This is a genomic window from Bacillus sp. EB01 (assembly GCF_000613125.1).
Classification (GTDB): domain Bacteria; phylum Bacillota; class Bacilli; order Bacillales; family Cytobacillaceae; genus Bacillus_D.
This window is the reverse complement of record NZ_HG964497.1, coordinates 1547024-1604694: the sequence shown is the minus strand read 5'-3', so window position 1 is coordinate 1604694 and position 57671 is coordinate 1547024. Positions and strand designations below refer to the sequence as shown.

Genomic DNA, 57671 nt, shown 5'->3' with positions numbered 1-57671 from the left:
CAGTCCGCATATGCTGCTGATAGGGCTTGTTCAGCACAAATTTGTAAAGAAAAAACAAAAGAATCGAGAGAATCTGCATCGAAAGACGCGGCATCCTGTTTCCTTCAGCAAAAGCATCATTGCTGTACATATAAAACATCACCAAATTGAAAATCTGCACCACGACACCTATGGCCACCAGCAAATATATATGCTGCTTCGGCACATTCAACCACTTCGCATTCCGGCTCCCAAGCACCATCATCGGAATAGGCCCACCAAAAAAAGCGACAAGAAAGAAATGGTTGATATCATATGATTTTGTTTTACTCCAGCCATCCTGAAGCGAAGGCTGAAAAAGCTCATTAGCAGACTTGGACATTGTATCACCCTAAAAATTCCAATTTTCTTACTAATTATATCATCGCAAAAATAGAAGAAGTGTCAAGCATATAAGGGCCTGTACTTTGGGGTTTTTCTTAATTCAGGTCTCCTTAACTATTTAAGGCCATTGTTACAATGAAACTATGGATTATTATCCGAGGGGCCATTTTATAAACGGGAGGGTATAAGTCGTAGCGGCTATCACCACAGATTAGCTCTTTGCAGATACATCCCTATTTTTTTGCGATTTCAAGTCTACCCGTTAATATGCTAACAGACGTGGCTGCACATGGTGGGAATATTAACACTGGAGAGGAGTCAACTAGACATCCTAAACCTAAGAAAGGAAGCACCGAAGAAGCTGTCTTGTTTAAGAGAATTGAAGAGTTAACTTTAAAGGAATTGTGTACCTTCTATGCCATTTAGCTAAGAAGAAGTCAATTACAAGTGGGGAATTAAGTAAAAAGGGCACCCGCTCTGGATGCCCATCTTACCTAAATAAATCATAGATTTTTCTAATAAGAATGCGGCTATATGGCTTAGGGGGACATAGCAGCTGTCACAAGGGCGGACCCAGCGATACCAGTTAATTGACCTGAAAACACAGCTAAACAATCAAGAATACATCCGTTATTTTCCATATCAGCCACCTCCAGATGTTTTTTAGCTGTAAACAGCATTTGTAGGACTAATAGTAGTACAAATAGCGCTGCTAGTGCCCCAACCGGGAAAATGGCCCCCCTAAAACATATATAAAGATATAATACTATCTTTTTTCAGAAAACAAAAGAGTAATTAAGTAATAATGGCACCCATTCGGATACCCTTGCTTAAATAAACCTAGATTCATTGATACTGGATTAAGTATGCAGTAATGCAGGCTTTCCTAATTTTGACGGGAAATCAGCAAATTAAGTAAGTTTGCTACTCTTTTCTGCCTAGAATAAACCCCATCTTAGACATTACTACAGCTTTTTATAATTATTTTAAGCATCTAAAATATTTAATAAATTTACCGATAATAAATACTACTAATGGTTTAAGTTTGTATATAAGGGAGTCGGGTTTTACTAGGATTATGAAAATATACAATGATTTATCCGCATTCACAAATAGAGTTAATTTTAGCTATAAAAAGACAGATAAAGAGTATTATGAACCTATTAGAACATATCTTGGTCAAATTAGGATGATAAAAAGAGAGTGCTCTTCCAATCGATTAAATTATTATGAAGAGGTTGAACTTTTCAAAAGGATTGAAAAAGGAGATAAAGAAGCAAAGGAAGAAATTTTTTATAGATTCTTTACTTTTGTACCTAGAATTATTAGATATTATGTTGATAATGGTATTCCAATTGAGGACTTAGTTCAAGAAGGTAATATAGCCCTGTTAGAGGCAATCGAAACATTCGATTATCGGTTTGGTTATAGATTTAGTTCTTATGCAAAGTGGAAAATTAAACGAAAAGTTTGGCGTTCAATACCTTTTTATTTAACCTCATTTGATATTCCAACAAATTCCGTATCTGTTTTGAGGAAAATAAATAATTTTGTTGATCAAAAGTTAAGTGAAGAAGTATATGATTTATCAATATTAGTTGAGAATAGAATTATTAGTAGAAATGAACTTTATTTGCTTTTCGCTATTTATCCGTCATCTTTAAATTGTTTTCCGCAAGGGGAAGTAGAGTGTTTTGAAGATAGAACTACAATGCCTTTTGAAGAAATGATAATAAACGAACAATTGATTATTAAGATAGGAAATATTATGAGAGAAAATCTGAAAGACAGAGAGGAAAATGTAATAAGGTTATTTTATGGATTAGATGATGGTAGAGCAAGAACAAATTTACAGGTAGGAATGGTATTTGGGATTTCCCAAGAATATGTAAGAAAAATTAAGCACACAGCAATTAAAAAAATCACAAAACTCTTATCCAAAGATTTTCCAGAATAGTATTTTGTTAAACTTTGGTAGTAACAAACTTACGAAGTTAACAAAAGGAAAAACGCACTATTATAAAATCCGAGCCTACAGGAAAATCGGAACACAAAAAAGTTATACAGTGGCTGATCAACCGTTGTGAGAGGGCCGCTTGGGCAATTCATATGAAAAGTTAGACAATCCCCTGCTTCTTTCATCGATTGTAAGCCACTTACATGTAGGAAGTCGGAAAGATACGCTTAGTAGTAATATATCTAGGGGACGATTGGAATTAAAGTCGGCCCGGGCTGGGTGCTAAATACTAATTTCCTTAATGGCATAGGCCAATTTTTTAAAAAATAAATGGCAAGATGAAGCCCGCTAAGCAGGATTGCCTAGCGGGCTTTGTGATGAAGGACTTTCTAAGAAGTTAGATTTACCACTATGAAAATAGTAAAAAGTTACCTTTTGTTTTAAAATAACTCATATAGGAAATGGTAAATTCCGTTGGTTGGTGAGAACACGAGGAGGAACTGGAATGAAAGTACGGCATTCATTTGTAAAGTGGGAAGACATGAAAAAGAATTTTCGCTTCATTATAGTAGGCTTTTTCATTCTCTGTCTATTTACGACATTACTAAGTTTACAGGAATATTCAACCTTTCCCTCGTGGTATTGTTATTGGTTATGCTGGTATATTTGGACATGGCTTCCTGCTTCTAAAAAAGTTCGAGCTAGAAAACTGGATGAAAAACGCCAGATTCATTTTTCTTGTCGTCATGCTCTTTAGTGTTCAAATGCTACTGATATCGAATGCAATGTATATTGCCGAGGTCAAGGAAGCTGGAATTAGGGAGCAGGTAAACTACTTGCAGTTTACCCTGCTAGTCTATGCTGCAGCGGTCATTTTTTTCATCCTGTCCTTATTCGTAACTGCACCTAAGCTCAGGAAAGTCAATAGTATGAAAGCATACGTGATAGGGACTGTTACTGCTATGGTTATCATTACTCTTATATTCCTTGGCTTGTTCATGTTGCAGCATGCAGTTTTTAATACTGATTCAAGTACAGGTGTGGATTCTAATGACTTTTTTATCGGATCAATTCTAGCGCTTTTTCCGGCAATAGTATTAAGAACGGGTTTGATACGAATAAGTTTGAGGCGTTCCAAGAAGTGAAATAAATATTTGTCTAAATCAGCTCGATAGTGCCTTGCGCTTGATATCTGTTTTGAAGCATTGGTTATCTTATTTCAATTGTATAATTAGTGTAATGAGGCTTTTCCTTTTCGTAGGGAACAGCCTCTTTTTGTTTGTTTCCATCTTAAACCTTTTTACAAAACTTCCGATTTTATTAATGATAAGAAGGAATTCGGATAGTAACTAACTTAAAGTAGTAGAGCAAGAGAGGGGGCGGTTTGAATGGCAGGGAAATCCTTGGCCCAAGGTTTAATGGCATCCAGCGGTGAACAATTACGTTTAATCTATGTTTTGGTTATGGAAACTGGCATTTTTCAAATGATAGCTAATAAAACGAAAGACCTTTTTGAAAAGAATATAGATCATTCACAACAGAAGCTGGATATAGAAATTGCAAAACTTAAAAATGTTGATGATAACAAGCTCCGGTTGGAATTGTTTTTACATATGACAAAGGAATTTGAGTTATCAGGCTCTATCTATACTACATCCTATGAAATAGAGAACAAGTGCGGTGAAATTCTTCAAAAGGCACATGCGTATCAACTGAAAAAGGATAAAAAGTATCTTGAGTTTGCAACTAGAAATAATCATTTGCAACTCGATAGTCAATTATCTTTATACCAAATGCAGCAAATATTCCAGTCAATTGGCGGTGAACTAAATAATTTGACTGCTGAACAACAAGATAATTTCGCAGATCAAATTGAAAAGTTTATTGAATCTCTGCCAATAGAGCAACAAAGAAAAATTAAGGAAAAATTAAACATTGATGCTGTCACAAATTCGACGATAAAGAAGGTAATTGCGACTCAAGGCAGTGCCGTTTTGTTGGCTGTGATTGTAGAAATTGCTGGATTTGCCGCATATACCACATTAACGTCTTTACTTGCCGGGACAGCTGGTTTGCTAGGATTAACATTACCATTTGGAGTTTATATGACTGCAACGTCGGTATTATCTGTTTTGACTGGGCCAGTTGGTTTGATTTTAGTTGGCGGAGCAAGTGGGATGATGATGCTGGCACAAAGTAAAAAGGTGAAAAGGACTCTTTTACTAATGGGGATTGTTCAACTAATGCTGCCGATATTATTGGACGATTCAAGTGTAACGGAATATGACTCCTTCATTGAGGAATGGTCTAAGCATTTTTCTAAACAAAATGAATTGTTGGGAATAATTTCTGTTTACCAAAAAGATTATACAATTGTATCTGAGAACTTGGCGGCTACCGTTAAAAATATTTCGGTAAAAAATAATCAATTAATGGAATCCACTCGTGGTTATAACAAAATACTTAATCAACTTGCCGGAAAATTGACTCAAGTAAGTGAACATGAGATGACGGAGAACTTCAAAAATACTAACTCTAAAATAACGAATTTAGAATTACAAATCCGAAATACAAAAGACTCTATTAGAAGAAACAAACAGAAGAGTTCCTTTTTAGATAAAGTAGGCGGGATGTTCTCCAATTTCTCTTTGGAAAGTGACATCAACAAATTAAACAAACAAATTGAAGAATTAAAAAGAAACCAAGCAATCGAATTAATCTCCATTCGTCCATCTGCATTAAAAAATGAATGTGATGAAGCAATTTCTTACGTGGAGACCGAAAAAAAGATACGTAATGAATTGGCAACATTAAATGAACGAAAAAGGGATATTGAACAAAAACGCTCAACAGTAAATAGTTTTCTTCAACAAAAGCAAGATGAACTGCGAAAGTTGCAAAAAGAAATTTATGGTTTAGGGGATATTGTATGATTCGGAATGAACAATTTTGGAATCATTGGCGAAAGGGAGAATTTGATCAGGCAATGAAATGTGCCATTTCCAATAAAGGCCGAAGAAAAGGTGCAAGACTTTTTGGGAATCCAAGTCTATCGGAAGAAACAAACATCATTGCTGGAGTTAGTGCAGGTGAATTTTTGTATGACTTTCTTATGATCAATCCCAAGATTGTAGAAGGTATCGATTTTGCCCGCAGTGAGGATTTAAGTTCATTATTTTCACTGTCCCAGTTTGCCAAAACAGTAGATATAGATTTAGCTACGGGAGATATGGCACAGTTACAAGGGTATGTTGCTGAACAAATGATTGCCCAAAAGTTGGAGGCAGCTGGATATGATGTTCAGTTTCCGGAAACTTCAAATCAAGCGGGATGGGATATCCTTATTGATGGGGAAAAATTTCAAGTGAAATGTGGCAGTAATAAATCCATTGTTGATGAACACTTAGAACGCTATCCTGATATTCCGGTATACGTAAATGATGAATTGGCCGAATATTATTCAGATAACACGAATGTTTACAGTGCCGGAGTAACAAGAGAAGAAGTAATCGATGCAACAAAATCTACGTTATCCCATGCAGAGGACCTACTTGATTTTGAACTGCCCTGGATTTCTGCAGGTGTCAGTTCCTTTTATAATCTCAGGCGTGTTGTAAAGGAACAATTGCCTTTGCAGCTAGCTGCCCGGAATGTGATTATTGATACTACGAGCCGTGCATCGTTAGCCGCTGCAGGACAAGCAGCATTCACGTTTGCAGCGAGTACGCTTTTTTCAGGAGGAGCGTTTGTTATAGTGTTGCCTCTGGTGGGTGCTTATGTAGGGTTAAGACAAAGCTGGCGGGTAACAGACAAACTCAAGAAAATCCTTGCTAAGAAAGAGTTCCAGCAATTAGAAAATAGTTTAATTGAATTAGTTACGGTCATGAAAAGACAATTGGATTTGAAAAAAGATATTAAAAAAGAAAAATGGCAAGATATTTTGCTGAAAAGCTCTAATACTAAACCTTTATCCAATATAGAAGATATTCATCAAGAAAGACAGCAGTTCATCAGTAATATGATTAAAGAGCTAACATCCATTGAGTATGAAATAAATAAAGATTCTCTGCGTTCGTTTGAAAGATTAATTGGCGTTTTAACGAAATCAGGGATTCATGTATATAGTATTCAAAGTGAACTGTTTAAGGTGGAGAAGGCAATGAAGGAATTATATAAGAAGCTATGAAGTGATGTTGCTGTATAAGTTAATTGCATTCTCTCTCCAGCTTCATTCTTCCCCTCAAGACGGAGTTTATAAGAACAATTGAAGACATTTGTTAATTTCTCTTTGACTTATACTTTGTGTTTCATTCGGTAGGTATGCAGAGTGAAGACAGGGACGGTTTATTTAGTTCATTTTCAGAGTTTCTTTGTTGTGAGGTTACATAAGAGATTGAATGAGTCGGCCCCATTATAACAGCTTCCGCAGTTATAATGGGGTCTTTTTGTGATTGGGGAAAGGTACAGAAGTGCTGGTCTACTTGCTCCATGAGTTAATGGACAAAAAATTTGCCCTCTTGGCACCTTGAGGAGATGGACCCTGAAACAACATGTGATGCTAATCCTGCTCTGTGTCCTCCTCTTTGCCCTTATCTTTATCCTCTTCTTTCTCCTTAGCGTTTTCTGAAGGAGGGATAAATGTAACCTCTCCAGATTCCAGGTGAACCTGTCGGAACGATTTGATTTTTCCAATTGACTCAACCTTTCTCCCTTTATATTTGTTTTTAGACACCATTAACCCTTTAACTAAATAATATCAGCCACTGGAATAGAGAACTCTAGGAATATCCTGAATTCCTTTAAGTTTCGATACTTACTTTGAACCCTAATATGAACTATTAGCAACTCTGCCAATCTCAAGCGACATTTATATATACAACATTCTAAAACGCCCTTTTTATTCATGTTAAAATAATGAATAGTTTGATAAAGTAATAATAATTATTGTTGAATTTAATAAACGATGCTTTTTTTCATTTAAAGAGAAACGGAACAGAGGATAACAAGGGAGGAATTGTAATGTCGGTTTCGCTCGCGTTAATACCGCTCGCCCTCGCCCTCCGGGTCGTGATGGGCAAGGATAAATTTAATGACTGGGTTGAGTCAGCGCAGATGAAGGTGTCGACAACGTTTAAAAATGAACTGGATTTGGTCCGGACTGTGCGGATGGCCGGGTATGATGCCGAGAAATGGGGCGGGAGCATTAAAACCCATCTTGACGGCGAAAAGCAGTTCTTCTTTTGGGAGCGTATTGATGGAAAGTGGCATGCCGTTTTCAGCAAATATGACTCTATGCCGGTGTTGGAACGGTTTATGAAGGATCTTGAAGTAAAGTCCGACCGAAAGCTGTTCGTCACGGGAATGGAAGACATAGGGGCTCAGGTGCAGGAGGATGCCGTAAAGATTTTTCCAACCAATTTCATGGACGGCGATTTACTGACAAAGACCTTGAAGGATTTTGGCGTGAATCCTTATCGAAAAGACAACGGGGAAATTGTCTGCACCATTCAGGGCACACCCATGACGTTCAGGCAGACTGGCGCTGGTACGCCCTTTACGGTGGAATTAAAGAATCCGCCTGACATGCATGAGGTGTTCATGTATATGTCTGATATCGATGAAGAGTACAAGCGCTGCCTGCAGTCCGCTGTCTATGAAAAGCTGAAACAGCGAGCGGCTGCGAAGAACCTTTCCATCGAATCGGAAGAGGTCCTCGATGACAATTCTATTGTGATTACATTGAATATTCAGGGGTGACGATATGGCGGTGGAAACAGACATCATTGAGATTTGCAGACGGTACAGTGGCGTCGATTTTTACATAGGCGATGACATTCCCCCTAAAAAATTGGCGAATGCGATGATTAATCTTCCTATTCCTGATTCGGATAAGGTTCTGGCATTGGTTAATTGCAGGGTATTTGGCAGCTGTAAAAAGGCTATTGCAATTGGGATGCATGGGTTTTACTGGCATACAACAGGAACACACAGGATAACGTGGCGGAAGTTCCTTGAGATGGGGCCAATGACGCCGAAAATTGGAGAAGTTGTTTTCAGAACCGGTTTCTCTTGCATCCTGGGTGGTAGTTCGATGAAATCCCATGCGCTAATGGCCCTGCTTGAGGATATTCGTTATTACTTTAGGGAGAGTGGATTGGAAGTTGACCGTCCTGTTTTAAGTGATGAACCTGCGGGTTCGATTGATTTGGAAGGCATTCGAAGGATTTGTGAGGACTTTTCCGGACCCTCCTATTATGTTGCTGAATTGATTCCAGCCAAAAAGCTGGAGGCGGCAAGGGAGAATTACTCCATCCCTGATAGTGATGAAGTGATTGCGCTTGTCGATGCGACCGTTTTCGGCAGTGCCAAAAACGGACTTGCCATTTGTACCGGGGGCCTTTATTGGGATAATGACTGGACAATTGTCAGTCATAAGAACTCGGTATCTTGGAATGAATTCCGTACCGCCACTATCCAGATAAAAGGCAAATGGGAACTCGAAATTGGGGAAGGCTGCGTATTCGGGATGTCCGGGTCCCAAATGAAAAACGAAGAACTGTGCAGCCTTCTGATGGAAATTCAATCACTTTTTGCCTTAGAGCCTGAGGAAAAAACGACGCTACAGGACCCAGCCAAAGAAGAATGGCATTTAGCGGCCAATGGACAGCGGTTTGGCCCTTATGATAGAAGTACAGTGGAACGGCTTGCAGAAACAGGACAGATTCATGTTGGCGAGACGCTTGTTTGGAAGAAGGGCAGGAATGACTGGAGCCCTTTGTTGGAGGAAGAAATTTTTGCTAAATTGGCTGTATCCTCCACCTCTTCACCTCCGCCACTGCCTGTCAGAGAAAATAGGGACGTCGAAACCTTGTTTGAAGAGCCGCAAGAAAGTGTTTTTTCAATTGATATTAATAAGGCGACTCTTGATGAATTGATTTGCCTGCCGGGGATGACGCTAAACAGCGCCAAGCTGATCATTCAGGAACGGGAACGGCGCGGAGGTATACGGTCTTTAGAAGAGTTGGGTGTGCTTCTTTCCCTCAAACCACACGTAGTCGAGAAACTGAAACCGCTCGTCTGGTTTTCATCTCTTCCTATTGAAGTCAAAGCAGGTAGAATTGTAGATTTCTAGAGGAGGAAAAATCAATGGTACCAACGAAGAAAAGCGTATTATGGGGTATCGTGAACTCTTGGTGGATTCTTTTAACTTTTACCTTTCTATTCACTTCATTTGCCTTTTTATTTATTAGCTTAAAGGTCAATCACAGAAAATGGACCATTTGGGGGTGTATTTATGGCATCCTGTTAATTTTACCCTTTCTTTCATTTGAAGTATTCAATGAGGACCAGTGGCAATCTGATATTCTCCTGATGCTCGGACTGTTTGTCTGGATTTTTTCCATTGTTCATGCATTTCGAATTCGAAAGGAATACCTTCTTCGGCTTGAAGTGCTACAGTCAATCAACCAGGATAAGGAACAAAGGCTGCGCGGCCAAATCGAGTCTGAATATGGAGTAAAGCGGAAACAGTCACAAGGAAAGCAAGTACCGCGCATGGTAGCTCAGCAAGAAACACGTCAAACAACGTGGTCTTCTGAGGAACAGTCGATCTGTCAGGTATCCACTATAGATCAGCAACAGACCCCGAATCATGAAAAAACAACGGAGATGAATATTACTCCTAATGGCAATTTGCAAGACGTCACGCTAGTAGGGCAGGTTAAGGAACAAGGTAGAATTGCACCTAAATCGGCAGTGGACGTCCAAAGCTCACTTGAACCGCCACAGATTCAATCGGCGGAGCCCCTTCTTGACTTGAATGCAGCGACTGAAAAGGAACTCGCACAGCTGCCGGGTGTTGGGTTTATTTTGGCAAAACGGGCAATATCGGAACGTACGAAAAATGGTGGCTTCCGTACATTTGAAGAATTTACCGAAGTGCTTAACCTTAAGCCACATAACATTGAAAAAATCAGTCTGCTTGCCATCGTGAAGGCTCCGGAATCCGCTGCCCCGCAAACGGCCGGGCGGATGGTCGATTTCTAGGTTGGGTAGGTGCCTGTCACTTCCCGGATTTTCTTGTTTCACGGGATGGCGTTTCACAGATTGGGTTGAATAATAAATGGAAAAGGCTTTGTGAACTTATGGGGTTCACAGAGCCTTTTGGTTTTACTATGCAGGATTAATATAAAAGTGCCTTGACGACCATGGATATTCTATATAGCGATTTTTGACAGACACCTTAAAACCTAGGGCTTTATCTCCCTTTCTGTTGTTTGAGAACTATTTGTTTCCTTATAGCTACCATACTTAATGTATAAAGACCTTGTTTCATAAAGGTATGATTGGAAATGAACCTATTAAGTTCTGGACCTTTAAAAGGAAGTGGTACAATTTCGTCGATTTCAAGCGCCTTATCCTGTCCCACCAAAGGCTCGATGTCCTGCTCATAGTTAGCATTCATTTTTACCTTAGCTGTTAGGCCAATTTCAAAAAAGTTTCTTTCAAGGAAGATATCATGAAAAAAGACCTCTGTATGATTATCCTTATGAAACTGCAACGGAACACCCAATTCTTCATATAATCCTCTAAATAAGCAATCCTCTACACTGATTTCACCTGTTTGTATGTCCTTATCTGTTTGTGACAAGCCTTCCATAATTGTACTGTTATAAGGTTTTTGGCCTCTGGTTTCACTGGCAGCTGAGGATCTTCTGCTAATAAGGATCGACTCTCCAGAAGGAGAATCAGTAAAGACATAAGCATTTATTCCAAGAGAAGTGGTAAAGGCTTTATATTTCGAAATATTTTCTCGTTCCACTGTGGATATCGGGTGGTTTTCTTGTTTAAGCTCGTTATAAATGGAACGAAAAACTTTGTGGGTGAAATAGTCCGTGTCAAAGACACATATCTCTAATACTGATGCTTCCTCCTCTCCCAATCGTCCATGACTATCAATCGAATAAACACCATACTTTTTTCCGTTGAAGTAAGCTCCATTCTTTTTCTCAAGAAAGTCCTGCGCAACAATACGTCTATGCTTTTCAATTAAATCTCCCAGATTGGCAATACCGGTTTCGGCAATAATATCATTAAAGTTTCCCTGCCCATTAAATGACCGATCAGGATGAAATATGTATGGATTCTTTTTTGGATCAATATCTTTTTTAACCTTCTTCGCAATTTCCTCTTTCAGCTCTTCAGGAAAATCTACAAAAAGCTTTTTGTTGGAGTGCTCCACCGTAATTTTTTCATAATGCGGCATAGCATTTCCAATGCTAATAATATTTAAGTCCTTTTCCGTAATAGGTTTCAACTTAGAAATTTTCTTATAGGTTTGCTTCGTTTGATACTTCTTATATAGCCAACGCCCAAGAAGAGTGGCGCTAGTGAGAACAAAACCTAGTATAATCCACACCATTTCCACAAAAAAATCTTCTTGGATTCTCGTTAATAAGTCATGCATTTTCTTTTCCCCCATGATTTTCCTTTATATTTATAGAAACTATTTTATCGTATGTCTATGAATAGTTCACTAAGGCGGGAGATTTTTTTTGATTGAGTTGGAGTTGGGGGATGTTTAGGTTCATGCTACTTTTTAAACCTTTTATTAAAAATACCGAAAAATAGATAGATAGATATTTATATAAAAAGGGCAGAGAAAAATGTGTTAGGTCTTGTCATTACTGGTTCAGGTGGACTGCAGCTCCTGGTCTTTCATGATATTGGAAAGTTCAACATAAGGGTAAACAAATCAGCTGGTATTGGACAAAAAGTCAAAACGTGTATCACTAACTTCACCATAACTGCTGATGGGATTAGCATACTTGGTACCCGTTTTTTTTGGATATTTTACAGATCAATCCATTCGTCAATACCTGGAAAGACAATACCGTATGCTATGGTATTTTAGTCCAAACTACTCTATTATTTATACATAATGTAAATATTTTGCAGTTCCGAATGCGGTTAGTTTTAATAGAAAAAGGTGTTGATTCAGAGATGAAGGAAGCGAAAGTCATAAAATTTCCAGAGATAAAAATAGTTGAAGATGAATTCGAGGTTGAATTTGAGGTTGAGCCTGTAGTACCGGCTAATCAAGCAGAATATCTTGATTCAAGGCAAAAAGCTATTAAAGAAGGACTTAATGAAGTAAACGGAATTTTATCTTCTAATAATAAAAGACTAGAAGAATTGAACAAGGACATTGATAAGCTTACCAATCATTCAGATGGTATTGACTATATGGTTGCTGTAGGTAGCGGTGTACTTGCGGGAATCATAGACTCTTTTTGGGTTGGCGAGTTTAGCTTAGAACGCGGTAAAGATTGGAGCACTAATAAGGTAAATGAATTTGTAGTCAAGATAGCAAAAGCTCAAGGTTATGAGGGTGATAATCTTCAAGGTGCAATAAGAAGCCTTGAAAACAGTTACGGTGCACCAAGTGACAGTAACACAAGCGAGTTTGGCGGTGGATTGCAGCATCACTTGCGGGACTTTGCTCACCACCCGACTCCGGTTGGTCTTTTGTTTTCGTTACTTACTCAATTCACAGGAAAAGCATACGGTACTGATACGGATGGACTATTTAAGATTGTTGCTGTAAAAAACACTACATTAATTGGAAAGGACATCCCCCAAAAGATTTTGTTTGGGGCCGTATACTGGTTTTTTCATATTGTGAGTGATATGGCGGGGTCAAGTTCATTTGCCGGTAAGGGAACAGGCCTACCGGGACCTTTGCTTTCGCTTGCAAAGGAATTATCAGCACTTTCTTTTTTCAAGAATATCACTATGGGCGATCACAGTCTTTCCGTGTGGATTTCCAAGTTGTTCAATGGCACGTTGCTTGCTAAACGAGACTCAAACGGCAAAATTATTGAGCAGTTTAGGTTCGACTTGCGGTCAGAGTTGGGAATTGCGTATGAGCTCGGCCGCCAAGCAATCCCTGTTATTATAAACGAATGCATAGTGCGCGGATTTTACTTCATTCGCAGACTTACGATGGAGATAAAACAGAAAGATATAAGACAGCTCAGGGATTTGGACCGAGTGGACTTGGATAAAATCATACCTTTCAAGAATCGCACCATTGTTCGAATGCTTACGATTGCAACAGGAACTTTTACACTTATTGATTTAGGTGATGCGGCCATACGGGGTGGCATTAAATCAGGAGGAAATCTAGCACTATTCGCGAAAGAATTTATCTTGAGAGTGAACTTTGTTGGAGTCGGTAGATTTGCAATTGCTGTTGGAACTGATGCCACAATGGGAATGAAACAAAATAAACTTCGAAATGCGAGAATCGCTATGCTGAGTGAACAATTGCACTTGATGAATGCCCAAGTTTACTATTTGCAAGCGGATGCCTGGATAGCGGCGGAAACAACAGAAAAAACGATTAATGAAACTATTGAAATGATGGAAGAGACGACGAAGATTTTTATAGTGGCTTGGGAAGACAACAGGAAATCGATGCATAACATAGGCGAATACAGACAGGGAATTGAAAAACATAATTCCGGTTTAATTGAAGACATCAGCGATATTCTAAAGTGGGGGTAATGAAACTTGAGCACTGAATTAATTGTATTGGATTCTGATGACATAGTACGATCCGGTTTATCAGGTTTTAACGATAAGGATTTACCCCAAGTTATTCAAGGACAGATTAGTAAACTCAACGAGCTTGATACAAGCGTTAAAAAAGCAATGAAAGCTGCTGCTTCAGCAAAGGAATCTGCAATTAGTGCAAAAAATATGTCAGCTGGGTTTGGAAAGAAAAAAGTTGCGATCGAGGAATTGCAATCGGCAGGAGTGGATTTAGCAAAGGCGGTCACGTCAGGCGCTGAAGCACAAAAGATTTCATTTGAATTCCAAACAAAACTTGCTGAAGTATCTAAGTATTTATTTGGGCTTGGTGTTAGTAATATTACGAGTAACCGGCTTGTTGTTCGTGAACTCGAAATGAAGCTGAAAGGTGCTTCCCAGGAAGAATTATCTGAATTAGCCAGACAAGAATTAATGTCGGTTGTTAAGCAATTAAAGGACCAAGAAGATATACTTAACAAACTAGAGATTCTCTCTAAAACGACGAAAAATCATGAAATGACATTGAAAAATATAGATCGTCAGTTGCAAGACCAGGCAGAGATTGATAGGTGGCACAGTGCGCAGCTAGAGATTTATGCAGAGACAAGTGAAAGATTTGAAGAGAAGTTGGAGGCTCAAGCAAGCCTTGGCAAGCATCATAGTGAGCAATTACATGCTCAAGCAAAGCTTAACAAGCTGCACGAAGAACAGCTGAAAACTCAAGCCGAGACCGACAAAATACTTGAAATGAAATTGCAAGCGCAAGCGGAAATCGATAACCAACATAGTGAGCAGCTAAAGGTACATGCGGAGATTAGTGAAAGTCTAGAGAAGAAGTTGAAATCTCAAGCCGAAGCAGACAAGCACCATACAGAACAATTAGAGACACTTTTTGAAAGTATCAAAAAGCATGAAGAACAATTAGACTATCTCCATGCACAGAACAAAGACTTAAAGGAACAAATAAAAAACAGTATCAAAACTATCGAAACACAACAACAGCAAATAAACGCCCTTAATAACGAAGTAATCAACCTAAAAAACACATTAAACACCAAGGCCAACACCACATCACTAAAAATCACAACAGCCATCGCGGTAATAGGAGCCATAGGGACGGTTCTAGTGGCTTTTTTGTGAGCCACGGATGAGCTTGGGAAGCCACGGGGACGGCCCTTGTGGCTTTTTTCTATCTTAGAGAGGCTGTCACATTATGTAGGGATAGCCTTTCTATTATAGATTTTCCTTTATAAACCTTTTATAAAAAATACCGAAAAATAGATAGATACATATTATATAAAGAGGGCGGAGAAAAATGAGGAAGGTTTTGTCAATATTACTAGTTTTGCAGCTGTTTTTAACGCCGCTTGTTGTTTCGGCCGAGCAGGAAAGGGACGGGGAGGATCCGCAGCAAACTCTGCTTTCCAAGGAGGCATCCGTTCAGGAGCCTAAGCAGTCCAAGGGAGAAACGTTGAATTACACCGATCCTGCCAATTATCCGTTGAAGCAGCCAGGGGATTTAGTCGATTTTTTATACGATTCCTATGGATACCAGTATTTCTATTACGATAATTTGACTGACTATTCCACGGATGAGATGAAGCTTCGGCTCATTTATTATTCACAACAGTCCACTTTAAAAGACACGTATTTTTGGTTGGAATTTTTCAAGGAGGACTCCGGAAGCCTTGTCTATCAAGATAGCAATGTCTTTGACACATATGGCTATTCAGCTGTCGGTCTCGCTTCATACCTTTCAAAGGAACAATTTGCAGATCAACCGTTTATTTATATTCGGGTTGGCATTACCCCAACCTATTATTCTTCTTATTATACGGATACTACAACATTCAAAATTGCGAATCCCTTTTATACAGGTAACGGGAACCAGCCACTGGACTCTTATGTTCTCATAAGCAATGAGTCTACTGACTCGGCGTCTTCCCAACCGACAGGGGTTTTCAGTTCTGAACAAATCGAAGAGCCTTTAAACAAATCTGTTAATCAGGGAATTTATAAACGCGATTTTAATAAAGCATATAATCCAAAGTTAACAAAGAGCAGTCTTGTTAATAAAAGCACCAATTCCTATTTTCCTTCCTACCAGGTAGGTGATAATAAGTATTTCTGGGTTTCGAACCTTGCAACAAACCAGGATTATCAGGTAAATGCCAGGCTGGCGTATAGCGGAACGAAGGCAAATATATGGGTGAACGACAATCAGATTTCAGATAGCGATACTGCTCGGCTAGGTGAGGAGTTTGACTCAAACATCTATCCTTCTGTAACAAACAACTTTGGGAAGGAATCCGATGTCAATCAAGATGGAAAGATTAATATTCTCTGTTATGACATCCAGGACGGGTTCAATGGATCAGGTGGCTATGTAGGCGGATACTTTTGGGGCGGTGATTTGTATACATCCTACTATTCCAACCAATCTGAAATTTTCTACATTGATACGTATCCAGCAATGGGGTTATATTCGAAGGATGTAGCCGAAGTCTATGAGACCATAGCACATGAGTTTCAGCACATGGTCAACTACAATCAAAACGTACTGCTTGAACGTGGCGCAACAATGGATACATGGCTGAACGAAGCTTTTTCAATGGCTGCTGAACAAATCTATTCAGGTAATGCCTTAAGCAGCCGAATCAATTACTACAATAATTCAGCTTCTATTCAAAATGGCCATTCGCTCCTCTATTGGGATAGAACTGGCAACACACTGTCCAACTATGCTTTGTCCTATTTATTCGGCCAATATTTTAAGCTGCAGGCAGGCCAGGGGAACCGAATTTTTAAAGAAATCATGAATGATACACGAAATAATCATCTGGCGGTTGAAGCAGCAGCGAAAAAGTATATCGACACTAATCTGACGTTTGGCAAGCTTATGACCCATTTCCGGGCGGCGCTTTTATTAAAAGAATCTTCTGGTCTACATGGGTTTAAGGGTGACCCTTCCTTTGATTCTATAGAAACGAAGCCATTTGCAGGCAGTTCCCAAAACCTGCGTGGAGGCGGTGCAGTTGTTGTGCCGTACAATTCCACCGTAGGATTTAAGGAGCCCGCAGAAAAAAGGGTCATCCATTACCTATACGTATTTTGATTCAGGTGACAGGAGAGATACAACACCACCTTCAAAACCTGTCGTTAACCCCGTCAGTGACAGGGATGCGCAGCTTTCCGGCCAGGCTGAATCAACATCAACTGTTTTTGCTACCGTAGGTGGAACTGAAATTGGCAGAACAACGACTGACGGAAGCGGCAACTTTATAATGGATATTTCGCGCCAAGCATCCAATTCAACTATTTCTATTTATGCAGTAGATGGTGCTGGCAATACGAGTGAAGCCGAGACCGTTGTTGTTGAGGATAAAACTGCGCCATCATCACCTGTTGTAAACGAATTTTCCGATCGTGATTCGTTTGTTACCGGAATAGCTGAACCAAATGCTATGATCCAAGTTAAAAACGAAAGTAGCCTACTGGGGAGCGCCACCGCAAATCAAGACGGCACCTTTTCGGTATATGTTTTACAACAACCTGCAGAAGCACAGTTGACTGTTGTAGCTATTGATGCTGCAGGAAATGGTAGTGATCCAGCTACATTTACTGTTGTGGACAAGACAGTTCCAAGTATCAATGTTGATATAGTGACAGATCAATCGAGTAATATTACCGGAAAAACTGAGTCGGGCGCTACAGTGAGTGCTGTTATAGCCGGAAAAACATATAAAGTGACAGCTAATCAGGATGGATATTTTACAATTGCCATTCCTAAACAAAGGGCAGGAGAAGTAATCCTCGTTACAGCTTCTGATGGAAGAAATACAAGTGGAACAGTTGAGTTGTATGTAGTAGATGTAACCGCCCCAGAGGTTAGCGGAGTCAGCCACAATCGCTACTACAATAAAGATGTAACGGTAAGCTTCAATGAAGGCACCGCAACATTGAACGGTGCAGCTTTTACAAGTGGTACGATTGTCAAAAATCCAGGAGTTTATAATCTAATAGTTACTGATTTGAACGGCAATAAGACAACTGTGAAGTTCACCATTGATAAAACTGTACCTAAGGTAACCGGTGTTACAAACAACGCCTACTATAATAGGGATGTTAAGGTAACTTTCGATGAAAGCAAGGCAACACTAAACGGGGCTGCTTTTACAAGCGGATCGGTTGTGAAAAATCCAGGAGTTTATACTCTAGTAGTTACTGACTTGGCCGGTAACAAGACAACAGTGAAGTTCACCATTGATAAAACCGCACCAAAGGTAACGGGCGTAACAAATAACGCCTATTACAATAAGGACGTCCGGGTTTACTTTAATGAGGGGAAGGCGACCTTGAACGGTGTAGCTTTCACAAGCGGTACGGTGGTGAAGACTGCAAAGGTTTATACATTGGTGGTAACTGATGCAGCCGGAAATAAGACCACTGTGAAATTCACAATCGACAAAACGGCTCCGAAGGTAACCGGTGTTGCCAACAACGCTTTTTACAATAAAGATGTCCGGATTTATTTTAATGAAGGTAAAGCGACCTTGAATGGAGTAGCCTTCAAGAGTGGTACTGTCGTTAAAACAGCAAAAGCCTATACACTCGTCGTAACCGACTCTGCTGGCAACAAGACAACGGTGAAGTTCACCATTGATAAGACACCTCCTGCGGCTCCTAAGGTTAACACTGTGAAAAGTGGGGCAAGGACAGTCACCGGCACAGCGGAAGCATATTCCGTTGTAACAATTAAGGTTGGTACAAAAGTAATCGGAAAAGCAACCGCCGATCGATACGGGAAATACAAAGTCACCATTCCGGCACAGAAGCGATACATGCACTTTATGTTACTGCAAAGGATCGGGCTGGGAATGTGAGTAAGGCAACGAGAACCACAGTAAAATAGAAAAATAGTAAAAGAGATTATTCCTAATTAGATTGGAAATAATCTCTTTTTTTTGCATTAAATTCAGGTGCACTGTTACTCCACGATTTTCATTTAACTGTTTCACGGTAAAAGTTGGATAGGATGAACCACTTATCCGTTAAAAGCTTTACTTACATCTCTTTTCTATGAAATGTGATCTATATAATTAAACTTGTTATATTTTGTTATTTTTTGTAATAATATCCCTTTAACAGATTGAATATGAATTCCCCTTCTGTTAACCTGTTATTGGAAATATATTCTAATATATGAGGGGGAGGAACATGAAAAAATTAAAAGGTTTGGTTGTAATATTAATGACCCTGTCAGGGGCTATTGGATATGGTGCATCTGCCCAAGCCCATAGCACACATCCGACAGCAGGAACCTGTACCAGTGGTACTACTACCACCCTAGACAATGACCATGGGGCAATTAATTCAGATTACAACAATTATAAGGGTTCATGGACGTATGAGAGCGGAAGTACAAAAGCTCCAAATTCCTACAATGGGGATCATCGGTACATCGTGGCTCCAACGCCAACATATTCTGTTTATGAATGGCAACTGACTGATTGCGGATCATTGTATGGAACATTTTCCGTTTACATTTCCCATTCAAAATTTTACCATCCAAATGTGAATTATAGGAGCACTTCTTGGGGCTCAAATGGTGATGGATCTTATTCGCCAACCCAGGTGCTGAATACCTATCTTGATCAGGAAACCGCCAAAGGTGGGTGGAATACCATCGGAAAAAGCAACCAGAAGAAAACTGGACACTTGGAGTTATTTGTATTTTCCAGCTCGAGTTCTGGGGTGGGTGGAGTTGGGGCTGACGCTGCACGAGTGTACAAAAGCAGTTACTAGGGGGGAAGGAAATGAAAAAAGTTTTTGTCAGCATAGCAATGGCCGGTTCAATAGCTATCACTGGGATTATAGCCGCATCAGTTTGGCAGGAAGAGAAATTATTAAACACAAAGGCTAAGGATTCGCTAGTTTTGGAAAAAACTCAGTCTTCTAATTTACAAGAAAAAGTGAACCCGTTGAATCTAGAGAGCAAACAAGATGTTCAGGAACGGTTACTTAACAGTTATCATTTCTTTGATAAAGCAAAAGGAAGCTTTGTATATACGTCCACCAACAATGGAATGAATGTCCAAGTCGATTACAAGTTGAAATGGACGGATAAGAAAATACAGTATAATGCCAAAATTAGTGACAAGGCTTCTGACGCAGGTCATGAGATAGGCTATTCTGAAGGGGAATTCACTACAATTGACCATGGTACAAAGGTATTTGAAAAGTTTAAGTGGGATATTAGGGATAAAGGGGAATTCAAGCGTATCGAGGATGTTTATGTGAAACACCCCGATGGGACGATGGAGTACGTATACCCAAATACCAGCCTCAATTTAGGTATGGCAGAAAAATCTTTGCATGCAAAGGAAATTGCGGTTGGATTTCTTGAAAATCAAGATTTATGGACAATAAGCGGAACTGAGCTTCTACTTGGGCGGGAAGTGGTTGTGATCGATGGCACTTTCGATGAATATTATCAAGATAAACTTGGCTCAACCTATACGCTGTGGATGGATCAAAACACTGGGATATTGCTGAAATATGAAACATACGGAGAGAAAGGGCAGGTTATAACAAGCCTTAAAACAACAGAATTCAAAGTCAGTGAAGATTTTGAAGTGGAGAATCTTGCGAAGAAAATTCCAGCCAATTACAAGAAAATGGAGCCGGTTCAACAAAACAATTATGGAAAAAATTCTTGATAAGTTTGGAAACACTATTTGGGAGAAATGGGTTCCAAGTAGATAACCCAATTCGTTTCTATGTTGTTATAAGATAGCCTCTACCAGAATTGAGAGGGGTTAGCGAGAAAATACAACCCCTTTATCAACTAAACAGAGCCGGCATCTTAACCGAAGGTGCTGGTTTTTTGTTGGGTAGGTGATTTCACTATGTAGGAACAGAGTTACAAAGGGGCGCAACATAAAGACGAAGGTCCGAACGGACATCGTGAAATTGAAACTATGACACGGGGCTGGAAGGTGAATTGAGAGTGTAAAATTCTAGCTGCCAAAGACCAAATGGATGGCATAGGGGAAAGGTGTTTTTTTACAAAAAAGAAGGGTTTGAACCTGAAAAGTGACGCCGTCTTCAATAACACAAATTTACCTTTATTATAGTAGCCGTATTGGTAAGAACATTTTGTGAAGATGTAGGAAAATAGTAAATTTTTGTCACATTGGTTCTGTATAGTGAAAAATTAGTGCTTTGAAGAGGAAGTTTTATCAATTTCTTTATGAAGTTTGCTTTTTAGTGGGGAGAATTCAAGAAAGAGAAAATAGTATACAAAAATAATAGCTGGCTGGCAATAAGGAAATAAGGATTCCGTGTGCGTAATATAATAATTACGAGTTCACAATGTAATAAATGGAAGATTATGAATGTACTTCCAAATATTTTTCGCTCATAATAGTGGAGGAAGGAGGGATGTATACTTGCTCAATCCCTTTGTTCTCATGAAGGAATCGTTACGATTCGTGCTTGCACACACTATACATCATTGAATGGATAGCCTATAAGGCTAATACATAACAGTATTGATAGACATCATGAAATGCGGCATGGTCGTTCTTTTTCCATCCTGGACAGTAGGGCAATGCTTTTCGTGGTGTCTTTTTATATGTCTGCACCTACTAAAATACACGTGTAAAACTATACATATAGGACGGCACAAATTATGGAGACAACAAAGCCCCGGGAGTATGTCCTGGAAGACGGTCCCGGGGACTTGCGCAGTTGGAGTATACCAACACATTGTTAGTATACTCCTATTCTTTAATAAAGCAATGTATATCATAGGAGGCGTTATATGGATATTTTGTCACAGTATATAATTAATGAGAATACAGCTGGTTTTTGGGAAGAGTATGACGAATTCGGGAACAGGTTAACGGAGGTTTTTGAAGGAGAGAAAAAGCTGACTGTTGATAAGTCTCCTTTAAAAATAATTGATTTTACACTGATGAATCAGGGCTTCAGCCTTCAGGGAGCAAAGGATGGTTCCAAGCACCTGCTTGGCAAGGGGAAGAATGTTCACCCGCTGACCATCAATGCACAGCACGGGATTTTCCTTATTCCGACCAAGGCATATGGGAGGCATGACTGCTTATGGCTTTCGCTAATGCATGTCCAGGATATGGAGGCCATTAATTCCTATACCACCCGGGTATTCTTAAGCTTTGGACATACTGTTGTTCTTGATATGAAAGAGTATGTTTTCATTAAGAAACTGCACAAAGCAAGAAGGCTTCGGAAAGCAGTAGCCAAGAGCAACAAAAGCCCGATCACCTTTTACGTCCAACCTGAAACTGGCTATAAAATTGCAGAAGAAGATGGAGGGTATCGGGTGAAGTAGAGAAAGTGGGCCGTCGATAAACGAATTAAGGTTTTGTGAAGATTCGAATGAATATAAGATTTAGCTTACGCCATAAAAATGTGTGGATAAATAAAAAGGGAACTTCGTGGTTTTCGAAGTTCCTTTTGTATTACTAGAAGTGAAGTTTAGCATTCATGGACAGAGAAAGCAGATACTATAGAGTCATCAGATAAATAATTGTAGCTGCCCAACGATTGTTTGTATCCATTAAAGGCCGTTAGTCACTGAAGTTGCTGGACTGATGACCAATGGAGAAGTTATCGCACGGAATTATGGTGGAGTGTCATCATAGTGGCAAAAGATGGTCAACGAATTTGTGTGCATGACATAGAGGTTTATCGAAATTGTATAATGCTAATGATTTGTAGAATAGAGAATTTTGAAGTAAGGTTTAATAGGACTTATATATGCACAAGATTCTTACGTTTATCCTCAGGATAAACGTTTTTTTATTCATATGAACGCGGAAGGTCAATAGATTAAGACAGGACTGTAAGATGAATTACCTTATGGTAAGGGAGTGGAAGTTATTGAGTGAAAATATTGAAGAGATTAATTATAAAGAGGCAATCGAATATTCACTAGAGCCACTAATCGTACATTCGCAATTGAAGATAATTTATATTAACGAAGCAGCTGAAAGGTTTTTTAGAGCATCCAGGGAAGATGTAATTGGAGGGAGTCCTTTAGATATTTTTAGAGATACCTCTAAACCCGCGATTACAAAAAGAATCTCTGGGGCATACAGTAAACCAGCAGAGATTATTGAAGAGACAATTTATAAAATGGATGGTACTTCAGTTGACGTTGAGTTATATTGTCATCCTATCAAAATAGGAGATACAAAAGCGATTCAAACGTATGTAAAAGACATCACGAATAAAAAAGAGCTAGAGAATATGAAAAGAGAAATGAATACAGAGTTAGACGAGCTTGCTTCAACCATTGTGCCCCTGTTAGGAGGAATTGCGGTCCTGCCTCTATCAGGCCGGATTGATCATGATAGGGCAAGCAAACTCTTAGAAATGGTACCTGTTAACGTACAAAAGCAAAACGTAAGCAAGCTAATATTAGATTGCTCCGGAATTTTCGCTATTGACGCTTTAGTTATTGATTCTATTTTTAAAATTAGCAATGTCCTAAAAATGCTGGGAGTACAGAGCCTGATAACAGGCTTACGTCCAGAATTAGCTATGGACGCAGTTAAGCTTGGTATTAATTTTAAGGACATCATTACTTTTGCCACTGTTAAGGATGCCCTGCACTTTTCAGGTGTAGAGTATTCGATTAAAGACCAAAGATAAGCCAAAGAAGCTACGGGGACGGTTCCTGCGGCTTTTTTCTATAGAAGAAACCGAACAAGGTCAGGGTAATAGCTTAGGCTCCCAGGCCGCCCGTGGAAAGTCGCTTTAGCGCTGTCAAAGGTGCTATTTTTGAAGCATTGGCTGAGTACACTAACCGATGTTCTCCTCCAGGCCTAAAACTCAATTGCTTCAAAAATGTCATCAGCACTTTTTTTAACCCAATCGCTGTAATAAAATTTTGAAAGGGAACAAAAAAAGAGAAAATATGTTTAAGCATACATGTCCCGATTAAGATAACCCTTATGTTATTTAATCCAAAAATATAAAATGGAGTGCTTGCCTTTAAGGCTGCACTCCATTTTTACTGTTGCTGTTAATTCTCGACTTGTCCATCCCTTATTAGTTCCCTTAATAAAAAAGAGCAGCAGAATTCTTCAAATCCTTACATATCTGTATGAGTAGAAATTTTGCTCTCTCTTTATGTATAGGGCTATTTTCTAGACACCTTCATTAATGACTTAGGTAGTAGTGATATAAAACAAACATTGATAAGGTCTAGGTGACTAACCCAAGCTAAATGGAATACGTTCGAACAGGATGAAAAGAGAGTCAGTTTTCCAATTAAACATTGCATTGTTTCAAACACTTGCAATTTCCAAGAAGTACAAACCTCTCTCTATGCTATAATATATTGATAAAATTTAAGAATAATTAGAATAATAATCACTTTCAAGGAGTTGTTGAAAAGTGCTTCAGAATATAGAACAGCACACGTGCCCCTTCAAAATGGCGTTAGATAAGCTCTATGACGGAGTGTTCATTTCTGATCAAAATGGCAAAACTATATATGTAAATGATGCATACCAAATTATGTCTGGTCTGAAATATGAAGAAGTAGTTGGAAAGTATGTAACAGATATGGAAGCAAAGGGTATCTATAAAAATCCAGTAACTCCTGAAGTAATCAGACAAGGAAGGCAGGTAAATTCCATTGGCAAGGCAAAGGGTGGAGTGGACATGCTGATATCAGGGAACCCGATATATAATGAAAAAAATGAGTTAGTTTATGTCGTAGTAAGTCAGAGGGATATTACGGACTTTCAAATGCTAAAACAAAAACTGGAAGTAACAGAAGAGAAAATGTTAACAGCAGAAATAGATAGAGAAAAGAAGGAAGAGGAAATCCAATATTTAAAAAAGCGGCTTTTGAAAAAGACTGGTATTATTGGCGAAAGTCAAGGTATTTTAAATGTCATTAGTTTGATTGATAAAGTCTCATCCCTTGATGTTACATTATTAATAACAGGAGAAAGCGGTGTTGGAAAAGAAGTAATTGCAAATGAGATTTACCAAAAAAGCAAGACAAAAAATAAGCACTTTATCAAAGTGAATTGTGCTGCAATTCCGGCTAATCTTTTAGAAGCTGAGCTTTTTGGTCATGTAAAAGGAGCCTTTACTGGGGCTATAAAGGATAAATTAGGCTTATTCCAGCTGGCAAATGAAGGTACTTTGTTTCTTGATGAAATTGGAGAAATGCCAGTTGAATTGCAATCAAAATTACTTAGGGCTATTCAGCAAAAAGAAGTAATTCCGGTTGGAGGCAGTAAGGTGCAAAAACTGGATGTTCGCATTATCGCTGCAACAAATCAAGATTTATTCAAACAAGTTAAACAGGGGAAATTTAGAGAAGATCTTTATTATCGTTTAAATGTACTCCCAATTGAAGTCCCTCCATTGCGTGAACGAAAACAAGATATAATCCTATTGGGACAATACTTCCTTAATACATATAGTAAAAAATATGGGAAGAATGTGTTTATTAGCCAAGGTGGTTTCGAATTATTGGAAGACTATTCTTGGCCTGGAAATGTACGTGAACTACAAAATATTATTGAAAGACTCGTTATTATTAGTGAGAACGGATCTGTAGCAGATCAACAACAGATTAGTAGAATGATATACCCGGATTTTAAGAAAGATTTTTCATTTTCTAAGGAAAAGAGTTTGTGGGATATATTGGAGTCAGTTGAGAAGCAGCTTATTACGGATGCAATCAAAGAAGTAGGCAGTACTAGAAAAGTGGCTCAAAGATTAAAGATTGATCAATCCACCGTAGTTAAGAAAATAAAAAAACATGGCATTAAGATCGAAAAGTGATGACAAACATCATCAAGATAGATGATGTTCATCATCACTTCAATTAAGTAGGAGACAATAGTGAAAAGTGTTAAAGGCTATAAAAAGTGATGACAAATATCATCACTTTTTTGTTTGATAAAAACTGAAAATACAGTAAATATAAGCGCTTACAAACTTGGCACGCTCCTTGCATAATATAAAAGTAATAAATATGAAGGAGTGACCTTAATGGAAAAAGTAATTATTACAGCAGCTCTTACGGGTGCATTTCCGGCAAAGGATAAAAACCCAAATATTCCTTTGACACCACAAGAAATTGCGGATGATGTGTATGAAGTTTGGAAGGCCGGTGCTGCAATTGCCCACTTACATATGGTGGATGATAACGGTAATGGAACGATGGACATTGACAGATATAAGGAAACGTTAAAATTAATTAAAGAGAAAAATATTGATATTATTCTAAATTTGACAACATCAGGTGACTTAAACGCAACCGATGAAACTAGAATGGCACATGTCATTGAGATTAAACCTGAAATTGCTACATTCGATGCAGGGACCATGAACTGGATGAATAAAACAGTATTCTTTAATACACCGCCATTTCTTGAAAAATTAGGTAAGACCATGTTAGAGAATGGAGTAAAACCTGAAATTGAAATATTTGATGCAGGAATGCTCTATAACACCTTATATTATGTGAAAAAAGGAGTAGTTGCAGAACCTACTCATTATCAATTAGTACTTGGTGCAGCTGGGGGGACAGCAGCTACAGTTGAAAATTTAGTATATTTAAAAGGCTTGCTTCCTGAAAATTGTACCTGGTCAGCATTCGGAATTGGAAAAGGCCATATGCCAGTTTTATATGCAACATTGGCATTAGGAGGTCATATCCGTGTAGGTTTGGAAGATAATATCTATTATTCAAAAGGAAGATTAGCTAAATCGAATGCGGAATTTGTTGAAAGAGCTGTAAGAGTTGTTAAAGAATTTGGTAAAGAACCCGCGACACCTAATGAAGCAAGAGAAATATTAGGTTTGAAAAGGGTAGTTACCGCTTAAGGGGTAATATCGATGATTAAAAAGATTGCTATACTTGGCGCCGGAACAATGGGACATAGCATTGCAGAAAACTTTGCGCTTTATGGATTTGATGTGAATCTTTATGATCCAGATGAAAATAGAATAACTTCAGTTGGTAAAGATATTCGAGCCGATATTTCTTTACTAGCTGAAGAGGGATTTATTGATGTTGAATCCATTGAAAAAGCATTATCTAATATTCATTATTTTTCAGATTTAAAAGAAGCTGTATACGACCGGGATTTTATTACAGAGTCAATCCCTGAGAACATGGAACTAAAACAACAAATTTTTAAACAACTTGATGATTTTTGTCCTGAGCACACAATATTTACGAGCAATACTTCAAGTTTGCCATTAGGTGGTATGTGGGAGTTAGTTTCTGAAAAGCGAAGACAACGGATGATGATTACCCACTACTATAATCCAGCCCATATAATGCCACTTGTTGAACTCTCTCATTTTGGTAATATGCCAGAAGAAATTTTTCAGGAAGTTGAAGATTTATTTAAATCTATCAATAAACAATCAGTAAAAGTCAACAAGGATGCTCCTGGGCTTGTAGCAAATCGGATTCAGCAAGGTGTTGCACGTGAAGTATTTTCAATCATTGAACAAGGTATTGCTGACCCTGAAGATGTTGATAAGGCTTTAATGTACGGACCAGCATTCCGTTATGCTACTACAGGTCAACTAGAGGTTGCTGATATGGGTGGATTAGACATTTGGTGCACTGTGGGTGATAACCTTTTAGCAGTGATGGATAATCGTAAAGAGGCGAACCCGCTGCTGCGAGAAAAAGTAAACGAAGGCAGGTTAGGAGCTAAAACAGGAGAAGGTTTTTTTAAATATGAATCGGAAGCGCTTACCCAAAAGAGAAACGACTTTAACAAGCGTCTAATTCATCAATTAAAAGCGTCTCAATACTACATGAAAGAAACATCCGTTCCTCAAAAAAATGTACTAGATTAAATGCTTTTCTAAATATATAAGTGGAATTAAAGAATCACCTAATAAGATTGAAGCGGAAGGCACGAAGACTCCTGCGGGAGAAAAGGCCAGTGGGAGACCCCGCAGGAGCTTTAGCGACGAGGAGGCTCCCAGGACGCCCGCGGAAAGCGAAGTGCCTGCAGCGAAAATCTACAGAAAAAATTAAGTTCCACTTATATAGGGTTGTCTCATTTATAAAATTCCTTCGGGACAACCCTTGATTGGATGAAACAAAAACAAAAAAATGCGGGGGAGTGTGCTTATATGCCACTTATAGCTTTGGGTTTGGGGATACTATTACTATTTATTTTAATTATTGCTTTTAAATTAAACGCTTTTCTATCATTGCTTATATCAGCAATATTCGTCGGATTTTTGCAAGGGATGGAACCATTAGCAATTGTAAAATCCATTGAATCTGGTCTTGGTGGAACACTTGGGCATATGGCAGTTATTATTGGTCTTGGTGCTATATTAGGTAAAATTATTGCTGATGGCGGTGGGGCCGATAGAATAGCTAATACTCTTTTAGATAAATTCGGTAAAAAACGAGTGGATTGGGCAATTCTGGCTGCATCATTTATTTTAGGGATTATCTTATTCTATGAAGTTACCTATATTTTACTTATTCCAATTGTATACACAGTTGTAATTGCATCGAGGACTCCATTAATGCAGGTCGGTATGTCGTTCTTGGCAGGTATTTCCCTAACACACGTCTTTTTACCTCCACATCCAGGAGTAACTGCAGCAGCTACCGTTTTAAATGCAAATTTAGGAGTTGTTTTAGGATACGGTCTTATTTTAGCGATTCCAGCAGCGTTCCTTTTTGGTCCATTATTAGGAAGGCTATATAAAAATTGGGATATCAAAATTCCGGAAGGTTTAGTATCAAATCAAGACTTTAATATGGATGAAGTTCCATCATTTACAACTTCGGTTTTAACAGCTTTATCCCCGGTTTTTCTTATTTTGATTGGCGTAATTGCTCAATTTACACTGCCTGAAACATCAACTATGTATAAAGTATTAACATTCATTGGTAATGCCGATATCGCATTGTTAATTGGCCTTTTACTTGCTTTATATGTATTTGGTCTGCATAGAAAGAGAAAAACCATGTCTCAATTAATGAAGTCAGTCGAGGCTTCGTTAATCTCTATAGGTGGAATCATCTTTATACTAGGTGGGGGTGGTGCCTTTAAACAAGTCATATTGGATAGTGGAATGGCCGATTACATAGCTGAACTTACAAGTACATGGGATATTTCACCATTTATATTAGCATGGATTATTGCCCTTATTATCAGATTGGCAGTAGGATCTGCGACCGTCACCATTTTAACAACTGCCGGAATTATGGTCCCAATTGTTCAGGCAACAGGTGTTAACATAGAATTAATGGTTATTGCCATCGCATCTGCGTCAATTGCTTGGGCTCCACCAAGTGACGTATCCTTCTGGATGACAAAAGAATATTTCAACTTGACTATTGGACAAACGATTAAATCTGTTTGTTTCATGTATACCCTAGTTGCGATTTATGGAATTCTTGGAGTTTTAGCATTGAACATGTTCATTGGGTAACTATGAATTAGATCTTTTAAGGAGGAATTTCATATGAATATTGATTCAGAGAAGTTTATGGACTTAGAAATTTCCAAACGTATAGAGTGGGTAAAAGAAATTGCGAATCTAACGGACGATGAAGTGAAGGTCATTAACAAACCAGATGCCCTGAAAATAGATGTTGCTAATAACATGATTGAAAATGTTATTGGTACATTTGAATTACCATATGCAGTTGCATTCAATTTTCTAATTAACGGGAAAGAGTATGTGGTTCCAATGGTTACTGAAGAGGCATATTTAGTTAATTCGGTAACGAAAATGGCTAAAATCATTAAGGAATGTGGGGGATTTACTGCAGGATATACCGAAAGTTTAATGATTGGTCAAATTCAGTTGGTAGACATAGAAAATCCGAGATTGGCAAAATATAAAATTCTCGAAAATAAAGATAAAATCATAGAAATTGCAAACAAAAAAGATCCTAAACTCGTTTCCGTCGGAGGTGGAGTAAAGGATGTTGAAGTTAGAAGTTTAGATTCAAAAATTGGTCCTTTAGTTACTGTTCATCTATTGGTTAATACTGTTGATGCAATGGGAGCAAATGCTGTTAATACAATGGCAGAAGCTGTGGCACCATTCATTGAAGAACTAACTGAGGGTAAGGCAAAGTTAAAAATATTATCCAACCTTGCAGATCGAAGGGTCGCTTATTCCACAGTAAAAGTTAAAAAGGAACTTTTAAGCGGGGAAGAAGTAGTTGATGGAATTGTGGCTGCATATGAGATTGCTGAAGCTGATCCATACCGTGCAGCAACACATAATAAAGGAATATTAAATGGAATAGTTCCTGTTGTATTAGCCACATGTAATGATACGAGAGCAATTGAAGCAGGATGCCACTCCTATACTGCCCGTTCAGGTCAATACCGTCCATTAACGAAATACAAAAAAGATAAAAATGGTGATTTATTAGGGTTAATTGAAACACCGATGGCAGTTGGTACAGTTGGCGGCAATATTAGCATTCACCCTATGGCTCAGGTTTCACTTAAAATTCTAGGTGTAGAAACAGCTGCAGAATTAGGACAAGTCATTGCATCAGTAGGACTCGCTCAAAATTTGACAACTGTAAAATCAATCGTAACTGGCGGCCTTCAAGCTGATTTTGCCCCATTACATGCAAGAAGTATTGCCGTTCAAACAGGTGCAACTGATGAAGATTTAAACCATATTGTTAACTTGATGGTAGAAAACAACAACTTTCAGTTAGAGTACGCTAAACAGCTATATAGTGAATTAACAAATAAAATAAATGCGTAAAACTAAAGTATAACGATATAAGTTTATAACTTCTAAGCATGGTAGTCCTTTTGGCAAGGGAAGTAAGGAGGCTTTATAAATGAAAGTAGGAATAATGGGAGCAGGCTCACTTGGAACAATTATTGGGGCCTTAATTACCGATGGAGGCCAAGCTGTAGATTTAATTGATGCCTACGAAGAAAATGTAAAAGCACTCAATAATAATGGAGCTAGAATTACGGGCTTAATTAATAAAACTGTTAGTGTAAATGCGATTACACCTGATCAAATGTCCGGAGAATATGACCTTGTTTTCCTATTGACTAAGCAGGTTTATAATTCTGAAGCATTAAATCAATTACTTCCACACTTACATTCGGAGAGTGTAGTTTGCACATTACAAAATGGTGTACCTGAAGACTATGTTTCTGAAATGATAGGGAAAGAAAGGACTGTAGGTGGTGTAGTAGGATTTGGTGCTACTTGGAAAGAACCAGGTATTTCTGAGTTAACTACAGCTTGGGATGTAGTTCAAAAATATGCATTTGATATTGGTGAACTCGATGGAAGAATTACCCCTAGAATAGAAGAAATCAGTGAAATTCTAGGATTAATTGGCCACTGTGAAGTCTCTGATAATATACTAGGAATGAAATGGTCAAAATTATTAATGAACTCAACGTTTAGTGGTATGTCTGCTGCTCTAGGATGTACATTTGGAGATGTTTTATATAATGAAAAAGCAATGTATAGCTTAGCCCATATTGCAGATGAAACAATAAAGGTAGCACATGCTTTAGGAATAAATATGGTACCTATGCAAGGGGAAAATTTTGAATTTTTAGAACTTGAAGATGAAGCGGATATACCAAATAAAATGGGTTTTTATAATGAAGTCTGGAAGCCTCATGAGAAACTCAAAGCTAGTATGCTTCAAGACTTGGAAAAAAATAAGAAAACTGAGATTGATTATATTAACGGCTATGTATCTCAAAAAGGTAGAATTGTAGGAGTCAAAACTCCATATAATGATTTAGTCGTTAAGCTAGTAAATAAAGCCGAAGAACAGCATTATGTTCCGAAGTTCTCTGTCAATATAGAGTGCTTTGATACAATTAAGGCTGACATTTAATTTTAGTATAGTGAGACCAAAAAAATAGCCTGGCTTGCAATGCAGCCGGGCTTGTAATATTACTCTATGAATACTCTATCGTATGTGTGGGCCAAATAGAATTCAGAAGAAATAAAAAAATGATTCCTTGTGCATCTCATGTTGGGATAGGCAAGGAATCATTTTCAATTTTCGCTAATTCACTCATCAGCTAATTACTAAACTATGGTTATCTTTTCTCGTATGATCTCGTGATACCATTTGCAGGTAACGATACACACTTGATTCGGACATTCCCATGATTTCAGCCACTTCGTTTATTGTACCTTTAATTTCGAATACCCCGTGGTCTTTTAATGTGGAGATGACGAGTTTCTTTTGATCGGGCGATAACTGGGCGCCGGATGCCAGTATGTCTCTATCTATTACTGTGTGAATGATCGTACGTACATTGTCTGACAGTTTTTCTATCGGTTGTTCTTGTTCGGTTTTGATATTGATATGTTCTATATCCATGCTTAGATTGGCTAGCTTTAATATGTCTTTTGCGACTTTCCGATAGACGTCTGCATCAAAATTTATACATAAAAGACCTTGTAGGTTTCCTTCAGCATCTTTTATAAACATAGTGGATGAACGGAATTTCTTACCCCGCGGTCCTTCCCCGACATATCCTACAACACTATCCTGTTTTAAATATACTTTTTCCTCGATTAGCTTTCTTGCATAGTTGGTTAATGGAGCGTCTAATGACCTTCCGCTTAGTTCCCCATTGACTATGTGACCAATATGAGAACCTCCATTAGGATTTAAAATATGCAATACAAGTTCATAATCTGATCCTAAAATTTCCCCGAAGTAATTCATGATATTTGTATAATGTCGAAATAACTCGCTATCCAATGAATATTCCTCCTTTTAAGAATGGTCGTTTATCAACGGTTCGGCTTGAACCGCTGGCGGGATACCTGAAACCTATTAAATTTCTGTGACTATTTTAGTTAATAGTTTATTTCGTGGTACTTGCCTGATAGTGGAATAAGGATATATGCGATTTCCAAGGTTCCTGGTATGACTCTGGGAGACTGTGTACCGACGCCTCGTTCCGTCTTGTCACAGGGAAATGCCAGCATTGCTGCTCTTTTAGGGTGTGTGACCACTCCAATAATAGAGATATATTTATGAATCTAGTTGAATTAAATTCCATTGATAGTCACATTATAGCAAAAGAATTTAGAAAATACCAAGAGTTAAAATAATAATTTTTTTTTATAAAAATAGTTTATTATTATCGATTGACAGCGGAAGAATCAGCGTGATATATTTTCCTTGTAATAAAAAAATATAACCGTTGTAATAAATTATTAGAAAATTTAATGAATCTACTATTTTTTTTACCGGGATTGGAAACGTTTTCTCTGCCTTTGATAGAAAGGACACCAGGTTACGCTAGTGAAGTAGATACAGCCGCAATAAAACTATAATTTTGGAGGTGTTTGCATGAACACGAAAGTAGTGCCTATCAAAGAGAAAAAGGTTATTAAATACAAAAGTTGTTTTGATGTGATTGGGCCGGTCATGATCGGTCCATCAAGTTCTCATACTGCAGGTGCTCTAGCTATTGGCGCAGTAGCCAATAAATTATTTCAAGGTCTCCCCAAAAAAGTCGTGGTGAAGTATTATGAATCATTTGCTGAAACGCATAAAGGACACGGAACTGATTTTGCAATTATTGCCGGGATTTTAGGGTTTGCTGCTGATGACAGCAGAGTGCCGATTGCTATTAAAATAGCAGAATCTAAAGGTATCGATATTACGTTTTTAGAAATAGAGGGTGACAGTCCAGCAGATCACCCAAATACCGCAGATGTTTATATGGAAGATGAACATCACAGTATTCGCACGTTGGGTATTTCGGTAGGCGGCGGATTGATCGAAGTTAAACATATTGAAATTGACGGGTTCAGTCTGGGTTTGCAGGGGCAATTGCCGCTCATTCTTGCGATTTCCGAAGAAACGGACCTTGGATTTGTTTTACGGAGAATTTTTCAAAAAAATAACGTGGAAATAGACAATTTTACTACTTTAGTAGAAAACGGCAAACATTTGTATGCTTTCTCACTGGATTCGTTCTTGCCTGGTGATGTTCGGAATGAACTAGAAAGTTTAAGCAGCATAGCTAAAATCATTATTCTTTAGCTAGTTGAGGAGGAAAAAAATATGTATATGAGCATAAAAGAAATTATAGATGCAGCGAATAAAAGGAACATGCCTATTTATGCATTAGCAATTGAACATGAAATGGAGCAAACCAAACTTTCTTATGAAGAAGTTTGGAGCAAGATGGAACGAAACCTGGAGGTAATGGAAAACTCCGTTAAAAAAAGCCTGGAAGGTGACGGAGTATTTTCTCCAACCGGATTAACCGGCGGTGATGCCGTTAAAATCAAGAAATACCGGGAAGCCAAGAAGACGCTTTCTGGAGATTTGATGGTGCTCGGCGTCCAAAGTGCTATGGGAGTGAATGAAGTAAATGCATCGTTGGGGGTTATTTGTGCAACTCCAACTGCAGGCGCAAGCGGGACGATCCCAGGGGTACTATTTGCTATTAAAGACACACTGGAGTTAACTCACGACGATATGGTCCATTTTCTATTCACTACAGCTTTATTGGGAATGGTCGTCGCCAATAATGCTTGTATTGCCGGAGCGTTCGGCGGATGTCAAGCCGAAGTAGGCAGTGCCTCAGCAATGGCAGCTGCAGCAGCGGTAGAAGCCGGTGGAGGAACTCCACAGCAGTCTTCTGAAGCATTCTCAACAGCATTGCAAAATCTGCTTGGTCTTGTTTGTGACCCAGTAGCTGGCTTGGTGGAAATTCCTTGTGTAAAGAGAAACGCTATCGGAACAGGGAATGCTTTAATAGCAGCGGACATCGCATTGGCCGGCGTAACCAACGTTATCAATGCGGATGAAGTAGTTGAAGCAATGTATAAAGTAGGCCGACAGATGCCGAGGGAATTAAGAGAGACAGGCTTGGGCGGAGTTGCAGCTACACCAACAGGAATTGCTATTAAAACTAGGATATTTGGAGAAAAACACATACCGAAGCAACAGTAATTGGTAAATTTGTGAAATAGATAACAAACTTTAATAATAAAAATCACATATTCCATTAAGGGTGGTGGCAGGCAGGTATCTATGTGTGGCCCACTTAGGTAAAGGAAAGAATTTATTTTTCAAAAAATGGTCTATATTCCTAAGCATTAACACAAACCAATTCATTATTAGGAGGAAATACTATGTACGGGAATACTGCTAGAAAATTGGACTACCAGCCAGAAAGCACTGAAGTAGAAAAACAATATCCAGATCCTAAGAAGTGGCACAAACAAGATACAACTTGGGCACTGAGCCTTTTTGGAACAGCGATTGGAGCCGGAGTACTCTTCCTGCCTATTAATGCAGGTTCCGGTGGTTTGCTATCATTACTATTAATTACTATTCTTGCATTTCCGGTCATGTACTTTTCACACAGGGCGCTAGCTAAAATGATTTACGCTTCTGATTCTGCTGATGAAGGAATCACAGGTACAATTCGGGAATATTTCGGTAATAAGGCAAGTATCGTTTTCAACATCGTTTATTTTGTCTCGATTTACACGATTGTGCTGATGTATTCAGTCGCACTTACAAACACAGCAAGCAGCTTTATCGTGAATCAGTTGGGGATGGCTGAGCCTCCTAGGGCTATTCTGTCACTTGCATTAGTACTCGGTCTTATCGCAATCTTAAATTTTGGACAAGATATCACAGTAAAAGTAATGAGTTATCTTGTATATCCTTTCATTGCTTCTCTGCTTTTCATCGCATTCATGCTGATTCCACAGTGGAATACATCAATGCTTAGCTTTTCAAGCCTGTCAGCTGCTTCAACTGGAACAGGAATATTTACAACAATTTTAATGGTATTGCCAATTATCGTATTCTCATTCAACCATTCGCCTATCATTTCTTCCTTTGTTGTTAAACAGAGACAAACGTATGGAATTGAAGCTGTTGATGCCAAAAGTAATCAAATACAAAAAGTTTGTTATATCATGACATTCGGTGTCGTAATGTTCTTCGTCTGGAGCAGCGTTTTGAGCTTGACTCCAAATGATCTGGTTATGGCAAAAGAACAAAACCTTTCCATCCTGTCTTATCTTGCAAATGAACTAGGTTCGCCTCTGATCACGATCGCAGCTCCAATCATCGCTTTCGTGGCCATCACCAAGTCATTCCTTGGCCACTATGTGGGCGCGTTCGAGGTAATGCGTGATATGGTCATCGCATCCGGCAAAAGCCGCGGTGTAACCATAAAAGAAAAAACAATCAAGACAGGAATCCTTGTTTTCGTCGTATTAACCTGCTGGTTTGCCGCTTATAAAAACCCAAGCATCCTGGGACTAATCGACAGCCTCAGCGGACCATTGGTTGCAGCTATCCTATGTGTCCTGCCAATGTATGCGATTTCTAAAGTACCAGTACTAGCTAAATACAAAGGAAAAATGAGCAACGTGTTTGTTATCATTGTCGGTGTGCTTACGATTCTGGCAAGTATTAAGTCGTTCTTCTAAATTAAAATCGTAGTATGCGAGGCCATCCGGTGGGGTGGCCTCTTTTTTTTGGTGTGGTGGAGAGGTGCCTGTCACTTCCCGGTTTTTCTTGTTTCACGGGTGGGGTGTTTCACAGGAAAGCTGGAGTGTTTAGTTTAGCTGTCATTCATTTGATGGGTTCAGTCTGGGCGATGCTTTTTAATTGTATTGTGGCGGCAGAGGCTGTGGTTTGACCGATAAATTTTTTCATGGACCGATAAATTTTTTATTAGACCGATTAACAAGAAAAATGTTCTATTAAAAGAACAATTAGATAGCTATATAAATCAAAAAATAGAAGATATGGGACAATAACCTAGGCAAATGGACAAGCTTTCCAGTAGGATAAAAGAGACAATAAGGAATGCCAGAAAAGCTTTAATAATAGGAAGAGGTAAAATGGGAGAAACTAAAAACAATTATATGCTCAAAACATTATTAAAATATTTTAGAAATTTAAATGTAATAACTTTATTTTTTTTATTAATCAAATTACTACTTTTTACTATATTAAATGGACTGCCACTCTCCACAGAAGGAACGTTTACTTATATTGGTTTTTTCATATTATTCAGTTCGTTTTCATTCATTTTTAAATATAATCATTTTTATCATTTACTAGCCATTAATTTCTTTATCTCTCTATTATTATTTGTGAATACACTGTATTTAAGTTACTATAATTCTCCTTTAACTATATATTCTTTGTCTCAATTAGGAAATTTAAATGGGTTAGGCGAGAGTATAGTATCAATTTTAAAGTGGTTTTATGTCTTGTTTTTTCTCGACATTTTCATCCTCTGGGTTATCCGAAAAAAGTTTAAAAGTCACATTCTATTTAGAAAAAAAATCTTCTTCGGTTATATGATCTTGGGGTTATTATTTATTTTTTTAAATCCTGCTTTTAAATATTATATAAAAAATGAGAATCCTTTTAGACAGTTTACCGGGATGGATAATATTGAAAGGTATAGTATCGTAGGGCATCATGTATTAGATATATATTCTTATATGAATGACAGGGAAACCCTCGATGAAAAAGAAATAAAGGTGATTAATGAATGGTTTAATAAAAATGGAAATCAAAGTTATGTAAATACAAATGAAATAGGAAAAAATAAAAATTTAATTTTAATTCAAGTTGAGTCATTGCAAAACTTTGTTATTAATAAGAAAATCGCAGATCAAGAAGTAACGCCATTTTTAAACACTATGCTGAATCATTCACTATATTTCCCTAACTTTTACCCTCAAACTATTGAAGGAAATAGTGCTGATGCTGAGTTTTTATCCCAAACCTCTTTATTCCCTGTTTCAAAGGGGGCTGTTAACTTTAGATATCCAAATAATAAATATATTTCTTTAGCTGCGGCATTAAAGAAAAGTGGATATTCAACACTCGCTTTGCATGCAGATGAGGCTACTTATTGGAATAGAGATAGAATGCTGCCTAATTTAGGGTTTGACGAATATAAATCTATCTCAGACTTTAAAATAGATGATGAAATTGGTATGGGTTTAAGCGATATATCTATGTTTGATCAATCCATTGAGATGATTAGCAAACAAAAAAAACCTTTTTATGCTTTTTACATAACCCTCACGAATCATGTGCCCTTTGAAATACCGATGGAAGAACAAGAGTTAAAGTTACCAAAGAATATACAAAACACTATTTTGGCTAATTATCTTCAGAGTGTCAGATATACAGATAAAGCTTTAGGGCAATTTATAAGCAAGTTAGGAAAAACAGGATTACTAGATGAATCAATTATCGTACTATATGGAGATCATAATGGAATATTCGAAAATGATAAAAACCTAATTGAGAAAATGGAAAAAAGACATATTGGCTCGGAAGAGTGGATTAGAAAGTATGTTCCAATTCCTATGATAATCTATAATCCTCAACTAGAAGGAAAGACTTATTCAACAATAGGAGGCCAAATAGATATCTTTCCAACACTGGCCAATATCATGGGGGTTAACCCTGAGGATATAAAATATACTATTGGGAAGGATTTGTTAAACCAAGATGAAGGAAAGGCGATTATATCAAAAGGAGATTATTCAAAAAGCCCTTCTTATCTGATCACCAAAAATAATATAGATTTTGATTTAAATGAAGAAGAAGAAAAAATATTGGAAATATCAAATTTAATCATACAGGGGGATTACTTTAATACCTTAAACCGGTAAATAATATAGTTGGGAGCAAATATAAAACATATGAGAGATTTCAGCAATATTTTGAACAAGGACAGTTAACTCATACATTGAAGAGATTGCTAGACAAATGATTTTATCAAAATTATCTCTTATTGACCTTGTTATTTTTAATTTAAAAGTTAGCGTCAACAGCCCTTACCTTTAATGAGATAGGATATTGCGCATTAAACACCCAAGTCCATATTGGAGATAGAAAAGACGGCTCTCTCTGTTGTCAAAATGCAACGTTGCCGTCTTTTTTATAAAATAGTACATATTCTTAAGAAAAAATAGAATGCAGTCATCCACGGACCCACGGTATTGGGGTTGCAGTCCATAAGTTTCAATGATTTCATTGAACAGTTTGTCTGCATTGTCATAGGAAGGCTGGATGCCATACATTTGCCGGTGCTTTCTAATTGTGTAGTAGCGGCAGAGGCTGTGGTTTGACTGATAAAATTTTTCCTGGACCGATAAATTTCTAATTAGACCGATAAATTTATTAGACCGATAAACCAGAAAATTGTTCTATTAAAAGAACAATTAGAACCGCCTTCATCCTCTCCTATAATGTTATCTCCCAAATCTCCTGTTCCTCTAGGACAATAATTCACGGGGACGTATCCCATGGCTTTTTGTAATTCTTTAAATGGGATTGGTATAATGCCTTATTAACCAACCTGATACTACCCCCAATTGTTCAGTCATTTACCTTGTCCATATTTTTTATCTCAGGATTTATTTGCCCAATAATAGCTTAGAGATAGCAACGTGATTGATATAATAGAAGGAGAAATTATTCGGGGAGGACTCAGGATGATTGTATATCTGAACAAAAGTGACCGGGATCGCTTGATGGGTGAACTGAACGATGAACAGCGGGAGTTCCTACAGGATTCCCTTAAAAGGGGCAAGAGGACGTATTATGCGAACTTCATAGCCCGCTTGAAGGCGAATAAAGGAAACGATTTATCTGAACAGGCCATCCTCGATGAAATGACACAATGGGAACTTGTCGATTATATCGATGGGGGAATGGTAACAGACGAACTAAAATGCGAGTGTGGGAAGAGCCTTCGCTATCAGTATATTGTCCAAAACAACAAGACCCGGAAGATACTGAGGTTTGGTATTACCCATTTCGAACAACATACCGGCTTTCCTCCCCATATTGCAAAAGATGTAGTTAAAGGACTGCAGGAAGTTGACTTGGAAATGGACGAGGTCTTGAGCAAATGGCAAAATGGGTGGAAACCGTCTTTTGATTTGGCGTATACCGAGCTCCTCCCGAAAGAAATGCAAAAACAGCTTTCCCTTGCCCTTCCATTGACAAATAGGCAGGAAGAAAAAGCACGAGATATCATCCGTGAATTTAAGAAGAAACAGGCTGAAGAAGAGAGGGGACTAGAAAGGAAGAACCTTGAACAAGAATTGAGTTCCCTTCATGTTCCGGAGGTGGATTCCCCGCTCGACATCTTAATACAAAAGGCTGTATTTTACTATTTCAACCTTTATGGTGCGTCTAACCTCGAGGGTCTCTGTGAATGGCTGCTTAAGATGGAGTTAATTGGTGGTGAGAGGTACGTGACAGGGAAACTAAAAGCACAGGTTGATGTGGGAATATACGTAGAGACACTTGTAAAAAGAGGCTATTTCTCACGGACTGGTGAAAAATTGAAGTGGGTGTATGTACTGAATCAGGCCTACTAATAACCTAATTTGGAGAGAGGGGGAAGTGGATGCCTATTTCTATAGTGAAATTTATTCAGTATTGCTTGTTAGCAAGTTTATCGTTTGTATTGGTTATTTTATTTGGAGTTATTTTCGAGGAGCTGAAAAATGGGGAAACGTGGATAGGCTCTTTTGTCATGTTGGTTATACTGGTGGTTTCTTATTTGTTTTTATTCAAATGGATCGCTAAATACCACATTTCGGGGTATGGGGTGTACTTTGTGCTCGGAATGCACTTAATGGTCCTGACTTTTTTATTGTTTCTTCCACTGGATATATTTTTGGGAGAAAAAATACGAGAAACATATGGTCAGCGTGTATATCAAGGTTCAGCTTTTCTGGTCTTGATTATCAGTTATTTCATCCACCGGAAATGGGATATTATTTTGATGATGAGAAAGAGATATTATCAGCCTAGTGCGTACTCTAAAGCAGATTGGTATATGGATTAGGCATAAAGGCAAAGTGGGGACGGTTCTTTTTTGATAGAACCGTCCTGTTTGTTCTATAAAATAGGATCCCAGTCTATTAACTCATCTTCAATTAAAAGTACTAATTTATTTTGTGAGATTAAGGGGTTCAGTATCTGTTCTGAATGAATCTTAATTTTAGCGGAGGTAACCAGAACAATAAGGGGAATCGCTATTCTGCCGGTAGCAAGTTTGTAAACCTGCTCCAATGCATCAATCAATTCAGTAGCTTCAGTCAAAGTAAGTGGACTTTGCGACCTGTATTTAATTTCAATAATTCGATCAGAAAAATCATTTGTTCTACCTAGTAATAAAATATTCAAATTTAAGTTTAGGATTTTCTTATCCAGCACTACCTCATATTTATTGGAATATTTCTCGGTTATTTTCCCAACAGTGATATGTTCAATTCGGTTATAGGCCTTTACGATTTCAACACTTTCAGTCGAAGTTACAGAGGTTTTCTGAGAAATTGGATTTTCAGGCACTATGCTATCACTTGTCGCAGCACTTGCAGTGCCAAAGAGGTCAGCATTAATTTCATTTAATACAGCTGAAGCTTTCTCACTAGGTGTCGTATCCTCTAATTCCTTTTTTAACTTCTTGTTTGTCAGTTCTTTATTCATATTGTCCAGAACTTGCCCTTTGTCGAATTCCTTCTGTTTTCTCCACCAATGGAAAATTCCTACACCTATCAAAAAAAGTCCAATTGCCAGAAATAAAATAGTAATCCAATGTAGGTTGGAAAATAAGTCTATTAATATTGAGTTTTTTAGATGAATGACCTTTTGAGAATCATCCGTATACTTGGCCACTGTATCTTTTTCAAGGTAAAGATTGAATTCTTCTTTTAAAAATAACCATGGCAGTAGAAATGCAAAAACGATCGTTCCTAACCCAACGGAAACCAAAAATTTATGCACATCGCTAAAATCAATATTATTCATTGTCCACCCCGTTATATATTCAGAATATACAAAAAATATAAATGAATTCTATTAGTGGGGCAAGGGCTCAATTCCCTAGGTTTCATATTAATCTTGGCTACTTAAGTGGTGGGGTTCCCAAGCTAGAAATTTTTTCCCAATATTTTTCGAAGAACATATGCCGAAAGGAACTGTTTGAATATTCAGTAAAATAGTATAATAGAGTTAACACCAAGTCTTGGCTCCATAGTTAATCCTAAAGGGAGGGAAGTAAATGGATCGATATGTCCGTGTTATCCCGTACCAAGTGGTTGAAACAACAGAAACAGTAAACGAAGTTCCGGCAGGTGTAGAGCTAATTCAGGCTCCAAAAATCTGGGGTGAAACAAAGGGGGAAGGGATCACAGTTGCTGTGCTCGATACAGGCTGTGACATCGAACATCCCGACCTCAAGGACCGGATTATCGGGGGCAGAAATTTCACTTCCGATGATAGAGGAAATCCCGACATTTTCAATGATTACAATGGCCATGGCACCCATGTTGCGGGCACAATTGCTGCTGGAGCAAATGAATTTGGAGTCATTGGTACTGCCCCAGAAGCCAATCTTCTGATCATCAAGGTTTTGGCCAAAAATGGCTCCGGGCAATACAAGTGGATTATAGATGGGATAAATTATGCTGTGGAACAGAAAGTGGATATCATTTCGATGTCCCTCGGGGGTCCGAACGATGTGCCTGAGCTTCATGAAGCCATTAGGAACGCCGTGCGAAACAATGTACTCGTCGTTTGCGCTGCTGGAAATGAAGGGGATGGAAAAGACGACACGAATGAATTCGCCTATCCTGGCTGTTATAACGAAGTCATCAGCGTGGGTTCCATCGCTCTGGACAGGCGTACCTCGGATTTTTCAAATTCCAATAATGAAATTGACCTGGTGGCGCCCGGCGAAAAAATAATGTCCACCTACCTTAATGGTAGATATGCTGCCTTATCTGGAACATCAATGGCTGCTCCCCATGTGTCAGGAGCATTGGCACTGATCAAGGTTCTGGCAACTAGAAGCTTTGACAGGAAGCTTTCGGAGTCAGAGCTCTTTGCACAGCTAATTAAACGAACAGTCCCACTCGGAAATTCCCAGCGGCTTGAAGGGAACGGACTGGTTTATTTAACCGTACCTGAACACCTATCGAGGATTTTTGGCAATGAATTCCAGGCTTCGGTTTTGCAGGCATTATGATGTTTGCTGCCGAGGTTGGAAGGTTGTTGGAAAATAAAACGGACAAACCTTATTACGATGAATTCACGGATCAACAAGCCAAGATTCAGTTTTATAAGGATATCGATTTTTCGGATTTAAAAAGCAGTGTCCAACGCCTGATTGAAAGCACACATACGAACAGGCCATCGTACTCTCCCCATCGATATGTGTATCCATGGGTAGACTTGCAGGAAAACGGCGAGCTCAAGAGCCTTTATTCTGGAAAAAGAATGGATGTTTCGGAGACGATTGTCCATGACATGATGCTGCTGGAACGCCTGGAAAAGGGTGAACCCAGTATTATGTCTGGAAATCAACTGTTTAATTGTGAGCATGTCGTCCCGCAATCCTGGTTTGATGAACAAGAGCCGATGCGCGGCGATCTTCATCACCTTTTTGCCTGCGAGCCTTCGTGCAACTCAATGAGAAGCAACTTTCCATATCATAATTTCGCCACATACGAGCCTGAAGCTTCCATACAGCGAATACGGGAAGGCTGCGGAATGGCAGAGGAGGAAAAGTTTGAGCCAGAGTACGGAAGAGGCATCGTTTCAAGAGCAACGCTGTATTTCATACTTAGATATAAGCATGTGGACATCCATGACAAAGTTAATTTGTCACTATTACTAACATGGCATAACCAGTATCCAGTGACGACGTATGAAAAACACAGAAATGCGGCTATATTTGAGATTCAGGGCAATAGGAACCCGTTTATCGATTATCCTGAATGGGCGGAGAAGCTGATTTAAAAGTTTAAGAGCTACAGGGTGCTGGTCAATTGGCCAGCACTTTTTTTCATTCAAGATCTAATTGTCGTACCCACAATTTCAATCATTACTTTCTGGCATGGGAGCATAACTAATACCTTTTCAAAATTTACTTAGTTTCCTACTATTGCTCCTCCTCAAAAATAATAAGTAGAAGTGGGTATTCTTACCTAAATTCATACTATTTTATGTAAAAATATGGTTAAATATAATTAAACAAAGCACTTTTATAGGGGAGGGATAAGGATCGATTTAGGGTTCTTTATTGAAGTTGAGATTAATAGAGAAAGAAGCAAGTCCAAAGAGAATAAAACAGGAAAGAGTGTAATTATGAGACCATTTTTTACGAGATTATATGATTTAGTAAGGAACTCAGAGAGACATAGGATAGAAGATTATTTAACAGAAATTATCAGTCCAATCTTAGAGGAGAAAGGTAAATTGCTCTCATTCCTTTGTGAAATGGCAGGTCTGGATTTTCCTAGTGTTTCAAATGTAGAGGTGTACACCCAGAAGACGTATAGTAAACTGGGTCATCATGACATGGATAGCCGACCGGATTTGGTGATTACGTTTAATGTTGGGAAGCAACAACATCTTTTATTCCTGGAAAACAAAGTCGACAGCCGAGAAGGAAGCGGACAGTTACAAAGATATGCGGATCAATTGATGTGGCACAAACAACAAGGATATTTCCCACATTTGATGTATATAACCAAACTTTACGAGCAAAAAAGTGACATTTCAATTATGGGTCTCAATTTAGAAAATTGTTTTTACCAAAAGAGATGGTATGAAGTGTACAAATGGCTATCTCAGTTTGGAACGGATATGTATTGCAAGCAAGTACTAACTTATATGGAGGAATTAAACTTGAACAAGAGCCGGAAATTTTCGTTAATTGATGTCTATGCTATTCAAAATGCACAAAGGCTGCAGACGATGCTGGATGAAGTATTGGATGGGAAGGTAACAGGGAAATTCACAGAGGCTTTTGGAAAGCCGAAGCAATGGTCTCACCGGACCACGCAATTGCGTAATAATAATCTATATGTCATCATAAATGACCAGTCTGACTGGAAATTTGTTGGCTGTGGCTTCGATTTTGATTATGGAGAAGAATATCCCGAAGTGACAGTTTTTATAGAGGTTCAGGCAAATTGCAAACATAAAAAGGAAACCCTCGAAGCTATTAAACATTTTTGTGAGAACAACGAAGATTGGAAATACCAGGCACCTTCAGACAATAATGCAACAGCCTTTGGATATACAACTAAAAGCATTGTAGAGTTCTTGTCTGAAGAGGACCACATTGAGAGCATTCAAAATTATTTGGTGGGGAAATTGGAAGAACTGAAGGAGCTTAAGGAAGCAAACCCGGAACTCAAGTGGGTGGTGAGGGGATAAAGGAAGTACCCAACATGGTAGATATACAAAATTAATTAGGGTAGGAGGATTCATTTGAAAAAGTATTTGCTTATCTTAATTGCCCTTTTCTTACAAGGCTGCAGTGAAAACGGGAAGGTTACGGATAAAGGTGAAGGTAACAAGGTAGATCCTGAACCAATCAGCGTAACTGAGACTGTAGAAACCGAAGAAGATGATGTAGAAGAAAGTATTACTATTCAGGAAGGTGTCTATCATTGGCAGGGAGACTATGATATTGGATTTACAGTTAAAGAAAATATCAATCTTGATAAAGATGAATTTGTTGAGACGCTTGAAATTTGGGGCGGAAAGCCGGAAGGGGATTCTACTGTTCCGCAAGATTTCTACATAAAAATAATTGATGAAGATAAGAGTGTTGTTTTACCTCATCTTTCTGAAAGTGGCTCACCCCATGTATATGCCATGGACATGAACAAAGATGGTAATTATGAGTTTGTAACCAGTGATAGTTATAGGACGCCTTCCTCTTCTGATATTTATACTTATAACGGTGAAGATATTATATTGGTTGCAGATTCATTAATTGGAGAAATCATGTCTGTTGAAAATGGTAAGGTCCTTTTAGACACCGGGGTAGAGTTTTCTTTCAACGGTAAAAACCTGGTGAATCAAAATGGCAAAATAATAGAAAGAACTGAGTACGCTTCGGAAGAAGATTATGTACTTGAGGACGAGGATGCAGCTGTGGAATCTGATGAATCCGATAAAGAGGTTTCAGAAGTAAGTGCCAAGGAGAATTTGGGTGGCTCAAGTAATCAAACTATTTTTATGAACATAGAACCGGAAGAGTTTGCAGGTATTTTTAATAAAATTTATAAAAAGGTTTATCAGGACCTCACTCCAACCTTACAAAAAACGGTGGGGAAAGAAACTAGAATTCCCCAAACTCTCATAGAGGAGTATGAATGGAATGATAATTCTTTTACATATTACTTTAACCAAGATTTAGGGATAACTGGATTGATTAACCCTAATGGTACCATCTCGTCAATTGGATTACTGAAGGAATTGCCCGAAAAGATCTCCTTGGATAAAAATGAAGAATTGCTACTTGTCAGTGCTCAACATATACTAGCTCAAAAAGCCTTAATATTATCAATCAGTGAAGCTACAACAAACCAAGATGTCGAACAAATATTTAAAGAGTTAACAGAAGAATATAAACAAGCCAAAGATGAACCAACCGTGATTCACGAGGGTATTAAGTACATTGATATTGTAAATCAAGAAGATCCAACAAGGCATTTCAATTTGTTTTTAATTTTGTTGGAGGAAGAATAAGTTCAGGACACTATTACTACCTGAATTTTCATGTTTCAAAGGAATTGTTACCTTGACATGATTTTCGCAAGTTTTGTCCAACTGTTAATTGATGACCGAACCATAATACCGCTTTTACCAAGCTCTTACCCTTGTTGAACAACGGGGGAACTACGGGGGACGCTTCCGGTTGAAACGAGTGTGCCAGTAGAACCGTCCCTGTGCGCTCAGATAATAAAATTTTTTAGGTTCCGGTGCGCTGCCACTCCCCGGTTTTTCTTGTTTAACAGATGGATGTTCTACGGCAGTGGCTATCCCTTTGTGGAATAATAGCTCCTTAGCAAAGTCTATTGATTAGGGTTGCGGCTAAGCAAAGATAGAGCAACTGGCGGAACAAAGACTAGCTTATCGAAATGCATTTTTATTTGAGTGATCCTAGTTTGCCTAAAGCAGATGAGGGCCACTCTTTTATTTTTTGAACATGTACCTTCACGAGGAGCTGAAAGCTTAAACACTAGTGATTACTGGTAACAAATTACAACTTTTATTAATAGAATAAGTATATCTGTTAAATACAGGTAAAGGGTATAATTTAAATGGAGTTTAAATTAAGGAGGAATTCAAGATTGGAAGTATCCTTTGGAGTTATTACACTTTTCTTTATCGCCTTAATTCTTCTATTATTATTTGTGATTCTTTTTAAGAAGAAAAAACCCTATTTAGGACATGATGACAACCTGGAATTAACTAGTACAGAAAACGCAGCTGCTGTCTCTACACAAAAATTCTGGGAGATAAGTAGTTATTCACCCAATGCTATTGAATTATATAAATCAGAAAAACCTTTGGTACTAAACGACAATTTAAGAACGCATATCGATAGAATTGTTAAATTATCCCCAAATGCAAAGGATATAGTGAAAAGCGAAAAAAGAGTCGTTGTTAAATTTAGTGACGAAGTATTTGAAAAAATTAAATCAGGTGAATATAAAATAATGAAGAAAAAAGGATCCCCGAGTGAATTGAGGTCTATTGTTGTCGATCAAAAAAATAGAATTCGAGAACATGGATGGGTGGGGCTTCAAGAATCTAAAAAAATTAACCCTATGCAATTAGCAAATGTAGCATTTGGGGCATTAACAGTAATTACTGCTCAAGAACATTTAGATAGAATAAATAAACAACTAATTACAATTGACAGGAAAATTGACAAGCTTTTAAATAATTATCATTATGAAATGCTTGGTAAGGTTCAAGGGAATATCCGTTACCTAAAATCACTTTTACCTGAAATTGGAGATAACATAGGTAAAGACAAGGAAAATATTTATTTCATAAAAATTGAAGATATAACTTTGCAATGTTACCAAGATATTCAGGCAGTACTATTTGACTTGCCAAAAATTTTAAAACAAATGAATAGTATAAAAGAAAAGAAAATATTTTGGGGAATAGATAAAATAATAAGCGAAATTGAAGAACTGTCTATTGATTTCCAGCAGAAGCTTTTCGTTGCTTTCGGTAATATTGAGGTTATGTCAATTTGTTTGAAAATGAGAACAGATTTAGATAATGGCTCTGAAGCGAATGTAACTAGATTGGCTGATTTAGAAGAGGATTATAATAAATTACTGGGACATTATAATGAATTTATTCAATCTTTGACAGATAAAAGGGATGACATAGATGTTAAATTGTGGGTAGAAAAAGCAATTAATAAAAGACGAGAGAAAATTGAAAAACAACTAGATTTTCATAAAAAAGAAGTGCGGGTTCAAATGGATGATGTGGGAGAAAAAGTTACTCAGTTTAAGACTCCTCAAAGTCCATACTCTGGTAATCACTTTGACCTAACTGTTGAGTATGATGATAATGACAATGTTAAAGCTGTGTATCAGCTAGAACGAAATAGTTAATTGCTTTGATGGTTAACAACTTGGTTTTATTACTCCCATACCCTTCTTTAAAACAAGAAAAATTGTCTCTCATAGAGAACAGACACATGCTATTATAGTAAAGTAGGGAGGGGCCAAAATGGATCATTTAAAATACCTGGATGAAAATATTAGTTTAGAAGTGATTTATGAGCAATGTAATGAACACTTGAGGGAGCAGGATAAAAAGCGGGATCAGCTGCTGGCCTTCTATGGCACCATTATTGGATTGGTCATTGCAAATATTGATAAATTGGCAAAAGTAGATTTTATCGAGTTTCTCTATATTCCATTTGTTTTTATTGGAATTATGCTGGCATACGTCTTGGTTAATTACATGAAATGGCACAGTGTCTATAATTATTCGGCCATTACCTTACAAAATCTTATGTTCTTTAAGCAAAAGAACATTTCGCAGCCACTTGTAAATAAAATCTATTATCAAACAATGAATCAAGTTAAAATGAATTTTCACCATTACATAAAGAAAACGGAATCCCGAATATTCAACATCTACATCCTGTTAAGTGCTTCGAACTTTTTTATCTACGCAAGTCTTCTTTTAAATAAACACAATTACAATAAACTCGTTTTACTTGCTGCTGCAGTTATTTGTGCAATTGTCTATATTGTTTATATGAACTATAAGGCCTTGCAAACATTAAAAGATACATTTGAGACACCTGTAAATCCTGATAATTGCCCTTCGTGGGTAATAAACCTTTTTACACAGGAAAGGGAGATAGGCAGAGGTATAACAGAAGTTGAGCCTCCTACTGCTTTTGATAATAAGTATTTTTCTGTGGAAGTATCAGAACATGATGTCACTGTTTTGAATAAAAACCATGGAGTTGTCATTTTGCCTTATACTCCTAATGGTGAAATCTTGCTGCTTAATGTACATAGAAGAAAAATTGGAAAGTCTGTCCTTGAGTTTCCAAGGGGTTTCATGGAGAAAGATGAGTTACCGTATGTTGGAGCAAAAAGGGAACTACTTGAAGAGACTGGCCTTTCTGCAGTCAAGCTGCAAAGTTTGGGAAAGGTTTACCCTGATTCAGGCCTTACGAATAGCTCCATTCACTTATTCATGGCCCAAGTAGATAGCTTTGAAGAAATTAAGCTGCAGAAAGAAGAAAAGATTGCGGGATATGGAGTTGTAACCTCTGCTGAGCTATATCAAATGATTGAAGAAGGAATAATAAATGATAGTTTTACGATTAGTTGTTTTACCAGAGCAGCTTCTAAACTAGAAAAGGAGATGCCTTATGTTGCAAACTCGCTTTGATTTTGCCATTAGTATTATTAAAGAAGCCCAAAATATACTTAAAGCAAATTCAACCGGGTCCCCCGAAAAGATAGAAAAAGAAAAATATAACTATGTAACTTCAATGGATCTAACTATAAATGAATTCCTTACTAAGACAATCTCTGCCAGGTATCCAGACTCAAAGATAATCAGTGAGGAGATGCCAGTGAATGAATTCGACCTCTCGGATACTTGGATTATTGACCCATTGGATGGTACGACAAATTATTTGCATCACTACCCGCACTTCGCTATTTCACTCGCTTATTTCTCGGAAGGTACCGCACAGTTTTCTATCATTCTAGATCCTGTCATTGATGAATGGTTTATTGCACAGCTTGGAAGAGGCGCTTTCTTAAATGGACGGAGAATTAAGGTATCCGAGGAGGCTGCCCTTGAAAACAGCCTCATTGGATTCGGCTTGCCATACGACAGGCAAAAGGGCGCTTTTGTCCTCGAATGTGCCCAAAAAATTTATCCTCATTGTCAGGATTTGAAAAGAAAAGGACCCGCTTCAATCGATCTTGCCTATGTGGCGGCGGGACGACTCGATGCCTATTTTGAGCCAGATTTGAAAATTTGGGACATAGCAGCTGGTATCCTCCTCATTAAAGAGGCCAGGGGGCAAGTGGCGGATTGGTCTGGTAACGTATTTAACATTGGGATGGAACAAAACATCCTGGCAGGCAATAAGAAAATTATAAAGGCGATAGCAGGCTTTTTGGAGAGATGATTTGAACTCTTACCGCTAATAGGGCCAAATACATTACTGTTTAAGCCTGTACAAACTTGTTGAGAGAAAATAAACGGCAATATACCCCATCAGTACAAAACTCCTCCCATTCAATGTGGAGGAGTTTCTATTTCCCTACTTGTCATAGCTGCGGTTGTTTGTATTCGACAACAGAATTTGCCACCAACACCAATTATCAAATAGCCTTTTTTATTTATTTAAACCTACGAAGTGAATTCACTCCAGTCAGCCTCTCTTTTAAAAGAACACAAACCAGCTGCCCTTTTTTGAACAGCTGGTTTGTCTATATACAAGAAGTTAACATTACACAGTCAAGAGTATGTTCATGAATTATTTTTTCGATAAATATATTGTATTTTCTCGAATATAACACATTTCTATTAATTAAAATAAATGTCCAATACATTTGTATTCGATAGTTTATTCCACTGTAATTCTTCTAGAACGAATTTTCTCCCATATGGAATATATACGTTTTCATCTTGTGCAACTTGCTTGCTTGAAGTTAAACCATATTTTTGTAAAACCCGGTCATGTGTCCCATTCCCTAGTATATGAGCATGATAGATTTCTGCATACGGTTTTAATTCCGGATTTTGCCTAAGAACATCAGGCGTTAAATCAATCAGTGAATGGGCTATATGTCTTGGCGTGTTGGGATCGATAAAGATAGTAAAGGCTGATTTCCTTGGTAGAGAATTTAACATCTCTTTAGGGAACGTATCGTATTGAATCTGAAGATGTAACGGTAAATTATTTTCCTTAATTCCTTTCTCTATTGGAGAAAGTTGAATATGGGTTGCCGCTAAATAGCTTTTTACCGCCAAATTTTGATTTTTTAATAGATGAGCTGTTTTTCCTAGGCTAATAAAAGTCATATGATTATTAGGGTCAATATCCAAAGCATCTATATAACATTTTTTTGCACCTTCTAAATCGCCAGCACGCTTAAGGGCTACACCCTTATCCAATAATTGATCAACAGCATAACTCAAATCGTTCAACCCCTCACTTATAGTAAAAACTGGAATGTTCTTTAATTATAATTAAATTAGAATTTTATTACCATAATTTTTTTGTATTCTTTTGACAGTTTTTTAAGCAATACGGGGAAAAAATAATACTATAAGTCCCCATTTTACTTCATTTTATGTTAGTGAGGTTACAAGGTTTTTGGATGATAATAATTTTGCAAAGTTACATTGACTAACCGCTTGGCTAAAATTCGCCAGGTGGTTAGTTTTTATGTGGTAATGCTGTCTATTCATTAAACACGAAGAGACCACCTGGTCCAAAACCAAGCGGTCTTTTTATACCTAAACATATTACAAGTGCAAGAGTTAATGATAATAATAGTCCTTCAGCATAATAAGCATGGCGTTATGGGATGTATGGCCAAGTTATTAGTACCCATCTATATATCTTTTGAATTTATCCCCAATCTCTGTCAGGTTCTTAAGCACATAGGTGATTTCATCTATGTCCCATAACTGTACTTGGTCGCCCTGATAGGAATCATAGACTATTGGCGATTGTCCTCCAATAATTACGTTTTGATCAAAAAAGCCCTGAAGTAACTTGGTTTCGAGCCTCACATCCATGGTGCTCAACCAATTCATCTTATTTTGTGCATATTGAGCATAAGAACTTCCAGGCAATAAACGATGAATCAGGTAACCTAATTGGAAAGCCAATTGTACCAATATAGCCTTATAATGACGATGAACGAAGTTGGATTCGCTACCTCCAGCCAGCATAATTGTATTATCAAAAGCGCCTTCTAAATCAATTACCTTCAATTCGGTAATTTTTTGCCGGTTCATGTATGGCAATGCAGCCTTTTTAAACTTCGAAAAATCCGCCAGTACTTGAATGGTTTCTTCACGTGACTCCTTGTCCGCGCGGCTTAAAAGCACTGTATCAAGATAAATCGTATCCGGAATACTTGTGGTGTTCCTAAGAACAGTTGCAACCGAACTCTTTTCCTGACTGGCAGCATGAACAGGACTTTTCTTTTTCTCTACAATCTGGTTAACTGAAGCAGGCACATAAGGTCCCGAAGACACTTTTGTCACAACAGATGATGCAACAGGAGTAGGAGCAGGACTTTTCTTTTTCTCAACTTGCTGGATAAAATCCTTATAACCTGACGTACGCTTTGGATTGGATACAGGTTGGGGTTTGGAACCCTGGACTGAAGCGGCGACTTTTGAAAAATCATTGGTGATTTTCACTTCAACCCCGTAATTGTATCCATTACCGCCTACGATTTTATTAATTTTAGCATAAAACGTTATTCCCTTATCCATGAGTGGTGCTATGTTGGCTGCATAGCCTTTTGGAACCCACCCCAGACTCATTCCCTTTGAATTGTATAACCCAACTGCATTGCGGTCATGGGCGTTATTCTTGTCCCGGCGTAATGTAATTTGCTCAGTCGGATTAGTCCTTGCAATAATGCCCTGCCGCCCTTCAAATGTAACTCCTGCAAGATTTGTAGAAAAGTTAACATGCTTTACGGACAATTCCCATCCGCAATTCGGGCACCGGGTGGGCTTACCCGCGAAAGTATGTTGACACTTCGAGCACTTGGTATTCTGCTCTTTGGTGGCGTATGTATAAGTTGTCGACGCCGGCACATTTTTTGGTTGAGGTGAGGTACTTGTACTGCTAGTGTTGGTGTAGCTGTTTCTGGTGGTGTAACTGTTTCTATTGTTATTACCACTACTATAACTATTACTATTACTACTATTACTGGTAGTACTACTGCTGCTGCTTCCCGCTGAAGCAAAGAACCAGATGATGCCAATAATGATTAAGATTGTAAACATGATTTGCTCCTTATGGTGTTAATTCTCTAGAAAAATGATTGATTACTTAAAAAAACTACAATGGGAAATTAATTGCCCCTTCAAGCACTAAAAGGGCCATTTTTATAACAAAACTCTTCGGCGGTTCATGTAAGTGTCTTGTTCCCAAAATTGATATACATTGAATTTAGTTTTTGATTGTAGCTATACAGACAGATTTTCGATATTCACCATCTGTGTACTTATAGAAGCGAAGATTATAGAAGGATTCTCTAGTTCAATAGCGGTAGGCTTTTTGCCGAATGTTGCTAAAGAAATCCAGGTCTTATCTTTTAATATTTTCTTATCGGGTCTTAACCACAGTACCTAAACACCAATTCACATATTCAAGTATTGACTGATAAATTGTATTTGCAACATCGGGACTAGCATTGGATTGTAAACCTTCCCGGAAATTGAGTGTACCAACATAAAATGGTGATGATAATTCAACCGGGGTATCGTATATGAAGTTGCATTCCGATAGTTTAAATAGGAAGGTGCTAATTCCAGTTTCCTCCATTGAAGTCATAATGACTGTATCTAGGCTTGAAAGTTTGGCGGAATTCATGTTTCCTGTCATTTGTGTATTTCCAAGGCAAAGTTTCAGGGATTCTTTAATTTCCTCTTCATCCTTTTCGGAAAGAGTAGGTCGTAAATGATAATTCATGACAAGGGCCCGTACCATCATCAAGGCTTGAATTGTTGATTCGCTCAGATAGTCAACAGCATTTTCATCTATAAATTCCTCGACATCTTGCTTATCATTCAAGTTTCTTTTAAAAAGATAAAGTGGCTGAGGAAAATCAGTTGGACGGCCATTTGTAAAACGGCATTTCGATTGTTGATAGACATAACCTTCAATATATCCATCATCAGTCGGCAGACACGTAATCAGGAGATCATGGGGTTTTAATTGTTCAAAAACCCGTTGCTTTAATGTAAGCACTGCCCCCATTACTTCGGCTATTTTGTCTAAGAGGTTTTGCATATCAAATTCAGTCAATGGCCGGTCATTTTTCTTTTTAAACAAGGAATCTCCTTCTTTCTAAGATGATAAGATTACAAGTTAATTATAGTCGAATTAAGTACAGGTGAATACAGAAAATGTAAGTTTTTGTTGAATTTGCCTATACTGAAAAGCAGTTTCTTATTAAAATATAGATAACTAAATGATAGAAAGGGATTTTATGAGACACATCATAAAGCTTGCCGGTGTAACTTACGATGGGCGCCAAAATGTTATTTCCAGATTATCGTTATCTGACACTCTTTCGTTGGAAAGGGATTATCACAACAAATATGATGGCAACGCTATTGCTGTTTTGAATGAAGTTGGCCAAAGTGTAGGCTGGGTACCAAGGGATATCGCACGAAACCTTGCCCCTATAATGGATAGGGGAGAAATCTTTAGCGCGTACGTACATAATATCCTTGGTGGAGGCTCTTTTTATTTCGGTTTGGAGATAGCCGTTGTTAGGACAGAGATTTCTTATATTAATGATAATGTCGATCCTGAAAAGAAACGAATGTTGGACGCTGTTGCACAAGGAATCAATAATTATTCAGAAGAGGAATCCCAGGCTGCTTTTGATAGTTTCAATACGATTGTTGCAGAATCAACCGAAGAGTATATTTTAGAAGGTAACTTTGAGCGACTGCTGCCCATGATTAATAACCATTGGCTGGCCCTTGACTCTATTAGGTCCTTCGCGGAACATTTATTTTCTAGTGGCCAATTTGAGAAAGCCTTTAGATGTTTGCTAACTTTAGAGTATATGGCTGATTTATATGAAGAGGATGAGCTAGCAAACTACTGTAGGGATAATCTGCAGATTTTCAACTCCCTGGGTTTTTATGTTGCCATTCCCGAGACGCAGCATGGCTCGCATCCACAAAGTATGGAATCAGCCAATGAAAGTTATCCTGAATTAACGAGAGTACAAGAGGCGATAAAAAGTGGGAATATGGAGTCCTTAATAGAAGAGTTATTTAGTGAAACAAAATCTTTCAACAATGAGATTAAGGCTCAAGCACACTTTTGTTTAGGTGAGTTATTTTTCCTGCAAGAGCAATATAATGAAACTCTTATCCATTATAGAAAAGCAATCGAGTTGAATTCTAATAAAGCTTTATATTGGGGGTATACGGCCCAGGTAATGAACAGGGATAAGAGGCATCCTATTTCATGTTCAAGGTACATTATGAAGGCGATTGAACTGGATGGAGAAAATCCACGATGGCACTTTCTTCAGGCTGTTTTTTTGCTGAACCTAATTAAGGAAGAGGAAATAGATAGCGTCATTGAGCAGGCTTCCAATGAGGCGCATCTTGCCCTTCGTTTATGCAGGGAAGACCAAGAAGGGTTGAGAAAAGCAATTTTGACATTATTCAAATAACAGCAGGCTTTTTTTAAGTAGGGATACGGTTAAAAAGAGGGTAATTAGCCATTAAAAAAGGGTGTATGATATGTATTTGGAAAAGGCGCTAGAACTAGCTAAAAATAAAAGCTTTCAAGAAGCTTTGCCTTACTTTGAGAAAGCCTACGAGACTGAGCGTGAATCGTTTAATGAATGGTCCTGGTATTTTTATAGCAGTACTTTAGGTAAAGTAGGTAAATTAGATTATGCTCTGAAAGTAAATCACTTTCTTTATAAGAAAAATCCTGATTTTCGTACAAATACAAATCTTTACAGCTGGCATTTATATAAGAAGGTAATCAAGAATACCGAGGATGAGAATCAACTTTACTCTGCAGCAAATTTTATAGTGAATAATACAAAGCAAGAGCAATATTCTGCATATGAACGGACTGTACTAGATGTAATCAAATTTATTAAAAGTAAACCAGCAACAAACTATAATCAACTATTGTATTGGTCGGATTTGCTGGATCCCAAGCTGTTATCCCGGGAAACGTATTCATTCACCGATCAAAACGGTAAGAGAAGAGAATTGGCATCTCCCTTAGAATCCTGGTATCAATACAGGATTAAGGCATTATTTGAAACGAAACAATATGAAGGGTGTATTCTAACAGCAAGAGAGGCATTATCCTCTATAAAGTCATTTCATTATAACAACGATATATGGTTCCGAATTAAAGAAGCAGTTTCGATTTCCCATCTTGGTAATACTGATGAGGCTATTAAGCGATTGCATGAGATTACAAAAGAAAACCAGCACTGGACTGTTTATCAAGAACTATTTCATTTGTATAAACAAAAAGACGAGGTTGAAAAAGCCTTAGAAATGGGTGCGTTTGCCTTATTAGAACGAAGCGGTGAATATAAGCATAAGATTAAGCTTCTAATATATATGGGCGATATCCTTGAAAAAATGGGACATTTAAAAGAAGCGCTGCAGCATTACAATTTTGTATCAGAAATACGATTGGAAAATAATTGGCCAGCTAATCAACGTCTTGTTGAGAGGATTGCAGTTCTAAAGCAAGTAGAATGCAATCCTGTTAATAGTAAGCGTGAGCTGCTTAGTTTTTGGAAGGACTTAAAACTTAACTCGCTACCTAAGGGAAAAGGAATAGTAAAAAGTTTATTTCCTAAAGGGCATGCAGGGTTTATAACATCGGATGATGGAGAGGATATATATTTTCAGGTGAGAAATATAAAGAATCAAAAAATTAGAGTGGATTGTAAAGTTAGCTATTATATTATTAACTCTTATGATCAAAGGAAACAAAGAGAATCGAAAGAAGCTATTGAAATAAAAATACTTAACAAATAGTTGAAGAAAATTATCATTACCACTACTATGGGATGGCTCAGAATTCCCTAATGGAATCAGAACCATCCCTATTCCCTTAGGTTACTAAATTCATAGCTTTAAATTATAACAAGACAGTAGCCAGAATGCTGATAGAGAGAACGATTTGGACAGTTCCTAGGAGTACTCCCAATTTGATTTGCTGCTTCTTTTGAAGTTCTAGATCGCTTTTTAATGCAGCCTGTTCTTCACTGAGCTTTGTACTTAGGGTGTTTCGTGTTTCTTCACTGTGTAGCTGGTGTTGTTGGAGAAGATTCAGTATAGACTGAATTAATTCTGTCTGGGCGATTGATTGGTTGTTTAACTGCATTAGCTGACACTTTTAAACCTGACCAACAGCAAGTCGATTGTTGCGATAACCGGCTTGGAGGGGGCTGGAAAAACCCGGCTAATAAAACGACTTTATGATTTAGAGGAGTAAAAGAATTCAAGCATCATAGCAGAACTTGCTAGCACTTTTGCCGCATATTTGGAGAACGTAAATCGATTACTTAGGGAACCATAGGGGGAACTATGAAAGTAGTAAAC

The 57671-nt window shown here is 37.9% G+C and carries 46 protein-coding genes (2 of these 46 running past the window's edge); 37 read left to right on the top strand and 9 right to left on the bottom strand.

Annotated features, from left to right (window positions below; genetic code table 11):
• Nucleotides 1-361: the 5' portion of a hypothetical protein gene (locus TY16_RS07120; RefSeq protein ID WP_043931135.1), read on the bottom strand. Its footprint begins 113 nt before the window's first position; the window shows 361 of its 474 coding nt (coding positions 1-361); it begins with the start codon at nucleotides 359-361; its stop codon lies off the left edge, out of view.
• 1080 nt (nucleotides 362-1441) lie between these two features.
• Here TY16_RS07120 and TY16_RS07115 point away from each other — a divergent pair.
• The 4 genes from TY16_RS07115 to TY16_RS07095 all read left to right on the top strand — a co-directional run bounded on the left by TY16_RS07115 (nucleotide 1442) and on the right by TY16_RS07095 (nucleotide 6506).
• The gene (locus TY16_RS07115) at nucleotides 1442-2320 is read left to right on the top strand and encodes a sigma-70 family RNA polymerase sigma factor (protein ID WP_043931134.1); all 879 of its coding nucleotides are present in this window, start codon (nucleotides 1442-1444) and stop codon (nucleotides 2318-2320) included.
• Between the two features lie 713 nt (nucleotides 2321-3033).
• A complete protein-coding gene (locus TY16_RS07105; RefSeq protein WP_155922174.1) occupies nucleotides 3034-3465 on the top strand; it encodes a hypothetical protein in 432 nt (143 codons plus the stop codon).
• Nucleotides 3466-3708: 243 nt separating this feature from the next.
• Nucleotides 3709-5253, top strand: coding sequence for a hypothetical protein (locus TY16_RS07100; protein WP_043931130.1), 1545 nt, complete (start codon nucleotides 3709-3711; stop codon nucleotides 5251-5253).
• Nucleotides 5250-6506, top strand: coding sequence for a hypothetical protein (locus TY16_RS07095; RefSeq protein ID WP_043931129.1), 1257 nt, complete (start codon nucleotides 5250-5252; stop codon nucleotides 6504-6506). Before TY16_RS07100 ends, TY16_RS07095 begins: the two co-directional genes overlap by 4 nt.
• Before the next feature lie 372 nt (nucleotides 6507-6878).
• Here the strand turns inward: TY16_RS07095 and TY16_RS26100 are convergent, their stop codons facing one another.
• Nucleotides 6879-7052: a hypothetical protein gene (locus TY16_RS26100; RefSeq protein WP_155922172.1), complete on the bottom strand. Its 174-nt coding sequence runs from the start codon at nucleotides 7050-7052 to the stop codon at nucleotides 6879-6881.
• Between the two features lie 287 nt (nucleotides 7053-7339).
• Here TY16_RS26100 and TY16_RS07090 point away from each other — a divergent pair, with 287 nt between their 5' ends.
• From TY16_RS07090 to TY16_RS07080, 3 genes are read left to right on the top strand one after another with little or no spacing between them, the layout of a single operon-like run.
• Entirely contained in the window at nucleotides 7340-8077 is a 738-nt protein-coding gene (locus tag TY16_RS07090) for a hypothetical protein (RefSeq protein ID WP_043931128.1), read from the top strand.
• Nucleotides 8078-8081: 4 nt separating this feature from the next.
• A complete protein-coding gene (locus TY16_RS07085) occupies nucleotides 8082-9452 on the top strand; it encodes a GYF domain-containing protein (protein ID WP_043931127.1) in 1371 nt (456 codons plus the stop codon).
• Between the two features lie 14 nt (nucleotides 9453-9466).
• Entirely contained in the window at nucleotides 9467-10366 is a 900-nt protein-coding gene (locus TY16_RS07080) for a ComEA family DNA-binding protein (protein WP_043931126.1), read from the top strand.
• 211 nt (nucleotides 10367-10577) lie between these two features.
• On the opposite strand, the gene TY16_RS07075 is transcribed toward TY16_RS07080, so the two are convergent.
• Nucleotides 10578-11786: a hypothetical protein gene (locus TY16_RS07075; RefSeq protein ID WP_052342632.1), complete on the bottom strand. Its 1209-nt coding sequence runs from the start codon at nucleotides 11784-11786 to the stop codon at nucleotides 10578-10580.
• A 377-nt stretch (nucleotides 11787-12163) separates the two neighbouring features.
• Between TY16_RS07075 and TY16_RS07070 the strand changes: the two genes are divergently transcribed.
• The 14 genes from TY16_RS07070 (at nucleotide 12164) to TY16_RS07005 (ending at nucleotide 31829) form a co-directional block, all read left to right on the top strand.
• Entirely contained in the window at nucleotides 12164-13888 is a 1725-nt protein-coding gene (locus tag TY16_RS07070) for a hypothetical protein (RefSeq protein WP_155922170.1), read from the top strand.
• Between the two features lie 6 nt (nucleotides 13889-13894).
• Nucleotides 13895-15055: a hypothetical protein gene (locus TY16_RS07065; RefSeq protein WP_043931124.1), complete on the top strand. Its 1161-nt coding sequence runs from the start codon at nucleotides 13895-13897 to the stop codon at nucleotides 15053-15055.
• Nucleotides 15056-15230: 175 nt separating this feature from the next.
• Nucleotides 15231-17030: a hypothetical protein gene (locus TY16_RS07060; RefSeq protein WP_052342631.1), complete on the top strand. Its 1800-nt coding sequence runs from the start codon at nucleotides 15231-15233 to the stop codon at nucleotides 17028-17030.
• On the top strand, nucleotides 17011-18798 hold the full coding sequence (locus TY16_RS07055) for an Ig-like domain-containing protein (RefSeq protein WP_231505691.1): 1788 nt from the start codon (nucleotides 17011-17013) through the stop codon (nucleotides 18796-18798). Before TY16_RS07060 ends, TY16_RS07055 begins: the two co-directional genes overlap by 20 nt.
• Nucleotides 18799-19132: 334 nt before the next feature.
• Complete coding sequence (locus TY16_RS07050) at nucleotides 19133-19720, top strand: hypothetical protein (RefSeq protein ID WP_043931122.1); 588 nt, start codon at nucleotides 19133-19135, stop codon at nucleotides 19718-19720.
• 11 nt (nucleotides 19721-19731) lie between these two features.
• Entirely contained in the window at nucleotides 19732-20634 is a 903-nt protein-coding gene (locus tag TY16_RS07045) for a sigma-E factor regulatory protein RseB domain-containing protein (protein WP_043931121.1), read from the top strand.
• Between the two features lie 1106 nt (nucleotides 20635-21740).
• Nucleotides 21741-22286, top strand: coding sequence for a competence protein ComK (locus TY16_RS07040; protein WP_043931120.1), 546 nt, complete (start codon nucleotides 21741-21743; stop codon nucleotides 22284-22286).
• A gap of 551 nt (nucleotides 22287-22837) precedes the next feature.
• Nucleotides 22838-23611: a PAS domain S-box protein gene (locus TY16_RS07035; RefSeq protein WP_043931119.1), complete on the top strand. Its 774-nt coding sequence runs from the start codon at nucleotides 22838-22840 to the stop codon at nucleotides 23609-23611.
• Between the two features lie 747 nt (nucleotides 23612-24358).
• Nucleotides 24359-25768, top strand: a complete 1410-nt coding sequence (locus tag TY16_RS07030; protein WP_052342630.1) for a sigma-54 interaction domain-containing protein — start codon at nucleotides 24359-24361, stop codon at nucleotides 25766-25768.
• A gap of 210 nt (nucleotides 25769-25978) precedes the next feature.
• On the top strand, nucleotides 25979-26815 hold the full coding sequence (locus tag TY16_RS07025) for a 3-keto-5-aminohexanoate cleavage protein (protein WP_043931118.1): 837 nt from the start codon (nucleotides 25979-25981) through the stop codon (nucleotides 26813-26815).
• Nucleotides 26816-26827: 12 nt separating this feature from the next.
• Entirely contained in the window at nucleotides 26828-27808 is a 981-nt protein-coding gene (locus TY16_RS07020; protein ID WP_043931117.1) for a 3-hydroxyacyl-CoA dehydrogenase family protein, read from the top strand.
• A 282-nt stretch (nucleotides 27809-28090) separates the two neighbouring features.
• On the top strand, nucleotides 28091-29413 hold the full coding sequence (locus tag TY16_RS07015) for a gluconate:H+ symporter (RefSeq protein WP_043931116.1): 1323 nt from the start codon (nucleotides 28091-28093) through the stop codon (nucleotides 29411-29413).
• Nucleotides 29414-29446: 33 nt separating this feature from the next.
• Nucleotides 29447-30718 (top strand): hydroxymethylglutaryl-CoA reductase, degradative, encoded by a 1272-nt coding sequence (locus TY16_RS07010; RefSeq protein ID WP_043931115.1) that lies wholly within the window; start codon nucleotides 29447-29449, stop codon nucleotides 30716-30718.
• A gap of 79 nt (nucleotides 30719-30797) precedes the next feature.
• Nucleotides 30798-31829: a ketopantoate reductase family protein gene (locus TY16_RS07005; RefSeq protein ID WP_043931113.1), complete on the top strand. Its 1032-nt coding sequence runs from the start codon at nucleotides 30798-30800 to the stop codon at nucleotides 31827-31829.
• Nucleotides 31830-32015: 186 nt separating this feature from the next.
• Here TY16_RS07005 and TY16_RS07000 read toward each other — a convergent pair whose 3' ends face one another.
• Nucleotides 32016-32711 carry a helix-turn-helix transcriptional regulator gene (locus tag TY16_RS07000; RefSeq protein WP_043931112.1) on the bottom strand — a complete coding sequence of 232 codons (696 nt, stop codon included), beginning with the start codon at nucleotides 32709-32711 and terminating at the stop codon, nucleotides 32016-32018.
• 597 nt (nucleotides 32712-33308) lie between these two features.
• Between TY16_RS07000 and sdaAB the strand changes: the two genes are divergently transcribed.
• From sdaAB to TY16_RS06970, 6 genes are all read left to right on the top strand, one after another.
• The gene (gene sdaAB, locus TY16_RS06995) at nucleotides 33309-34007 is read left to right on the top strand and encodes an L-serine ammonia-lyase, iron-sulfur-dependent subunit beta (protein ID WP_043931110.1); all 699 of its coding nucleotides are present in this window, start codon (nucleotides 33309-33311) and stop codon (nucleotides 34005-34007) included.
• Between the two features lie 21 nt (nucleotides 34008-34028).
• Nucleotides 34029-34925 (top strand): L-serine ammonia-lyase, iron-sulfur-dependent, subunit alpha, encoded by an 897-nt coding sequence (gene sdaAA, locus TY16_RS06990; RefSeq protein WP_043931108.1) that lies wholly within the window; start codon nucleotides 34029-34031, stop codon nucleotides 34923-34925.
• A 182-nt stretch (nucleotides 34926-35107) separates the two neighbouring features.
• A complete protein-coding gene (locus tag TY16_RS06985; protein ID WP_043931107.1) occupies nucleotides 35108-36424 on the top strand; it encodes an aromatic amino acid transport family protein in 1317 nt (438 codons plus the stop codon).
• A gap of 417 nt (nucleotides 36425-36841) precedes the next feature.
• Complete coding sequence (locus TY16_RS06980) at nucleotides 36842-38641, top strand: LTA synthase family protein (RefSeq protein WP_043931106.1); 1800 nt, start codon at nucleotides 36842-36844, stop codon at nucleotides 38639-38641.
• Between the two features lie 825 nt (nucleotides 38642-39466).
• Complete coding sequence (locus TY16_RS06975) at nucleotides 39467-40360, top strand: hypothetical protein (protein WP_043931105.1); 894 nt, start codon at nucleotides 39467-39469, stop codon at nucleotides 40358-40360.
• 29 nt (nucleotides 40361-40389) lie between these two features.
• Nucleotides 40390-40833 carry a hypothetical protein gene (locus tag TY16_RS06970; protein ID WP_043931103.1) on the top strand — a complete coding sequence of 148 codons (444 nt, stop codon included), beginning with the start codon at nucleotides 40390-40392 and terminating at the stop codon, nucleotides 40831-40833.
• A 53-nt stretch (nucleotides 40834-40886) separates the two neighbouring features.
• On the opposite strand, the gene TY16_RS06965 is transcribed toward TY16_RS06970, so the two are convergent.
• Nucleotides 40887-41798 carry a hypothetical protein gene (locus tag TY16_RS06965; protein WP_043931102.1) on the bottom strand — a complete coding sequence of 304 codons (912 nt, stop codon included), beginning with the start codon at nucleotides 41796-41798 and terminating at the stop codon, nucleotides 40887-40889.
• A gap of 253 nt (nucleotides 41799-42051) precedes the next feature.
• On the opposite strand from TY16_RS06965, the gene TY16_RS06960 reads away from it, so the two are divergent.
• The 7 genes from TY16_RS06960 (at nucleotide 42052) to TY16_RS06930 (ending at nucleotide 50490) form a co-directional block, all read left to right on the top strand.
• On the top strand, nucleotides 42052-43017 hold the full coding sequence (locus tag TY16_RS06960) for a S8 family peptidase (RefSeq protein ID WP_043931101.1): 966 nt from the start codon (nucleotides 42052-42054) through the stop codon (nucleotides 43015-43017).
• A complete protein-coding gene (locus TY16_RS06955; RefSeq protein ID WP_043931099.1) occupies nucleotides 43014-43790 on the top strand; it encodes an endonuclease in 777 nt (258 codons plus the stop codon). The genes TY16_RS06960 and TY16_RS06955 overlap by 4 nt, the downstream gene beginning before the upstream one ends.
• 348 nt (nucleotides 43791-44138) lie before the next feature.
• Nucleotides 44139-45215: a PD-(D/E)XK nuclease family protein gene (locus TY16_RS06950; protein ID WP_043931097.1), complete on the top strand. Its 1077-nt coding sequence runs from the start codon at nucleotides 44139-44141 to the stop codon at nucleotides 45213-45215.
• Between the two features lie 54 nt (nucleotides 45216-45269).
• Nucleotides 45270-46538, top strand: a complete 1269-nt coding sequence (locus TY16_RS06945; RefSeq protein WP_043931096.1) for a hypothetical protein — start codon at nucleotides 45270-45272, stop codon at nucleotides 46536-46538.
• 605 nt (nucleotides 46539-47143) lie between these two features.
• Entirely contained in the window at nucleotides 47144-48433 is a 1290-nt protein-coding gene (locus TY16_RS06940) for a hypothetical protein (protein WP_043931094.1), read from the top strand.
• A 118-nt stretch (nucleotides 48434-48551) separates the two neighbouring features.
• Nucleotides 48552-49736, top strand: coding sequence for an NUDIX hydrolase (locus tag TY16_RS25125; protein ID WP_052342629.1), 1185 nt, complete (start codon nucleotides 48552-48554; stop codon nucleotides 49734-49736).
• Nucleotides 49717-50490 carry an inositol monophosphatase family protein gene (locus TY16_RS06930; RefSeq protein ID WP_043931093.1) on the top strand — a complete coding sequence of 258 codons (774 nt, stop codon included), beginning with the start codon at nucleotides 49717-49719 and terminating at the stop codon, nucleotides 50488-50490. The genes TY16_RS25125 and TY16_RS06930 overlap by 20 nt, the downstream gene beginning before the upstream one ends.
• 401 nt (nucleotides 50491-50891) lie before the next feature.
• Here the strand turns inward: TY16_RS06930 and TY16_RS06925 are convergent, their stop codons facing one another.
• The 3 genes from TY16_RS06925 to TY16_RS06915 form a co-directional block, all read right to left on the bottom strand.
• Complete coding sequence (locus TY16_RS06925; RefSeq protein WP_043931092.1) at nucleotides 50892-51506, bottom strand: hypothetical protein; 615 nt, start codon at nucleotides 51504-51506, stop codon at nucleotides 50892-50894.
• Nucleotides 51507-51914: 408 nt separating this feature from the next.
• Nucleotides 51915-53342 carry an HIRAN domain-containing protein gene (locus tag TY16_RS06920; protein ID WP_081772914.1) on the bottom strand — a complete coding sequence of 476 codons (1428 nt, stop codon included), beginning with the start codon at nucleotides 53340-53342 and terminating at the stop codon, nucleotides 51915-51917.
• 322 nt (nucleotides 53343-53664) lie between these two features.
• Complete coding sequence (locus TY16_RS06915) at nucleotides 53665-54393, bottom strand: hypothetical protein (protein ID WP_043931090.1); 729 nt, start codon at nucleotides 54391-54393, stop codon at nucleotides 53665-53667.
• A gap of 157 nt (nucleotides 54394-54550) precedes the next feature.
• On the opposite strand from TY16_RS06915, the gene TY16_RS06910 reads away from it, so the two are divergent.
• Together TY16_RS06910 and TY16_RS06905 are read left to right on the top strand one after the other, a co-directional pair.
• Nucleotides 54551-55759: an HIRAN domain-containing protein gene (locus TY16_RS06910; protein ID WP_043931089.1), complete on the top strand. Its 1209-nt coding sequence runs from the start codon at nucleotides 54551-54553 to the stop codon at nucleotides 55757-55759.
• A 70-nt stretch (nucleotides 55760-55829) separates the two neighbouring features.
• Complete coding sequence (locus TY16_RS06905) at nucleotides 55830-57104, top strand: hypothetical protein (RefSeq protein WP_043931088.1); 1275 nt, start codon at nucleotides 55830-55832, stop codon at nucleotides 57102-57104.
• 103 nt (nucleotides 57105-57207) lie between these two features.
• Here TY16_RS06905 and TY16_RS06900 read toward each other — a convergent pair whose 3' ends face one another.
• Entirely contained in the window at nucleotides 57208-57453 is a 246-nt protein-coding gene (locus tag TY16_RS06900; RefSeq protein ID WP_043931087.1) for a hypothetical protein, read from the bottom strand.
• Nucleotides 57454-57656: 203 nt separating this feature from the next.
• On the opposite strand from TY16_RS06900, the gene TY16_RS06895 reads away from it, so the two are divergent.
• On the top strand, nucleotides 57657-57671 hold the start of the coding sequence (locus TY16_RS06895; RefSeq protein WP_043931086.1) for a DUF5381 family protein. The gene runs 450 nt beyond the window's last position; 15 of the gene's 465 nt are visible here — the first part of the coding sequence; it begins with the start codon at nucleotides 57657-57659; the stop codon falls past the right edge of the window.

Excerpts from the sequence above, each read along its gene's own strand:
- TY16_RS07040 (WP_043931120.1), top strand. The coding sequence starts at position 21,741 with ATGGATATTTTGTCACAGTATATAATTAATGAGAATACAGCTGGTTTT.
- TY16_RS06980 (WP_043931106.1), top strand. The coding sequence starts at position 36,842 with ATGGGAGAAACTAAAAACAATTATATGCTCAAAACATTATTAAAATAT.
- TY16_RS06985 (WP_043931107.1), top strand. The coding sequence starts at position 35,108 with ATGTACGGGAATACTGCTAGAAAATTGGACTACCAGCCAGAAAGCACT.
- TY16_RS07085 (WP_043931127.1), top strand. The coding sequence starts at position 8,082 with ATGGCGGTGGAAACAGACATCATTGAGATTTGCAGACGGTACAGTGGC.
- TY16_RS07010 (WP_043931115.1), top strand. The coding sequence starts at position 29,447 with ATGAATATTGATTCAGAGAAGTTTATGGACTTAGAAATTTCCAAACGT.
- sdaAB (WP_043931110.1), top strand. The coding sequence starts at position 33,309 with ATGAACACGAAAGTAGTGCCTATCAAAGAGAAAAAGGTTATTAAATAC.
- TY16_RS06900 (WP_043931087.1), bottom strand. The coding sequence starts at position 57,453 with ATGCAGTTAAACAACCAATCAATCGCCCAGACAGAATTAATTCAGTCT.
- TY16_RS07095 (WP_043931129.1), top strand. The coding sequence starts at position 5,250 with ATGATTCGGAATGAACAATTTTGGAATCATTGGCGAAAGGGAGAATTT.
- TY16_RS07115 (WP_043931134.1), top strand. The coding sequence starts at position 1,442 with ATGAAAATATACAATGATTTATCCGCATTCACAAATAGAGTTAATTTT.
- TY16_RS06965 (WP_043931102.1), bottom strand. The coding sequence starts at position 41,798 with ATGAATAATATTGATTTTAGCGATGTGCATAAATTTTTGGTTTCCGTT.
- TY16_RS06930 (WP_043931093.1), top strand. The coding sequence starts at position 49,717 with ATGTTGCAAACTCGCTTTGATTTTGCCATTAGTATTATTAAAGAAGCC.
- TY16_RS07090 (WP_043931128.1), top strand. The coding sequence starts at position 7,340 with ATGTCGGTTTCGCTCGCGTTAATACCGCTCGCCCTCGCCCTCCGGGTC.
- TY16_RS06920 (WP_081772914.1), bottom strand. The coding sequence starts at position 53,342 with ATGTTTACAATCTTAATCATTATTGGCATCATCTGGTTCTTTGCTTCA.
- sdaAA (WP_043931108.1), top strand. The coding sequence starts at position 34,029 with ATGTATATGAGCATAAAAGAAATTATAGATGCAGCGAATAAAAGGAAC.
- TY16_RS07025 (WP_043931118.1), top strand. The coding sequence starts at position 25,979 with ATGGAAAAAGTAATTATTACAGCAGCTCTTACGGGTGCATTTCCGGCA.
- TY16_RS07015 (WP_043931116.1), top strand. The coding sequence starts at position 28,091 with ATGCCACTTATAGCTTTGGGTTTGGGGATACTATTACTATTTATTTTA.
- TY16_RS07005 (WP_043931113.1), top strand. The coding sequence starts at position 30,798 with ATGAAAGTAGGAATAATGGGAGCAGGCTCACTTGGAACAATTATTGGG.
- TY16_RS07045 (WP_043931121.1), top strand. The coding sequence starts at position 19,732 with ATGAAAAAAGTTTTTGTCAGCATAGCAATGGCCGGTTCAATAGCTATC.
- TY16_RS25125 (WP_052342629.1), top strand. The coding sequence starts at position 48,552 with ATGGATCATTTAAAATACCTGGATGAAAATATTAGTTTAGAAGTGATT.
- TY16_RS07105 (WP_155922174.1), top strand. The coding sequence starts at position 3,034 with ATGAAAAACGCCAGATTCATTTTTCTTGTCGTCATGCTCTTTAGTGTT.
- TY16_RS06910 (WP_043931089.1), top strand. The coding sequence starts at position 54,551 with ATGAGACACATCATAAAGCTTGCCGGTGTAACTTACGATGGGCGCCAA.
- TY16_RS07100 (WP_043931130.1), top strand. The coding sequence starts at position 3,709 with ATGGCAGGGAAATCCTTGGCCCAAGGTTTAATGGCATCCAGCGGTGAA.
- TY16_RS07050 (WP_043931122.1), top strand. The coding sequence starts at position 19,133 with ATGAAAAAATTAAAAGGTTTGGTTGTAATATTAATGACCCTGTCAGGG.
- TY16_RS07080 (WP_043931126.1), top strand. The coding sequence starts at position 9,467 with ATGGTACCAACGAAGAAAAGCGTATTATGGGGTATCGTGAACTCTTGG.
- TY16_RS06960 (WP_043931101.1), top strand. The coding sequence starts at position 42,052 with ATGGATCGATATGTCCGTGTTATCCCGTACCAAGTGGTTGAAACAACA.
- TY16_RS07060 (WP_052342631.1), top strand. The coding sequence starts at position 15,231 with ATGAGGAAGGTTTTGTCAATATTACTAGTTTTGCAGCTGTTTTTAACG.
- TY16_RS06905 (WP_043931088.1), top strand. The coding sequence starts at position 55,830 with ATGTATTTGGAAAAGGCGCTAGAACTAGCTAAAAATAAAAGCTTTCAA.
- TY16_RS07020 (WP_043931117.1), top strand. The coding sequence starts at position 26,828 with ATGATTAAAAAGATTGCTATACTTGGCGCCGGAACAATGGGACATAGC.
- TY16_RS06970 (WP_043931103.1), top strand. The coding sequence starts at position 40,390 with ATGCCTATTTCTATAGTGAAATTTATTCAGTATTGCTTGTTAGCAAGT.
- TY16_RS06975 (WP_043931105.1), top strand. The coding sequence starts at position 39,467 with ATGATTGTATATCTGAACAAAAGTGACCGGGATCGCTTGATGGGTGAA.
- TY16_RS07075 (WP_052342632.1), bottom strand. The coding sequence starts at position 11,786 with ATGCATGACTTATTAACGAGAATCCAAGAAGATTTTTTTGTGGAAATG.
- TY16_RS06955 (WP_043931099.1), top strand. The coding sequence starts at position 43,014 with ATGATGTTTGCTGCCGAGGTTGGAAGGTTGTTGGAAAATAAAACGGAC.
- TY16_RS06950 (WP_043931097.1), top strand. The coding sequence starts at position 44,139 with ATGAGACCATTTTTTACGAGATTATATGATTTAGTAAGGAACTCAGAG.